Here is a 55,177-nt window from a genome sequence, read left to right on the forward strand (position 1 = left end):
TGGTAGCCGCGGATGGCCAGCAGGCCCGCGAGCTCACCCTGGGAACCCGCGTTCGGCTGCAGGGACACCTGATCGTAACCGGTGATTTCCGCGAGATCAGCTTCCAGCCCGCCGATGAGCTCGCGCCAGCCCACGGTCTGGGACTCCGGGGCGAACGGGTGGATGGAGGCGAACTCCGGCCAGGAAATGGCTTCCATCTCCGCGGTGGCGTTCAGCTTCATGGTGCACGAACCCAACGGGATCATGGTCCGGTCCAGGGCCAGGTCCCGGTCACTGAGCCTGCGGATGTAGCGCAGCAGCTGGGTCTCGGAACGGTGCGTGTTGAACACCGGGTGCTGCAGGTACTCGGAGGTGCGGAGCACCGATTCGGGCAGTTCAATGCCCTTCGCGTCGACGACAGGACCAGCACCGAAGGCGACGGCGATCGCGGAGAGGACATCCGTCGTCGTGGTTTCATCAGCGGAGACGCCGATGGTGTCCGCATCGATGTGGCGCAGGTTGATGCCGCGTGCCTCGGCGGCGGCGATGACCTTCGCGGCCTTGCCCGGGACGCGGACCGTGACGGTGTCGAAGAAGGTTTCCGTGACCAGTTCGCGGCCGGCGATCTTGAGCGTGGTGGCCAGGGTGCGGGCGTTGTGGTGGACCTGCTCGGCGATGGCCTTGAGGCCGTCGGGGCCGTGGTAGACGGCGTAGAACGAAGACACGATGGCCAGCAGCGCCTGCGCGGTGCAGATGTTGGACGTGGCCTTCTCACGGCGGATGTGCTGCTCACGAGTCTGCAGCGCCAGACGGTACGCGGGGACACCGGCGTCGTCCTTGGACACACCCACGAGCCGGCCGGGCATGGACCGCTCCAGGCCCTTCGCCACCGCCATGTACGCGGCGTGCGGTCCGCCGAAGAACAACGGCACACCGAAACGCTGGGTGGAGCCGACGGCGATATCAGCGCCCTGCTCCCCGGGAGGGGTGATCAGCGTCAACGCCAACAGGTCCGCAGCGACCGTGACCAGCGCACCGCGCTCCTTCGCGGCAGCAATCACCTCGGCGTGGTTGAAGACCCGGCCGGACACACCCGGCTGCTGCAGCACGATGCCATTGATAGCGCCCTCAGGCAGGCCCTTGGAGAGGTCCGCGACCTCCACCTCGAAACCGAGCGCCTCGGCGCGGCCCTTCACGATCGCGATGGTCTGCGGCAGGCAGTCAGCATCCAGGACCGTCTTGCCGTCCCTGGCGGAGGCGTTTTGTCCTACGGACTTATTTGCCCTGCGCATCATCAGGACGGCCTCGGCGACGGCCGTCGCTTCGTCCAGCAGCGACGCATTCGCGATCGGCAGTCCCACCAGGTCCTGGACCATGGTCTGGAAGTTCAGCAGCGCCTCCAGCCGGCCCTGGGAAATCTCCGGCTGATACGGCGTGTAAGCCGTGTACCAGGCCGGGGCCTCAAGGATGTTCCGGCGGATGACCGCGGGCGTCACAGTGTCGTAATAGCCCTGCCCGATCATCTGCACAGCGGTCTTGTTCTTCGCCGCCAGCTCCCGCAGCTCCGCAAGGACCTCAACCTCACTCAGGGCGTCCTTGAGGGCCAGCGGCTTGGCCTGGCGGATGGAGTCGGGGACGGCAACGTCCACGAGGCCGTCAATGCTGTCATAGCCAACAGCCTTGAGCATGGAGTCGATATCGGACTGGCGGCGCGCACCAATATGCCGATCGGCAAAGGTGGAAGGGGACGACTGGATGGTCATGAAGGAACTCCATAATTCAGGTGGCGCGCTGGGTACGCCACATTGATTCGGGTTCCTCCCCGCTCTGTATTGGACCTGAGAGTTTCCGCGCCCACCTGCTTTACGCAGGTGACGCTTGCACCGTCGGTGAGCCCGTTGCCGGACTGCTTTCCAGAGTTGCCTAACCGCGGCGGTACGTGGGCCTGAGAGATTCCCGGAGAGGATTTGCTCCTACGGCGCCTGCTGAACGTACCGGCAGAACTCTCCCGCCGCAGATCAAAAGCATGTGCCACTTCGTCAGTGACACGTCTCACAGGTTAGCCGGACTTTGGCGCGCGCGCAAGATTTCCACTGGCGACGGCGTCGCATCACCATCGATTGCTCCGTAACCGCCCCTTTGGGGAGCTATAAGGGCCCCTACGGAGCAATCGATGGGAAATCCAGTCAGGCTGGGACGAACGCCGCAGGTCGCTCGCCTGCTCAACCGCTCGACGAACCTGGCCGTGGAGCTCATGCGCGACGAATTGAATGAGGCTGTTGCGGCCTCGGTCCGTTCAAGCGGCGACGCATAACAGCGTTACTTGACGGCATCGTCGAGCAGTTGCCGGAACTGGGCTTCGGTGTTGAGGGTCAGTTTTTCGCCTTTGAGGAAGAACGCCGGGGTGCCGGTAACACCAAGGGCTTTTCCGTCCGCGATGTCCCGGCGGATCCGTTCCTTGGTGTCCTCGGCGGCAACATCCTGATCGAACCGGGCCATGTCGAGGCCGAGGCCTTCCGCGTAGGTCCTGAAGAGGGCCGCCTGGGAGTCCTGCTTTTCGCCCCATTCGGGCTGGGTCGCGAAAAGCTTCGTGACCATCGGTTCGTAGTGCCCCTGGCGCGCGGCGGCCTCGGCGGCGAGCGCTGCGGTGCCGGAGTTCAGGTGTCCGGGCAGGGGGAAGTAGCGGTGGATGAACGTGATCCGGTCCCCGTACTCCTCCTTCAGCTCCGCCACCAAGGGCTCGGCGGCGCGGCAGGCCTCGCATTCGAAGTCCAGAAACTCGACCAGCTGGGCTTTTTCGGCCGGTGGGCTGGTGAGCCGGTGGCTGTCTTCCCTCGCCACCTGGGAATCAGCGGACGCCGGCGGCACGGGTGAAGCGGGTTTGTTCGCGGTAAACACAGTGAACCAGATCAGGCCCCCAGCGACAAGGACCGCCAAAATAGTCCAGATAGCGACGCGGACGTTGCGCGCAACGGTGACGGCACTCATCGGTAGTGTCCCCCTCAGCTCAGAAACCAGGTAGCTCGATCATAGCCAGAGGTAGCCGGCACGCTCGGACGCTACGCATCACCGGGCCTTTCCTGGCCGTCATCGCCCGGTCTCGTGGCTACAATAGGTGCATAAGTACGCACACATTGTTTTGATTGAAGGATCCTTATGATCGAAATTCTGGCCGTTCGCGCCTACCGGAAGCTCTTCTCAGCCCAGATTGTTGCCTTGCTGGGGACCGGTTTGCTGACGGTGGCCCTCGGACTGCTGGCGTTCGACCTTGCAGGAGCACAGGCCGGGGCCGTGCTCGGGACAGCGCTGACCATAAAGATGCTGGCCTACGTCTTCGTCGCGCCAGTCATGGCGGCCGTGGTGGAAAAGCTGCCAAAAAAGCGGGTCCTGGTGGCCGCCGACCTGGTCCGTGGAGGAATCGCCCTGATGCTGCCCGCGGTGGATCAGGCCTGGCAAATCTATGTGCTGGTCTTTATGCTTCAGAGCGTCTCGGCTACGTTCACGCCCGCCTTCCAGGCCCTGATCCCGGTGGTGCTTCCCGACGAACGGCAGTACACGCGGGCCCTGTCACTCTCCCGCCTCGCGTATGACCTGGAATCCCTGATCAGCCCGGCCCTGGCCGCCGCACTCCTGTCCGTACTTACCTTCCACGAACTTTTCCTCGGCACCGTGGCAGGCTTTATGTTCTCGGCGGCACTGGTGGTGACCACCAGGCTGCCTGCAAGACCGGCAGCCCGTCAGGAAGGATCACTCTGGCGCCGCACCACCCTGGGTGCACGGATCTTTACGAAGACGCCGGAACTGCGCGGCCTCCTCGCACTGAATCTGGCCGTGGCGGCCGCTACAGCCCTGGTGCTGATCAACACGGTGGTCTATGCCCGGGACCTGTTCGCAGGATCCAATGCCGACGTCGCCATCGCCCTGGCCTGTTTCGGCGCAGGTTCGATGGCTGTCGCGCTCAGCGCACCCAGTGCGCTGGACCGAATAGCCGACCGTTCGTTGATGATGGCCGGAGCTGCGCTTCTTGGCCTTGGCCTCGCCGGCACGTTTGTGCTGCTGGCGACTGCCGGGCCGTGGCTCATGCTGCTGGGGCTCTGGGTTCTCCTGGGGGCCGGGACCTCGATGGTCAGCACCCCTTCGGCCCGGCTGCTGCGCCGCTCCGCAACGGAAAGCACGCGGACCTACATCTTCACCGCCCAGTTCTCCCTCTCCCACGCGTGCTTCATCATCACCTACCCGGTAGCCGGCTGGATCGGCGCGGCCGCTGGCCAGCCCGGGGCCGCCGCAGTCCTGGCTGTGGTGGCTATGATCAGTACAGCAGCGGCGCTGAAATTCTGGCCGGCTGCCTCCAGGACCGGCGCAGAACCGGCCAGCAGGAAAGGGTGATCCGGTGGAAGAGGCCCAACGCGTCACCACACCGAGCCTTCACCACCCCAGGCTCCCCGATGCCCGCCGGCTGGATGCCGCGACGGCCACGTTCCGGATGCTCTCCGATCCCACCCGCCTGCACGTGCTCTGGCTCCTGACCCAGGAACCGGCCGACGTCACCACCCTGGTGGAACGCACCGGGGCCTCCCGGACCTCAGTCAGCCAGCACCTGGCCAAGCTCCGCTTCAGCGGCCTCGTCAGCACACAAAAAATCAGTCGCAGGGTGGTCTACAGCATCGCGGACGGCCACCTGGCACGGCTGGTCCTGGAAGGCCTGAACCATGCCGACCACACCGTCACCGGGGAACCCAGCCACGGCTGACCGCTCCGCGCCGCCGTCGGCCGTTTTAGGCCCGGCCAGGCCCGCACGTGTTAAGTTGAAAGACACGACGGGCCGCACCGGTCCTGCGCATCGGCTGGAAAGAGAAGTTCCGTGGAATCCCCCGTATCTGCCCCCGCACCCGTGAGGATCCTGACGGTCTGCACCGGCAACATCTGCCGTTCCCCCGTGGCCGAACGGCTGCTGCAGGCCGGGCTGGACCAGGTGATGCCGGGCGGATTTGAGGTCACCAGCGCCGGAACCCGGGCCATGGTGGGCGACCCCATGCAGCCGCTGTCCGGAGACATCGTGCGCACCTTTGGCGGGAACCCGGACGGTTTCGTCTCGCGGCAGCTGACCAGCAGGATCCTGCGCGGCGTGGACCTGGTGCTCACCATGACCTCGGGCCACCGCGGCGAAGTGCTCCAGTTGGACGCCTCCCTGCTCAAGCGCACCTTCACCATCCGCGAGTTCGCCCGCATGCTCGACGTCCTGGACGAACGCGCGGACAGTGCCGCAAAGGTTCCGGTATCGCCCGACGGCGGCAGTCCCCTCAGCGCCAACACCGCCTTCTGGCGGGGGCTGCCCGCGCAGGCCGTGTCCGTCCGGCACCTGTCACTGCCGGCGGATTCCTCAGAAAACGACATCATCGACCCCTACCGGCGCAGCCCCGAGATCTACCGCCAGATGGAAGATGAACTGGCCCCTGCCATTGTTTCTGTCCTGCGGCACGCCCGGCTGAACCTTCCCGCTTGAGTCGGCGCTAACGAGGGGCCGACGCCGCCTCGGGAGTAACTTCACGCACTTCCGCGAACATTCCGTCTGCCTTCAGCCCCAGAGCAAGGTGAGCCCGGCGCACCAAATGCCGGTGAAGAAAGCCGAACATGGCGTAGAGCACGAAGGTTATGGCGACGATCACAAGCGCCGTGTCACTCGCCGCGCGGCAGAACTGGCTTCGTATTTTCCATCAGATCCCCCACAGATATCCCGTTCCTGATCAAGAGCCTAGTGCGCCCCGCACTGCGGGGGCTTTCCACTGAACCCGGCGCGCCGCCGTCGTACGTTACGGCTCGGAAACGACACGCTCCGCGCTATAGCCGTAACCGGGTCCGAGGGCGGACACTAAGTCATGGTGAGCACCCCAAACGGTCCTGATCCGATCGGCCCGGCCCCTTCCGAGCCCGAGCCTGCTGCGCCTGCCGCGCTGAAACGGCGCCGCGTGATCGCGGCGGTGCTGTCGCTGGTACTGGTGGCCGTCGTCGCCGTGGCCGCCCTGCTGTTCACCCGGCCGGCCGCGGAAGTTGCAGCCCCGGCGCCCATCATCACTGACACTGCCACGGCCACCCCCACTCCCTCGGAGACGACGCCCCCACCGGCACCAGCCCCTCCCCCGCCACCCGAACCAATTCCCGAACTCCCGGCAGCACCCATGAACATCCTGGTGATCGGCAGCGACAGCCGCGCGAACGCCCGGGAGCAGGCGGCCATCACCCAGACCACGGGCGAATCCCAGGACCACCGCGCCGACACCCTCATGCTGGTCCACATCCCGGCCGACCGACGCAGCGTTCACGTGGTCTCCCTCATGCGGGACCTGTACGTGAACATCCCCGACTACGGCGCCGCCAAGATCAACGCCAGCCTGGAGGTGGGCGGCATCCCGCTGGCGACGCGGACAGTGGAGTCCCTGATGGGCACCCGCATCGACCACACCGTCATGCTGGACTTCAACGGCTTCCGGGCCCTCACGGACGGGCTGGGCGGAATCGACGTGGACGTCACCGTGCCGTTCCAGTCCACCCACGACACGCAGCACGTCTTCACACCTGGCGTGAACCACCTCGACGGCCAGTCGGCCCTGGAGTTCGTCCGCGAGCGCTACGCCTTCGCCGACGGCGACTTCCAGCGGGTCAGGAACCAGCAGACGTTCCTGCGCGCCATCCTCGCCCGGCTCACCAGCGACGGCGCCCTGAACGACGTGACTGCCGTGCGGGCCCTGGTGAATTTTGCGGGAAGTTACCTCACGGTGGACCAGGGCTTTGATCCTGTGGGCGTGGCGATCTTGGCCTACGGCATGCGCGGCATCGACCCCAACGCCGTGGTGACCCTTACCCTGCCGACGGCCGGCGCGGGCCTGGCGCCCGGCGGAGCGTCAGTGCTGTTCCCCGACTACGGCGGGATCGCCCAGGTGGCGGCCGCCATGCGCGAAGGCCGGCTGCCCGAGTACGCGGGCGGGTAGTACGCCGGGAGTTAATGCCTGGCACCAGCGGGCGGGCACCAAGCGAAACGACCCCCGGCTGTGCCGTGGGCCGTTTCACTTGGTGACTTAGCTCCGGGTGGGGTCCGGGCGCAACGGTGCCGGCCCCGGATCCGGGACGGGCAGCGGGCCGGGAGGTTCCGGCGTCGGGATGGGGCTGGGCCTTTCCGGTCCCGGGTGGCCGGGATGGGTGGGGTCCGGGCTAAACGGGTCCGGGCCTGGTTCCGGCGGGAACGGCTCTGGTTCGTGCACTGGCGGGATGGTCATTGAACTTCCCTTCTCACGCTGGGCGGGTACGCTTTGCGTGATCAGGATACGCCTGCCCCGCCATCAACGCTCCCTCACATCCTGCAGAAATTTCCCGAACGCTCTCTCACTTCCGGCTGCGCGTTCTAGTTCGACCTGCTGTTAGGCCGGACGGCGCAGTCGGACCGGGCGGGAAACCGGCGCCTTGGCTGCTTGGTCGGCTTCCTGCATCAGCGGAACGGCAAAGGTCACCACCAGGCGCGCGTCAGCGTCGTTGTCGGTGGACCTGATGGTCAGGCTCCTGGTGCCGGGCGGCACGGACGGGGTGAAGACCTGCAGGTTCCGGGAGCCCACGCTGGCGGAGTCCCGGAATGTGTACAGAGTGCCCCAATGGTCTTCGATGGCAATTGCGGGGACCGCGCTGCCGGCAGCGGATTCAACGTGGATGTTGACCACCAGGCACGTGCTCCAGACTTCGACGGAGAGCACTGTGAACTCGGCGCCCCGCGTGAGGTGCAGCCCGTATGTGGGCGGCAGAAGCATCTTCCTGAGGATGCCTTTCGGAATTAAGTTTCGCATCATCGCCCCCAAAATTACTAAGAGTGCTTACAATTAGCCCGCGATAATGACGCCCTGTCAAGGTCCAGCACCACGTTATGTGGCAACCCGTACCAGCATGAGTTACCCCGTGCCACGCCGGGCGCCATCGGCGGGAAAAGGGGCCGCGGGCGCGCGCCAACGACTGGTGCCTTGGGGCGCAAAAGAGTGGCCCCCGGCGAGGCCGGGGACCACCGTACCGGAAGGGTCGCCCGCAGACTGCCGATGCGCTATTTGGCGCTGTGGCGTGCCGAAACGGCTAACCGCCCTATGAAGGCAGATGAAAAAGAACGCGTCCGGATCCTCCCGGTAATGCTGTTCTAGCACCTGGCGGAGGACGGTTCAAGGGGTTCCGGCGGGTAACTTAGCTGCCCGTCCGGCTTGGCTGCAGGAAGGGGCTACCCCGGTAGCGAACGGCGGCCTTTTTGTCTGCCCGGCTCTATATATTGAAGGCATGACCCAGACTCCGCTGCAGGATTCCGCCAGTTCGTCCGCCGCCGCCTCCCCGGTGCCGCCCGCGCCCCCCGTGGCCAAGAAGGTCCCGCACGAGCGGACGCACCACGGCGACACTTTCGTGGATAACTACGAATGGCTGCGCGAGAAGGAATCCGCCGAGGTGGTTGAGCACCTGAAGGCCGAGAACGCCTACCAGGAGGCGGTCACCGCCCATCAGGAGCCGCTGCGCGATGCCATCTTCCAGGAAATCAAGGGCCGCACCCAAGAGACTGACCTGTCTGTCCCAAACCGCAAGGACGGCTGGTGGTACTTCAGCCGCTCGGTTGAGGGCAAGGAGTACGGCATCCAGTGCCGCGTCCGCGCCCACGACACCGGCAGCCCCGTGGCCGACTGGACTCCCCCCGCAGTGGAGGCCGGCGTCGAAATCCCCGGCGAGGAAGTGCTGCTGGACGGCAACATTGAAGCCGAAGGCAAGCCGTTCTTTTCGGTGGGCGGCTCGGCCGTCACGGTGGACGGGAACCTTTACGCCTACGCCGTGGACAACGCCGGCGACGAACGTTTCACCCTCCACATCAAGGACCTCCGCACGGGTGAACTCCTGCCCGACGTCATCGATAACATCTTCTACGGCGTCAGCTTCTCCCCCGACGGCACCCGCATTTTCTACACCGTGGTGGACGATTCGTGGCGCCCGTACCAGGTCAAGTCCCACGTCCTCGGCACGCCGGTCACCGACGATGAGGTGATTTACCAGGAGGACGACGTCGCCATGTGGCTGGGCTTTGAGCTCTCCTCCGACAGGCGTCACCTCGTGCTGGGCATCGGCTGCTCCGAGTACAGCGAGACCCGCCTGCTGCGTTTCGATGGCCCGACGGCGGCCCTCACCACTGTGATTTCGCGGGACGAGCGCGTCCTCTATGAGGCCGAACCGTTCCTGCTCACCGGTCCTGACGGCGAAAAATCAGAACGCATCATCATCACGCACAACCGGAACGCCGTGAACTCCATGGTCTCCCTGATCGACCCCGCCGAGCTGACTAAGCCGTTGGCCGAGCAGCACTGGAGCACCGTCGTCGAGCATTCCGACGACGTCCGCGTCAACGGTGCCGGCGTCACCTCCACGCACCTGATTGTGTCCGTCCGCAGGGACACAATCGAGCGCGTCCAGGTGATGGGGCTGGCCGGCCTCGGCACCCCCGCGCAGGAGGCGCCGGTGGAGCCCGCGTTCGACGAGGAGCTGTACACGGCCGGCGTCGGCGGTTCGGACTACGAGGCCCCGGTGATCCGGCTGGGCTACACGTCCTACTTCACACCGTCGCGCGTCTACGACTTTGTGCTGCCCACCCGGGCGCAGCCCGCCGGTGAGCTGCTGCTGCGCAAGGAAAGCCCGGTGCTCGGCGGCTACTCCGCCGGCGACTACGTGGCCACCCGCGAATGGGCCGACGCCGCGGACGGCACGCGGATCCCCCTGTCCGTGCTGCGGCACACGAGCGTCAAGCAGGATTCGACGGCGGCGGGCCTGGTCTACGGGTACGGCTCGTACGAGCTGAGCATGGATCCGGGTTTCGGCATCGCGCGGCTGTCATTGTTGGACCGCGGCGTGGTGTTTGTGATCGCGCACATCCGCGGCGGCGGAGAGCTGGGCCGGCACTGGTATGAAGACGGCAAGAAGCTCGCGAAGAAGAATACCTTCACCGACTTTGTGGACGCCACCGACCGGCTGGCCAACTCCGGGTGGGTGGATCCGTCCCGGATTGCGGCGCTGGGCGGATCGGCGGGCGGTCTACTGATGGGTGCCGTGGCCAATCTGGCGCCGGAAAAGTACGCCGCGGTTGTGGCGCAGGTGCCGTTTGTGGATGCCCTCACCACCATTCTGGATCCGGAGCTTCCGCTGTCCGCGCTGGAATGGGAAGAGTGGGGCAACCCCATCACGGACCCAGACGTGTACGCCTACATGAAGTCCTACTCGCCGTACGAGAACGTACATTCAGTTGCTTACCCCAAGGTCGCTGCGGTGACGTCCTTCAACGACACCCGCGTCCTCTACGTGGAGCCGGCCAAGTGGGTCCAGGAGCTGCGGAACAAGACCACCGGCACCGAGCCTGTGGTGATGAAGATCGAGATGGACGGCGGACACGGCGGCGCCTCCGGGCGCTATGTCCAGTGGCGCGAGCGAGCGTGGGACTATGCGTTCATCGCCGATTCCCTCGGCGCCAAGGACCTGTTGCCCGGGGCTGGCCTCAAATAGCCCCATCGATTGCTCCGTAACCGCCGTTTTCAGCGCTCAAAAGGGCCGTTACGGAGCAATCTATCGGATCTCGCGGCTCAGCCGTCATCCCTGCCGTATTCGGGGTGCTCGGCCAGCAGTTCGGCCAGTGTCTCGAGGTTGGCACGGACGGTCCGGGCCTGGGCTTGTTCCACGAACCGGTCGGCCAGTTTGCCGAACACCCCGCCCAGGCCAGATGCCGCATCGATCCGGAAGTTCAGGCGGGTCCCGTCACCTTCAGGTTCCAGGACATTGGTGACAGTGAATTCCAGCTTTCCTTCCACCGAGCGGGATACAAAGCGGGTTGGAGGCTGGAATTCGATGACCTCCGTTGTCCAGTCGAATTTCCTGCCCACCACCTTGCTGGCGCCCTTGACCCGGGTGCCGACTGCAACAGGCTCGGTCCCGACCGTTTCGGCATGGACCGCCGAGGAGTCCCAGACTGGAATGTTTTCGCCCTTTGACAGGAAATTGAAGACTTCCTGTGGCGGGCGGGCAATGTAGACGTTTTCTTCCACGGTGGGCATCGAATTCTCCTTGGACACGCCTGTTGCCAGCGCGGCATGGCTGGCAGCTAGGCACAACGCCAGTTTGGCCTTGGCCCAGCAGTCAGTCAATGGCCTGAGATAACCCATCGATTGCTCCGTAACCGCCGTTTTCAGCGCTCAAAGGGCCGTTACGGAGCAATCGATCGAGGCTAGCCAGGCTCGGTCACCGGGGTCAGATCCAGTGGTTGAGCCCATCGATCACCGGGACCGGGCGCGCCATTCGTCCTCGAGGATCGCGTAGACCAGCACGGTTGCCCACTGGCCTTTGTAATGCCATTTGTCCACCAGCCGGGCCTCCAACCGCATGCCCAGCCGTTCGCATAGAGCGGCGGAGGCGGTGTTCAGGGCGTCGAGCTTTGCCTCGATCCGGTGCATCCCCAGTTCCTCGAACCCCAGCTTCAGCACCGCATCCGCGGCCTCGGCCCCGTAGCCCTTGCCCCGCGCTGCCGGCGCCAGGGTCCATCCGACTTCGCCCTGCCCGCTACCCGGAAGCCACTTCAGCACCACCTCGCCGAGGAGTCCCGGGCCGTCCACGGCCTCGATGGCCAGGCATATCCAGTCGCCCTCCTTCTCGAAGACGAAGTTGGCGTACTTGCCCACGGACTCCATGCACTTGGTGTAGCTCTTGGCCTCCCCCGGCAGGAAGCGTGCCGTTTCGGGCAGTGAATGGCAGGCATGGAAGGCGTCCAGGTCCGCACCTTCGAACCGGCGCAGGATCAGCCGCTCGGTGCGGATGGGCAAAATGATCTCAGGCATGGACTGAGGCTACCCCGCAGCCCGTCCATGGCTCCCCACCGGCCCCCTAGCCTCGCAAGCTCGGCCAGGGCACCCTGCCGGCGTGGGCCCAGCGCCGTTTTGAGCGCCCAGAAGGGCCGCTACGGAGCAATCGATGAGAGTACGACGGCGGCAGTTGCCTCTGCGATGGCGCGCTCCTCGTCGGTGGGGACCACCAACACCGGGATGGCGGAGGCCGCCGTGGAAATCACGCGCGGTTCCTTGGACCGCTGACTGTTCAGGCCGACGTCGAGCTCTATGCCCAGTGCATGCAGCCTGTCAGTCACCAGTGCGCGGAACTGGTGGGAGTTTTCGCCGATCCCCGCCGTGAACACGAGCGCCTTGGCGCCCCCGACGGCCACGTGGTAGCCACCGATGTACTTTGCCAGCCGGTAGGACGTAACCGCGAGCGCTATCGAAGCCTTAGCATCGCCGGCCTCTGACGCCTCCACCACCGAGCGCATGTCGTTGTTCCCGGCGAGCCCCTTCAGCCCCGATTCGCGGTTGAGCATGGTGTCGATGTCCTCCGGCGTCCACCCGTTCCGGCCGAGGAATACCAGGATGGAGGGATCGAGGTCGCCTGAGCGGGTGCCCATCACCAGGCCCTCCAGCGGGGTGAATCCCATGGACGTGTCCACCGAATGACCGCGACGGATGGCCGTGACGGAGGCGCCGTTCCCCAGGTGGGCGATCACGCCGTCGAACTCGTCCACGGGCAGATCCAGCAGCGCGGCGGCGCGGTGCGTGACGTACTCGTGCGACGTGCCGTGGAAGCCATAGCGGCGGATGCCGTGGTTCGTGTAGAGCTCGTCCGGGACGGCGTAGCGCCAGGCGTGCTCGGGCAGGGTGCGGTGAAAAGCGGTGTCGAACACGGCCACCTGCGGCAGGTCCGGCCACTTCTTGCTGATGGCGCGGATGCCCAGGACGTTGGCAGGGTTGTGCAGCGGCGCCAGCGGATTGAGGCGCTCGATGGCGCGGGTGATCTCGTTGTCGATCAGCACCGGCTCGGCGAACCGCTCGCCGCCGTGCACCACGCGATGGCCCACGGCAGCAAGTTCAAGATCGCCAAGTTCCGCATGGATCGCGGCGTCCACCTGTTCCAGCGCCTCCGCATGGTCCCGGGGGCCCTCGATTTCGCCGTCGCCGTCACCGCCGTTGCCCATGCCGATCTTCTCGATCAGCCCCTCGGTCAGCGCAATGCCGGCGGCCACGTCACGGACCTGGTACTTGAGCGAGGACGAACCGGAATTGATGACGAGCACAAGCATGGGGCCTCCTGAAGCCTTGGTACCGCGGGCACAGCTGACGAGCGGTGGTGGAGCCTGGCGGAGGGCTCCCTGGGATCCACTCTATAAGTTGCCCCCTTGAGATGCCTGGGTGGATGGGGTGGCTCAGGCCGACCGGGTCCGGCAGCGTCAGCCGCCGGCGATGTCCCGCAGGGTCTGCAGGCCCTCGGGGCTTGATTTCAGTGACTTGTTTTTGCGAATCATTCTCATTAGAGTGGTCCGCATGCATGTCACTGTGATCAGCTCCCTGGACGCCCTGTGCCGCCAGCAAGCCTGCCAAGACGCGGCCGCGGCCAATCCCCGCGCCGTGGCGGTTCTGCACGACCTGCTGGAGAACGGCGTCGTCATCCGCAGGATCTTCAGCCAGTCCGGGATCCTCGAGAGCGCCGAGACGCAGCTGGAACACGGCTGCCTGAGCTGCACCGTGCGGCTGGACCTGGTGCCCACGATCGAGCGGCTGCTGGAACGCGGGGAGACGCAGGCCATCATCGGGCTCCCGCCGGCGGTGTCCGCGGAGGCCGCGATCGGGGCGCTGCGGCGTGGTCTTTCCCGCCCGGTGACGATTGATTCCGCTGTCCTTGCCTGCGCCCCTGACACGCTGGAGGACCACATTTGGGACCACCACAGCCTGTTTGAATCCGGGTTCACGCCGGTCCCGGAGGACCAGCGCACTGCGGGTGAATTCCTCATTGGCGAGCTGTCGTTCAATGACACCGTCCTGCTGGCGGAGGTGGACCTGTTTCCGGCTGACCCCGCCCTGCGGGTTCGCGGCGTGCAACTGGTGAGGGAACTGGCTCCGCATGCTGACGTGGTGGAAAGCGCCGGCCTCATCCGCCCCGGCCGCCACGACTACCAGGACGCACTGAGCCGCACGGCCCCCGGTTCGGTGCGGATCCCGGCGTCGTCCTCAACCTCACCGTTCACCACTGTCACGCACCGGGCCCAGCGTCCGCTGCACCCTGAGCGGTTCCGGCACGCACTGGCGTCCCTCGCGGAGGGGTGCTGCTGGTTGCGGGGCCGCCTGTGGATCGCCGCCGCACCGCAGTGCCGGATCGCCATCCAGGGCATCGGTCCGCGTGTCTGGCTCGAAAATACCGGACCGTGGCTGGCAGACCAGGACCCCGGTGCGGCGCCCGATCCCCTCAACCATGTGGACGCCCACCTGGACTGGCATCCGGAACACGGGGACCGCGGAAGCGTTCTGGCCGCGACCGGAGAGGGCATGGACCCGGGGGAAATTGCGCAGCTGCTCTCCGCCTGCGAACTCACCGACGCGGAAATGGAGGCCGGGTTCGCCGGGCTGACCGATCCGTTCCAGCTCGACCCCGCCCCGAACTGAACGGCCCCCTGCGTCACGCTGCGCCAACCGTCAAAACACCGCGCATCAACCGCCACTAAAACAAGGAGCAAGCCCATGAAAGTCAGAAATTCCCTCCGCGCCCTGAAGAAGGTTCCCGGTGCCCAGATCGTTCGACGCCGGGGCCGCACCTTTGTGATCAACAAAAAGAACCCGCGGATGAAGGCCCGTCAGGGCTGAGGCTGCGGACCTGCTCACCCCGCGCCTGCCGTTGCGCCAGCCGCGCCAGGCGCATAGAGTCGGCGGACACGTTGCACTACGCAGAGAGGGACTTCCATGCCGAACGACACCACTCAGCCCGACAACACCGAACCCGGGACCGCAGAACCCGCCCCCGGCACCGAGCCCAGCGCCGCAAACTCCGGCACCAAGGACCCCGCCGGCGTCGAAGGCGCCAACCCGGCCCTGGACGACACCGGAAGCCCCAAAGCCCACGAGGTGGGCGAGGCCCCGGAACAGCCCAAGGACCCGCAAAACCTGGACCTCACGCCGGAAGGACTCTCCGATGAGCCGGCCAAGCAGGAGGACCCGGACAGCCTGGCGAAGCCGGAGAACAGCTAAGCCAGCGAGCTGGTATCGGCGACGGCGGCACCCAACCCGGGTGCCGCCGTCGGACGTTAAACGGACGCCGGGGACGGCACCTGCGCCTGGATGGCCGTGATGGCCACCGTGTTCACGATGTCCTCCACGGTGCAGCCGCGAGAGAGGTCGTTGACCGGCTTGCGCAGGCCCTGCAGGACGGGCCCGACGGCGACCGCCCCGGAGCTCTGCTGCACCGCCTTGTACGTGTTGTTGCCGGTGTTCAGGTCCGGGAAGATGAACACGGTCGCCTGCCCGGCCACGGATGAGCCGGGCATTTTGGAGGCCCCGATGGACGCGTCCACGGCGGCGTCGTACTGGATAGGGCCTTCGACGGCGAGATCCGGGCGGCGTTCACGCACCAGTTCGGTGGCCTGCCGGACTTCGTCCACCGCCTCGCCGGAACCCGAGCCGCCGGTGGAGTAGGACAGCATGGCCACACGCGGCTCCACCCCGAACTGCACCGCGGTCTCGGCCGAGGCGAGGGCGATGTCCGCCAGCTGCTCCACATTGGGATCGGGGTTCACGGCGCAGTCGCCGTAGACCAGCACCCGGTCGGGCATGAGCATCAGGAATACGGAGGACACGATCTTCACGCCGTCGCGCGTTTTGACGAACTCCAGCGCCGGGCGGATGGTGTGCGCCGTGGTGTGCGCCGCGCCGGACACCATGCCGTCCACCACGCCCAGCTGGACCATCATGGTGCCGAAGTAGCTGCCGTCCTGCATGATTTCCAGCGCCTTGGGCAGGTCCACGCCCTTATGTGCCCGCAGCTCCGCGTACTTCTCTGCGAACGGCTGCCGCAGCTCAGAGGTGGCCGGGTCCACGATGTTGATCCCGGCGAGGTCGATGCCGTTGGCCGCCGCCAGCTCCCGTACCTGCGAATCCGGCCCCAGCAGGGTGAGATCGCAGACGTCCCGGCGGTGCAGGATTTCGGCGGCCTGCAGGATCCGGACATCCGTTCCCTCCGGCAGCACAACATGCCGGCGCTGCCCCCTGGCCCGTTCGATGAGGTCGTGCAGGAACCGCAGCGGGGTCATCCGTTCGAGGCGCGGCAAGTGGAGGCGCTCCACGAGCTCAGCCTCATCCACCCGCTTGGACCACAGGCCCAGAGCGGAAGCCACCTTGCGGCGGTGCCCGGACCAGATCTCGCTGCGGACCTCGGAGACGCGTTTGGCGGTGGTGTAGGTGTCGTCGCTGGCGGCAAACACGGGGAAGGGGGCCTGCGCCAGGAGCGGGTAGATGTTGGCGTCCGGGGCCAGGCCACCGGTCAGGATCAGCGCCGACGGCACGGGGAACTCCGGCGAGAACGATGACGCCAGGCAGGCCACCATCACGTCCGCGCGGTCGCCGGGAACGATCACCAGGGCGCCCTCGTCCAGCACGTTCAGGAAGTTACCCACGTTCATGGCCGCCACCTTGATGTCCCGGACGTCGCGTTCCATGTCCGCAAGGCCGGCGATCTGGCGTACACCGAGGGCCGCAGCAACCTCGCCGGTGGTGGGCCGGGCGATCTCCTCCAGCTCCGGCAGGACGTACACGGGCCGGTTGGATGCGCCTGGCTTCACGGCGGACGCGATTTCCTCCACCAAATCCGGGTCCGCGCGGTTGACCATGATGGCCAGCAGCGTGCACTTTTCCGCCACCAGCTCCCTGCGGGCAACCTCGACGGCGGCCGCTGCCTCCGCGACGCTGAGCCCCTTTGCGCCCACCACGGCAACCACCGGGGCGGCCAGGTTGTTGGCCAGCCGGGCGTTGAGGTCAAACTCGACGGCGGCGTCCTGGCCGGTCAGGTCCGTCCCCTCCACGATCACCACGTCGCAATGTTTGGTGATCTCGGCGAAGATCTCCACGCAGCGGGCATCGATGTCGGCGCGTTTTCCGTCTGCCAGGAGAGCACGCACTTCGGCGGACGTCAGGCCCCCACGGCAACGGTCGTCGTCGAGCGCGAAGCGTGATTTCATCAGCGCCACCATGGGGTCGTTGGCGGCGTCCGGGCCGTGGACCACCGGTTTGAAGAACCCGATCCGGTCCGCATGCCGGTGGAGCGTGTCCGCGAGGCCCAGGGCCACGAGCGATTTGCCCGATCCCGGGGTGGTCGCGCTGACGTAGATGCCTTTGGCCATGGTCCGCCCTTTGCTGTGCGTGGTGCCGGTCTCACCATCCTTGCACTTCCCTGATGGGGCACAGGGCACTCCCCCTCTCTATCGATTGCTCCCCACCGGGTCCCTCGCCGTTTCAGCGCCCAAAAGGGCCCTTGCGGAGTAACCGATGAAGGGACAACGGCGGCCAGGGGCACCCGAGACCGCCGCGCCCTTGACACCGGCCCCGCATCTGGGATTACCTAATGAACATTCGGTAAATAAAGCTGGAGGCAATGACGCATGGCTGAAGCAGCACTCTCCGGGGCTACCCACCCCATCCTGGAAAACGACTACGCCTCCGAATGGATGGGCATCAAAGTCCTCGCCGTCAGCGACGGGCACGCCACTATCCGCATGACCCTCCGGCAGGAAATGCTCAACGGCTTCGGCATGGCCCACGGCGGAATGATCTTCGCCTTCGCCGACTCCGCCTTCGCCTTGGCCTGCAATCCAGTGAATCCGACGCCGGAAGAGACCGAGAGCATCACGGTTGCCGCCGGCGTCGACATCAACTTCCTCAAACCCGCCTACCGCGGCCAGGTGATCACCGCCGTCGCGGACCGCCGGTCCAGCTCAGGGCGCAGCGGGCTCTACGACATCCAGATTTTCGCGGCCGACGCCGACGCGCACCTGCCCGGGGAACTCATCGCCGAGTTCCGCGGACGCAGCCGCACCATCCCCAAGAAGTAGGAAACCATGACCCTCCATGCCCCCGAAACCCCCGCGCCGCAGGCAACGAACGCAGCCTCCGATCCCATCCTGGACCGCGAGGAAACCATCTCCCGCGACGAACTCGAGACCCTCCAGCTCGCCCGCCTGCAGCACACAGTGGCCTACGCCTACAGCCGTGTGCCGCTGTACAAGCGCAAGTTCGACGACGCCGGCATCCACCCCACGGACCTCCGCGAACTCAGCGACCTCGGCAACTTCCCGTTCACCACCAAGGAAGACCTGCGCGCCGAGTACCCGTTCGGCATGTTCGCCGTGCCGCAGAGCGAAGTAGCCCGCGTGCACGCGAGTTCGGGAACCACGGGCCGGCCCACCGTCGTCGGGTACACCAAACAGGATCTGGCCGACTGGGCCAAACTCGTGGCGCGCTGCCTCCGCGCGTCAGGCATCCGGCCCGGCATGAAGGTCCACAACGCCTACGGTTACGGTCTGTTCACCGGCGGCCTGGGGGCGCACGCCGGCGCCGAAGCACTCGGCTGCACGGTCATCCCGATGTCCGGCGGGCAGACTGAACGCCAGATCCAGCTCATCCAGGATTTCCAGCCGGACGCCATCCTCTGCACACCGACCTACCTGCTCACCATCGCCGACGCCATGGCCCACATGGGCATCGACCCGACGTCGACCTCCCTCAAGTACGCCGTCCTGGGCGCGGAGCCGTGGACGCAGGAGATGCGGCACGAACTCGAAGTCACCATGAACATCAAGGCCTGCGACATCTACGGCCTGTCCGAAGTGATGGGCCCGGGCGTCGCCGGCGAGGCCGTGGAAACCCAGGACGGCAGCCACATCTGGGAGGATCATTTCCGCCCCGAAATCATCGACGCGTTCAATCCCGTAGTCGGCAAGGAAAACGTCCTGGGCGACGGCGAACACGGCGAGCTGGTGTTCACGTCGCTCACCAAAGAAGCCCTGCCGATCATCCGCTACCGCACCAAGGACCTCACGCGCCTCATGCCCGGCACCGCCCGCCCGGCGCACCGCCGGATGGGCCGCATCACGGGCCGCAGCGACGACATGATCATCCTGCGCGGCGTGAACCTGTTCCCGTCCCAGATCGAGGAAATCGCGCTGCGCATCCCCGAACTCAGCCCGCACTTCCAGCTCGAACTCACGCGCCCCGAGGGCCAGCGGATGGACCAGCTGACGGTCAAGATCGAGCGCCGGGACGCCGTGACAACGGAGCAGAGTACGACGGCGGCGCGCACCTTGCAGGAGCAGATCAAGATCCACGTGGGTTCTTCGTGCGCCGTTGACGTGGTGGAGCCGGGCTCGCTGGAGCGGTCAAACGGCAAGCTGCGCCGGATCTACGACCTCCGGCCCAAGGACTAGCGAACGGACAGTTGTGGCCCCGCCCCATGCGCCGCTGCAGGGATTACCGAACGTTCATGGGAAAATAGCCGGTATGCCCACTACAGCAGTCCCCAGCAAGCGCGGCCGTCCCGGTTACGACCAGCAGTCGGTGCTGCTCATCGCCGTCGACGTCTTCAACCGGCACGGCTATGACGCCACGTCCATGGGCATCCTCGCCGAGAACCTGGGCATCTCGAAATCGGCCATCTACCACCACGTGCCGTCCAAGGGCGACCTCCTGAAGCTCGCGCTCGACCATGCGCTGGGTGGCCTGGAATCAATCCTCGAACAGCCCGGGGCGCAAAGCGGCGCGGCGGATGCACGGCTGGAGTTTGTGCTGCGGCAGACGGTGGCGGTACTGGTGGAGCGGCTGCCGTTTGTGACGCTGCTCCTGCGGTTGCGGGGCAACACTGACATTGAGCGCGACGCCCTGGAACGGCGTCGCGCGTTTGATCACGAGGTGGCCGCCCTCATTTCCGCGGCCCGCGACGAAGGCTCGCTGCGCCAGGACATCGATCCACGCACCGTCACGCGCCTGCTGTTCGGCACCATCAATTCAATCGTGGAATGGTACAAACCGGGCGGCTCCCTCACGCCTGAAAAACTGGCCGACGACGTCATCACCATCGCGTTCGACGGGCTCCACGCGCAGCACTAGGGGAATGCTGCGGCCTGCCGATGCGTCAGAGCTGGTATTCGGCTTGCATGCCCAACGTCTCGTGAACGCAGAGGATGTTGTGCTCCGTGTCCATGAACCAGGCGACCTTCTCGGAGTCCGTGGTGCAGATGTGGTTCTCGGTCTTCAGGTTGGGCAGGTCATAATCCTGGAACCGGACGCCTTTGGCCTCCATGTCCTGCACGATCCGCTCAATGTCACGCACCTCGAAACTGAGGGCTGTGTGCTCGGAGTGTTTCCCGTCCGAGACCGGCAACAACTGCAGCATCGGGCCGCCGTCGCTACCGAGTAATTCGCTTCCATCGTCTGTCATTCCGCGGTGCGGGAGGCCCAGTTTTTCGGTGTAGAAACTGCGGGCGCGCGCTGCATCATCGACGGGCAGGATGGTTGTGGCTGTGTTCAGGGCTAGGTTCATTTGGCCACCTCCTACGGTGGAAATTTTACCCCGCGGCACCCCGGAAAGATCCAAACGCTCTCTCACATCCTGCGGGAAAAACTCCAACGCTCTCGCACCAGGTGCGAGAGCGTTGGGGAAAAACGTGCAGGAAGTGAGAGAGCGTCCGGGGGTTACTTTTCGACGAGGGTGAGGACGTCGTAGGTGGCCACAATGTCGTCGTTCTGGTTGGTCAGGAGCGCGTCCCAGGCCACCTCGCCGTATTCGTCCGTCTCGCGCGGGGTGATCTTCTTGGCCGTCAGCGTGACCCGGATGGAATCCCCGGCAGCCACGGGCGTGATGAATCGGAGGTTCTCCAGGCCGTAGTTGGCCAGGACGGGACCCGGCGCCGGCTCCACAAACAGCCCAGCGGCCCAGCTCAGCAGCAGATACCCGTGCGCCACGATCCCCGGGAAGAAGGGGTTGGCTTCCGCCGCTTCCTGGTTGGTGTGGGCATAGAAGGTATCGCCGGTGGTGTTGGCGAACGCCGAGATGTCCGCCAACGAGACTTCGCGCAGGTCGGACCGGACGGCGTCGCCGATCCGCAACGAAGCCAGGGACTTCCGGAACGGGTGCGTCCCCTCGGACTCCAGCGTGAAGTTCCGGTCCGCCCCGGTGTGCCACATCCCGGTGACGGCGGTGAGCATGTTGGGCGAGCCCTGGATGGCGGTACGCTGCATGTGGTGCATGACCGAGCGGATGCCGCCCAGTTCCTCGCCGCCGCCGGCGCGCCCGGGGCCGCCGTGGACCAGGTGCGGAACAGGCGAGCCGTGGCCGGTGGAGCTGCGGGCGTCCTCGCGGTTGAGCATCAGGACCCGGCCGTGGTGGGCGGCAATCCCGGTGACGAGTTCGCGGGCTACGGCAGGATCGTTGGTGCACACTGATGCCACGAGCGATCCGCCACCCCGGGCGGCGAGGCGGACGGCGTCGGGCAGGTCCTTGTATCCGATCACGGAGGCCACCGGGCCGAACGCCTCCAGCGAGTGGATGGCGTCAGCCTCCGCGTCAGCCCAGCTCAGCACCACCGGCGACATAAAGGCGCCAGCATCCACTACGCCCGTGGCGCCGCCGGCAGAGGTGACCGACGGCGAATCGAGCGTTCCGTACGCAAGCTCACCGCCGGCGTCGAGCATTGACTGCACCGCGGCACGAACGTCAGCGAGCTGCTCGAGCGACGCCAAAGCGCCCATGGTGACACCGTCTGCGCGGGGATCCCCCAGCACCACACGCTCGTCCACGCGATTGCCGATCGCGGCGATCACCGCCTGTCTCAGCTCCTGCGGGACGATGGCGCGGCGGATGGACGTGCACTTCTGGCCCGCCTTGACCGTCATTTCGGTGACCACGGATTTGATGAAGGCGTCGAATTCCGGAGTGCCCTCCACCGCGTCGGGCCCAAGGATGGCGGCGTTGAGGGAGTCCGTTTCTGATGTGAACCGGACGCCGCCCTGCACTACATTGGGATGCGATTTCAGGGACAGCGCGGTGGACGCGGAGCCGGTGAAAGCCACCAGGTCGCGGTAGTCCAGTACGTCCAGGAGGCCGCGGACGGAGCCGGAAATGAGCTGCAGCGAGCCCTTCGGCAGGATGTTGGATTCGATGATCGCCTTCACCACGGCCGCGGCCACGTATCCGGTGGGGGTGGCCGGCTTGACGATGGTGGGGACCCCGGCGATGAAGGCGGGCGCGAGTTTCTCCAGCATGCCCCAGACCGGGAAGTTGAACGCGTTGATCTGCACCGCGACGCCGGGGATGCGCGTGTAGATGTGCTCGGCCACGAACGAACCGTCCTTGGACAGCACCTCCATGGGGCCGTCCACCACTACCTGCGAGTTGGGCAGCTCCCGCCGGCCCTTGGAGCCGAACGTGAAGAGGACGCCGATGCCACCGTCGATGTCGATCATGGAGTCGATCTTGGTTGCACCGGTCTGGGCCGAAAACGTGTAGAAGTGCTCGCGCCGGGCGTTCAGGTACTGTGCCAACTCCTTGAGCTTCAGCGCGCGCTGATGGAAGGTCAGCTTGCCCAGTTCCGCCTGTCCGGTGGTGCGGCCGTAATCCACGACGGCGGCAAGGTCCAGGCCGTCGGTGCTCACCTTGGCCAATATTTCCCCGGTGCTCGCATCCCGCACGGGGACAGCGGAAGCTGCCGAACCGTCGTCGGGAGTCCACCAGGAATCCTGAATGAAACTGGGAACGGTCTGGACGGTGTCGACTGTGGCTTCGGCAGTGGTGGTCATCGTTGACGGGTCCTTCCAACACGGGGACAAACGCGGCCAAGGCTTTACTGACCGTCCGTTCGGTAATATGTCTACAGTACATGACTGTGCTGTACTGCACACTGGAAGTTCCGCCTCGCCAAAGGAGACCCATGACCGCCCTATCCCCGGACGCCGCTGCGCCGGACGCCACTGCCCATGGCGCCACCCCGTGGAAGATCGTCCTCGGCGAGCTCGACAAGAAGATGGGCGTGAAAATCCTCGAGGAATCGGTCGAGCGCGTGGTGGCGACGATGCCTGTGGAGGGCAACAGGCAGTCGTTCGGGTTGCTGCACGGCGGCGCGTCCCTGGCGGTGGGCGAGGCTGTGGGCTCCTGGGCGGCCGTGATCCACGCCAGCACGTTGGGAAAAACTGCCGTGGGAGTGGACGTCTCCGCGACGCATCACCGCTCCGCGCGCGAGGGCCAGATCACCATCACCGCTACGCCGATCCACCTCGGCGGCACCCTGACTACCCACGAGGTCCTGATCACCAACGACGCCGGCCAGCGCCTCTGCACGCTGCGCATCACCAACCTGCTGATGAAGCCGAAAAAGTAACCCGCCCACCCCAGGTAGGTCGCGCTATTTGTCGTTTTGAGTGCCCATAACGACAGATAGCGCTACTCAGTTGGGGTGGGGCGCTGCCGCTTCCGCCGCTTCGCCATCACCAGCAACACACCGCCGACGGCGAGCGCACCAGCCGCGAGGCCGGCGAACAGAATCAGCCCGGATGCGCCGGTGTTGGCCAGGTTTGCCGCCCGGCTGTCACCCAGCGGACGTACGACGGCGGCGCTGTCACCTGCCGGGGGCGCCGCACCGTTCGCGGCTGGTACGGCAGCAGGGGGCAGGGATTGCGGGGCCTGCTGGGCGGGCTGACTGACCGGGGCGAAGTCGAAGGCCGTGGCACCGGATGTGCTGAAGCCATTGACCGTTTCAGCCGTGAAACGCAGCGGACCGGCCACCGCAGGGGCAGCAAAGGACCAAGCCCCAGCGGCATCCACGGGAACCTCAAGGGGCGCCTGGCCACTCACGGTGATCCTGACCTTCGAACCGGCCGCGACAGCCGACGCCGGAGCCGCGGCCACCACGCCGGTAACGGTCTGTCCGGCATCGAACGTTGCCCCTGGCGCGGGGGACATTACGGTCGGCCTGTTGAGGAAGAGTTCCAGCTGGTAGCCGGGCAACACGGCTAATGAGTCCTGCAGCGTGGCGGCCACGGCGAAGTTCTGCACGACGTTGCCATTCTCATCCGGGGTGTCGCCGGCCGAGTGCGTGCCCACCGCGTAGTTGCCGCTGACCCAGGGCCCGCCCGAGTCGCCGCCGCTGGACTGGACATCGAAGGACAGGAAACCATTGAAGGCCCGCAGGTCCGTTGGATCCGTCGCATAGTTGAGCCCGCGTGCCACATAGACCCCCACCTCGCCGATGGTTCCGCAGGACCACGCGGACCTCCAGCCGGACCGGCAGACGTACATGCCCACCACCGGCGCGGCCGCTCCGATGATCTTGACGTCCGGACCCGGCTCGGACGGATCGCCCCACGTACTGGCAGCTGGCAGGGGGTCGAGGTCTGCGCGGAGTTCCTCAATAACGGCGATGTCCGTGCCGACGTTGCCGGGGTCATCGTTGCCAAGGCGAAGGACGGTGGAGTTTCCGGGTCCGCCGAACTGGCTGAAACCGAACTTTCCGAGCAGCCCAGCCGACGTTCCCTGGAACTGAAGCGTGGCCGTCTTTTGAGCGCCGTCAAAAGTGCAGTGGCCGGCGGTGAGGACTGCGGGCAGCCCCGCGGGGTCAAAGGCCGAGAAACCTGTGGAGCAGACGTAGCCGTTGTCAGCTGCGTAACCCAAACCTCCGGGAACGTCAGCCTGCGGGGCGAGCGGCGCCCCGGCGTCGAGCTCCACGTTGGCGTAGCGGGCCACAAACTCGGCGGGCGAGATCCTGCCGTCCGTCTTGGGGCCGGTGAGACTCGTAGCGACGGAGCCCGGGCCGGCAATTCCGGCGTTGGCCGAATCAGGCACCGTGGCCTCGGACCCGTTGATTCCGCCCGTGCGGACAACGAACCTGCTGCCGGTGTACGCCACGGCCTGCAACCCGGCCGCGCCCACGTCGCGGAGGTACGCCTGGAACAACTCCTGGGTGCTCCGGGCCAGTTCGGTCCCGGTCACCTGAGAGGGAGCGTTCGACGGCGGCGCGGCGGGTGGAGGGTCAAGGGCCACGGCCGGGGTAGTCACGCTGAGCCGGGCCACCTCCGCCTCCAGTTCGGCCCCAGTGCCGGCAACCAGAATGCTGCCGTCGTGGAGCCGGGTTCCGAGGTAGCCGGGGACGTCCTGCAGGGCCGCCGCAACGTCCGCGGCCTGCTTGCCCAGCTGGCCGGCAGCGGCGAACTCGTCGGGGGTGAGGCCAAGATCGCGCAGGGCAGCGTCGCGAAGGCCAGCGTCGCCGGGCTGCGCGTCACTGCGCTGCGCCTCGCTCGGCTGCACGTCACTGACTCCGGAACCTCCCGCCGTCGGGCTTTCCGCAGCGTCCGGCGACGCGATGGCCGGCGACGAAGCGGCCGGCGACGCTATCGGCGGCGGCTCAACAGCCGGCTGTTCAGCCGCCCAGGCCGGCAGGGCCCCGAGCCCCACGGAAAGTGCCACCGCTCCGGCAGCCACTGCTGCTGCAAATACGCGTTTCAAACTGTGTGCCGTCGCTTTCGTTCTATTCATCTGTGTCGCTCCGCCGTGCCATGTACGCGGCAACCACTGCGGCCAGGCACAAAGCTGCCCCGCCCACCATCAGGAAGACCTGGCCCGGGAGCCACTCGCCGTTGACGGTCCCGTCGCCGAGCCCGAAGTTCACTTCCGTACTCCCGATATCTGAAGCGAGGACGGCCCAGAACGGCCCGGCCACAAGCATCACCACTCCCGCCACCGCGAGCGACGCCGCCACATACTTCATGGTATTCATGGCGCCACCCGGCTGCCGAGCAGGCTCAAGACCGCTTCTAGTTCGGCCTCGGACAGGCCGTTGCGGAGTAGGAAAGTGCGCGTGTCCAGCTCCCGGACAAACTCCACCACGGCCCGGCAGCGCCGCTCCAACAGGGGTGTCAGTTCAGCGTCGTCGAGGTAGCGTTCGCGAGCGTGGGGCGGGCCGTGCGTCCGGAAGCGTTCGTTGATTCCGCGCACGGCTTTGGCGTAACCGTCGGCGATGAGCTGGTCGGAATCGCCGGCAAGGTCCTGCAGCATGGCCGCCACCATGCCGCTGCGGTCCCGGCCCGCCGCGCAGTGAACGACGACGGCGCCGGCCTCGGCTGAACCGACGGCGCGGAACACATCCACGAACTTCGCCGGATAGAGCACGACATTGTGCAGATAGTGGGCCGGGTCGTTGAGGTAGGGCCCGCAGACGGCGGTCAACCGCGGATCGTCGGGCTCTTCAGTAGGGGCCGAGACGATCCTGACGCCGGACCAGGCCTCTTCGGGCACGGCGGGGTCGGTGTCCCGGCGCTGCGCTTCACGGGAGTTACGGAGATCAATCACTGTGCGGACGCCGTCGGCGTGCGCCTGCCGCCAACCTGCCTCGGTGAGCCATTCGCGGCGTCCCATCCGGTAAACGCGGCCGGCAACATGCCAGGCATTCACGGCTCCGTCCCAGCCCACGGCTTCGCCTGTCGTCTCCACCCGGACAGCTAACCACAAAGCCGCCACTGCCTGCACGCGCGGGGCAGGTAGTGGGGCAGAAGAGCAGCACCCGTTACGCGTGCTTGGCGAGTCTGTGCTCCAGCCCGTTCCGGACCATGGGCCACTCGTGCTCCAGGATTGAAAACACCACGGTGTCGCGCAGGACACCGTCGCTGGTCCGTCGGTGGCTGCGCAGCACGCCGTCCTGCTTAGCACCCAGCCTGGCGATTGCTTCCCTGGACTGGTGGTTCAGCCAGTGCGTACAAAACTCCACGGCCACGCAGCCCAGGGTTTCGAACGCGTGCCGCAACAGCAGCAGCTTGGAGTCGGGGTTGGTGCCGGTGCCGTGGACTGACGCGGCGTTCCACGTGTAACCGATCTCCACACGAGGCGTGCCGGCGTCGATGTTGCTGTAAGTAGTCATCCCGATGATCCGGCCCGGGCCGCCGGTGGCCGGATCGATCAGCCGTGTGGTGAACGGCAGCATGGACCCCTGCTCCTGCAGGGCCAGCCTGCGGTCGATCTCCGCGGCCATCCCGTCCGGCGCAGGCACGGACGTGTACCAGAGCTTCCACATCTCGCCATCCTGCGCGGCCGCCACCAGGCCATCATGGTGATCTCGCTTCAGCGGCTCGAGAATCACGTGCCGGCCGGTCAGGGTGAGGGGTTCAAAGAGGGTCACTGGGAAATCCTACTCAGCCCAGTCGAAGAATCCCTTGCCGGTCTTCCGGCCCAGCTCGCCGCGGGCCACTTTGTCCTTAAGGATCTGCGGCGGGGCGAACCGCTCCCCCAGCGTTGAATGCAGGTATTCGGCGATGCCCAGCCGCACGTCCAGCCCCACAATGTCCGTGGTTCTCAGCGGGCCCGTGGGGTGCTTGTACCCCAGCACCATGGCGGCGTCGATGTCCGCCGCGGACGCCACCCCCTCCTCCACCATGCGCATCGCCTCCAGTGCAATGGCCACGCCCAGCCGTGAGGAGGCAAAGCCCGGTGCGTCATTGACGACGACGGCGGTCTTGCCGAGTGCCTCGACCCACCTTTTCGCGGCCCCAACCAGGTCCGGGGACGTCTGGTCGCCGAGCACCACTTCGATGAGGGTGGAGGCAGGGACGGGGTTGAAGAAGTGCAGGCCGAGGAAGTTCTGTGGGCGCTTGAGTTCGCGGGCCAGGCCGTTGACGGACAGGGACGAGGTGTTAGAGGCCAGGTAAGCGTCATTGGTCAGGCGCTCCTCGATGCCGCGGAGCGCGGTGACCTTCAGGTCCCACTCTTCGGGAACGGCTTCGACCACCAGCTGGCGGTCCTTGAAGTCGTCATAATCCACCGTGACAGCGAGCCGCGACACCATCTCATCCAGGTTGCCGTCAGCGGCTCCGCGCTCGATGCTCTTGGCGGCCGCGGATTCCACGCGTTCGCGGGCGGCTTCGGCGGACGCTTCGTCGCGCTCCACCACCAGGACGTTGGCCCCGTTGATCAGGAACGCGTGGGCGATCCCCGCGCCCATGCGGCCACCGCCGAGGACGCCGACTGTGGAGGGAAGGTCCGGGTTCGTCATGGTTATTTCGTCTCTGATTTCTTGTCGAGAAAAGCCTGCATGCGGTCAAATTTGGCCTGGGATTCAAAAAGGATCCCCTGTGCCAGCTGGTCAATCAGCGGGTGAGCCTCCGCGGGGGCGTGGAACACCGACTTGGTGATCCGCACGGCCAGCGGGTCCTGGCGGCCGATCCGGTCCGCCAGGTTGTGCGCGGCATCCATCAGGCCCGGCGCCTCGTGGATTTCGGTGATGAGGCTGGCGGCCAGGGCCTCCTCGGCCCGGAGCACCAGTCCCGCCAACAGGATCTGCTTGGCCAGCGGCTCCCCCACTAGCTCCTTTAAGCGCCAGCTGGCCCCGGCCGCGGCCAGGATCCCCAGCCCTGTTTCGGGGTTGCCGATCCGGACACTGGGCGTTCCGATCCGGAAGTCGGCGGCATAGGCGAGCTCGGCGCCGCCGCCCAGGCAGTAGCCGTCCAGTGCGGCAATCACCGGCATGGGCAGCTTGGCGATCCGCACGAAGATGGTGGAGTTAATGCCCTGCAGGGCATCGTCGCGGCGCCGCTCGCGCAGCTGGGCGATGTCCGCACCCGAGGCGAAGACGCCGTCGACCCCTGAGATGATCAGGACTTTCGGATTTTGCTCCAGCGCAGCGCAGACCACGTGCAGTTCGTCCACCATCTGCTGGTCGATGGCGTTCCTGACCTCCGGGCGGTTGAGCAGGACCACCACCCGGTCATCCCGCTCCTCGACCAGGAGCGTGCGGAAGTCAAGGGTGCTCAAATGTCCTCTCGCGCTTTCCGGGGAGGGGCTTGAGTGTCCGTTCGCGTCTTCCGGGGCGGGCATCAGACACGCTCCAACAGCATCGCGGTGCCCTGGCCCACGCCGACGCACATCGTTGCCAGGCCGATTCTTGCGTCCTCGCGTTCCATCCGGCCCAGCAGGGTGATCGCTATGCGTGATCCGCTGGAACCGAGCGGATGCCCCAGGCTGATGGCGCCGCCGTCGTTATTCACGGTGTCCGGGTCCAGCCCGAGCCGGTGCATGCTCGCGAGGGACTGCGTGGCGAACGCTTCGTTGAGCTCGACGGCGCCCAGGTCACCAACGCTGAGGCCGCTCCGCTTGAGCACTTTCTGCGTCGCCGGGACCGGGCCGATGCCCATGATTTCGGGTTCGCAGCCGGCGGAGGCGCCGTCGATGATCCGGGCCCGTGGCGTCAGGCCCAGCCGTGCGATGGCGGCCTCGGACGCGACGATGATAGCCGAAGCACCGTCGTTCAGCGTGGACGAGTTCCCGGCCGTGACCACGGAACCGCCCGGAACCACGGGGCGCAGCCCTGCGAGGACCTCCAAGGTGGTGCCTGCGCGCGGGCCTTCATCGGTGTCCACCACCGTGTCGGCCTTGCGGGACTTGACGGTCACCGGGACGATCTCGTCCCTGAACCGGCCCGCGGCAATGGCGGCGAGGGAACGCTCGTGGGAGCGGACCGCGAAGGCATCGGCGTCCTCGCGGGTAATGCCGTCCACGCGGGCCACTTCCTCCGCGGTCTCCGGCATGGAGTACGTCATTTTGCCGTCCCTCGCCAGCCCGCCCTGCTGGAAGAGGGGGTTGACGAACCGCCAGCCGATGGAGGTATCGAAGATCTGGCCCGGTTTAGCGAACGCTGTGGCGGGCTTTTCCTGGGCCCACGGCGCGCGGCTCATGGACTCCACGCCGCCGGCGATCACCACGTCCGCAGCTCCGGACTTGATCATCTGGCTGGCCTGGATGATGGCGCTTAGCCCCGACGCGCACAGCCGGTTGACGGTGATGCCGGGGATGTGGAGGGGAAGTCCTGCCAGCAGGACTGCCATCCGGGCAACGTTGCGGTTTTCCTCACCCGCACCGTTGGCGTTGCCCAGGATGACTTCCTCTACGCCGTCCGGGTCAAGGCCTGCACGGGACACGGCCTCGCGGATCACCAGTGCAGCCAGATCATCAGGCCGGACCACCGACAGCGCACCGCCGTACCGGCCCACGGGAGTGCGGACACCGCCAACAAGAAAAGCCTCGACCATCAGAACATCCTTTACGCCAGGGAGCCGGCACCTGCGGGACAGCCCAGGGACCGCTCTATTTACCGACCGTTCGTTCTGTAAAGACTACACTCACAGGACCACGACACCGAGATGCCCGGCCAGGAGCGGCGCCAGCAGGCTCAGCTGATAGTCGTCGATCACCACGCCGGCCAGGCTCCCGAGGCCGCTGATGGTCCGGAAGTCCGTGCCGCGAAGGTCAAAGTCCTTCAGCCGCGAGCCGGTGAGATCCAGGGTTCCGATGGTGCAGTTCTTCAGCGCCACCCGCGTCCCGGAGGCGGAACCGAGGTCCAGTTCGTTGATGATGCAGTCGCTGATGACGACGTCCGTCAGCTTGGACCCGCGCAGATTGAGGAAGTCCAGCTTGCCGCCGTCGATCCTGACCGACTGCCAGCCGGTCTCATACAGCTCAGCAGAGCCCAGCCGCGGATTGTTCAGGTGCACGTCCCGCCACGTGGAGCGGGCGGCCCGGAACACGGGTGCGTACACCTCGGACAGGATGCAGTCCCGGAAGGTGGCCCCGCGGAGCTGGGTGTCATTGAAGGAGACGCCCTGGAACTCACACTCGGCGAAGTCCGCGCCGCTCAGCTCGAGACCGTCGGCGGCCGCCCGGCTGTACCGGACGCCGTCGTACCTTTCACCACGCCGGAAGTCCGGGGCGGGATCATCCGTGACATCCTCCAGGCTGACCGGCGAGAGCCGGGGAGCCGTTACCTTGGGGGCCTTTGCCGCCACTAGAGCGATTCCGCTTTGGCCGCGATTTCCGCCAGGTCCTTGGTGAGCGCCTTGCGCGTCATGCTCATGCCCACCTTGCCGAACAGCGCCATGGTGATCTTGCTGAAGAACGCGGGTTTGACGACGTCGGCGCCGAAGGTCAGCGTCAGGTCCGTCCCGCCGTCGCGCTCGGACAGGCTGAAGCGCGACGTGTAATCGGCGCCGCCCTGGAGGGCCTTGACGGTGGTACTGCGGGGAGGATCGGCCTGCGCCACCCACATCTCCACCGCTTCCGAGCGGCCCATCATGGTGCGCGTTTCCTTCCAGCGCGTCCCCTCGCCGTAGGGCCCGTCACTGAGCATCTGCACGGCGTCGATGCCGGACAGGGTGGCGGCGGAACCCGGGATGTCCGAGATGACCGCCCAGACCTTTTCCGGCGTGGCGTGGACGTGCTGGGTCAGGCTTGTACTGTGTTCCATGCATCGAGCCTAGTCGGGGGCGCGGACATTCGACAGGCACCTGATACCGGGGTTCCTTGAAATAGTAAGCATGCTTTGTGTAGGCTGAAAAAGCAGTGTTTGATCAACGGGAAACGAAAGGCGGCCAGACTCATGGGCCTCGGAGACAAGATCAGTAACGAAGCAGAACACCTGGGCGGCAAGGCCAAGGAAACGGCCGGCAACGCCACAGACAACGACAAACTTAAAGCCGAAGGCCAGGCGGACCAGGTCAAAGCTGACGCCAAGAAGGTCGGCGAAAACGTCAAGGACACCTTCAAGAAGGACTAGTCCTTCCACGTTCGAACGGCGGCGGATTCCCATGGGGGATCCGCCGCCGTTCTTGTGTCCGCCCACCCCGTCGGTTGCTCCGGGGCCGGTGGGGAGCAACCGATGGAGAGGATCGACGGCGGCGGCTACCCTTGGCCCATGACGTACGTGGACCTGAGTGCCCAGAGCGCCGTTTCCGGCGGTTCGCCTTCGCTGGGCGGATATCTCGCCACGCCCTCCGGACCCGGCCCGTTTCCCGCGGTCCTGATGATCCACGAGGCTTTCGGCCTGAACGACCTGGTGCGCGGTCACGCGGACCGGATGGCCCGCGCCGGGTACCTGACGCTGGCGGTGGACCTGTTCAGCGACGGCGGCCCGCGCCGCTGTCTGGCCAGCACCATGCGGAGCATGCTCAAGGGAAGCGGCCGAGCGTTCACCGACCTCGCTACCGCCCGGACCTGGCTGGCCAGTTGGCCGCTGTCCACCGGCAAAACCGGGGTGATCGGGTTCTGCATGGGCGGCGGATTCGCGCTGCTGGTGGCCCGCGACGGTTTCGACGCGGCCTCGGTCAACTACGGCCGCCTGCCCGGCAATCTCGAGGAAACCCTCCGCGGCGCCTGCCCCATCGTGGCCAACTTCGGCGGCCGGGACATCGCCCTCAAGGGCGCGGCGGACAAGCTCGAGACCGCCCTGGACAACCTCGGCATCGAAAACAGCGTCAAGGAATTCCCCACCGCCGGCCACGCGTTCCTCAACGAAACGGACCTGGGCCCGGCAGTTTTCCGGCCGCTGATGCGAGTCATGGGCATCGGCCCGGACCCGGCGTCCGCCCCCGAAGCCTGGCAGCGGATCGATGACCACTTCGCCCGGCATCTGAAGAACTAGCACCCACCCCATCGATTGCTCCGCAACGGCCCTTTTGAGGCCCCATAGGGGCCGTTTCGGAGCAATCGACGGGGGAAAGCGGAAGAAACGACGACGGCGGGCCGCCCCCGAAAGGGTGACCCGCCGACGTCGGACTTCTTAGCGTCCGACTGCTGAGGCGAAGGGCCCTAGCAGAAGAGCTCGCTCTTGGGCGCGTTATTCCTGACCTTCTGCCAGCCCAGCCACAGGACCAGCGCGAAGAACGGGATGGTGGCCAGGGTCCAGAGGCCAAGGTGGAAGACCTCGCCGGTCTTGCTGGTCATGGTGTCGAAGCCGATCAGCACCGTGATGGCCAGCAGGGCAACCAGGCCGGCCCAGCTGCTCCACGTTCCGCCGGGCGCGGGCAGGCTGGAGACCTTGCCCTTCTTCTTCCGCAGCGCGATCTGGCTGGCGAAGATGGCGCCCCACGTGAAGATTACGCCGATCGAGGCGGAGTTGAGCGCGAGGTCGAAGGCGTAGGAGCCGCCGAGCCAGATGTTCAGCAGGATGCCGACGAGGTAGACAAGACCGATAGCCAGGATGGCGGCGTACGGCACGTGGTTCTTGGACATCCGGGTCAGCCACTGCGGAGCATGTCCGTTGTTGGCCATGGTCCGGAAGATCCGGCCGATCGAGTACAGGCCCGAGTTGCAGGAGGACAGCGCGGCGGTGATGACGATCATGTTCATCACGTCGCCCATCCAGCCGAGGCCCATCTGGCCGAACACGGTGACGAACGGCGAGGTGCCGGCGACGTACTGGTCCGAGGGCAACAGCATCGCGAGGAGGGTCACGGAACCGACGTAGAACACCACGATGCGGAAGACGACGGCGCGGATCGCTTTGGGTACTTCCTTGGCGGGGTCCTGCATTTCACCGGCCGTGATGCCGACCAGTTCAATGCCGTTGTAGGCGAAGATCACGGCGTTCAGGACCAGGATCATCACCAGCGCACCCTTGGGGAACATTCCGCCTTCGGCCGCGAAGAGGTTGTTGACCGACGCGTTGCCGTCGCCCACCTGCGCATTGGTGACCACCATGAAGGTGCCCACGGCCAGGAAGATCACGATGGCGCCGACCTTGAGGCAGGAAGCCCAGAATTCGAATTCGCCGAACGCCTTGACGCTCAGGAGGTTGACGCCCACGAGCAGCAGCAGCGCTGCGATGGCTGACAGTTCAACGGGCACGTTGGGGAAGAAAAACTGGAAGTACAGTCCGATCGCGATGAGCTCGGCGATGCCGGTCATTGCCCAGTTGATGAAATACATCCAGCCGGAGAGGTACGCGCCCTTCTTGCCGAACATTTCGCCGGCGTAGCTGACGAACGAGCCCGACGTCTGGCGGTACATGATCAGCTCGCCCAGCGCCCGCATCAGCAGATAGGCGATGACGCCGGCAATGGCGTAGGAGAAGATGAGCGCGGGGCCCGTGGAGGCCAGGCGTCCGCCGGCACCCATAAAGAGGCCGACGCCGATGGCGCCGCCCATGGCAATCATGGTGACCTGGCGGCCGGTCAGGGATTTTTTATAGCCCTCGGCGCTGAGGGTGGAGTCGACAGCGGCGGATGGTGCCGTCTGGCTCTGAAGTTCTGTGGGGGTACTTTGAGGCACAACAGTTCCTTGTGAGGTCGGGGGATGACCGGCACCGGAAACGCCGAGTGTTTGGCCAGATAATTCGGGATAATCCCGCATTTGGGGTACTTATGTGGACAAAAACTCTCAGGCGTCGAAGGTTCGCGCGGCCTATCCATCTTACAAGATGCGAACCGCAGCAAGTGACGCGGGCTACACCAAGCCCGGGTTAAGCCAAACTATTGCCACGTATTTTGGGATATTTCAGAACAATATTCTGTTCAGCATCCTCTTGGACGCTGTACGTGCGCAGAGGTTCGGCGCCGGTGCTGGAGCAGCCCGTTTCCAGGTCGAACGTGTGCTGGTGCAGCGGGCACATCACCACCTGCCGCCGTCCATGTCCTCCACCACGCGCAGCAGCACGTGGACATCGATCTTCGCGCCGATGGGGAAATAGCGCATGGGCACGCCGTTCCGCATCAGCAGGAAAAGGTTCTTGGTGATCACGGACAGATCCTTTCGGCCGGCGGGAAGACTGGCATGGGCCTATCTTTCGCCGCCGACGTTTCCGCCTGCCGGTCGGTGCGTAACGATCCTTTTACGCAAAACTTACCGTTTTCCGGGCCGCCGCCGGGTGGGCGGACCGCGGGCGGACCGGAGCCAGGGATCCCTGGGCGCGGGGCAGCCAAATAGTTACGCATTTCCGTCGAGCCGGGGCTGCGTCAGGCGGGGCATCAGGCTGGCCCGGCACACCGGGGCTTCAGGCCGGGACGAGCACGCCCTTGTCCATCGAGTACCGGATCCAGCGGCCAGCCTCGTCCGTGCGCGAGTTGTCGCTCTTCTTCGCACACCGGGCAAACCAGTCCCGGAGGGCACGGTCGTGGCTGACCATAACCAGGGTCCCGGTGAAACCGGCGAGCGCCTCCTCGAGCTGCTCCACCAGCACGGGAGCCAGGTGGTTGGTGGGTTCATCCACAATCAGCGTGCCGTAGCCGCCCAGCAGCAGGCGGGCCAGGGCAAGCCTGCGCTGCTGGCCCGCGGACAGGCTGCCCACCGGGACGTGGAACTCGCTGGTGCGGAACAACCCCAGGCGCAGGAGTGCCTCGGCGTGCTCATCGATGTTGCCGCCGAGGCCGGCCGCGAAGGCCGGCAGCAGACGGAGGGTAGGCCGTTGCGGCAGTTCGAGTTCCTGCTGCAGGTAGCCGATCCGTGAAGGCCGCTGAACGAGTCCTTCGGCGGGCTCCAAGGTTCCCGCCAGCACGGAGAGCAGGGTGGATTTTCCGGCGCCGTTGGGGCCGGTGATGAGGATCTTCTCGCCTGCGCGGGCCGAGAAATCAGTGACGCCCAGGCGGCCGGGAACCGCGACGCCGCGGGCCGCCAGGACCGCCGACGCCGCCAAGAGGGAGTCGTCCCCGGTTGCCGCGGAGTCCGCCGTCTCGGGATCCACGGCCAACTCCGCCGCCAGCTGCAGGGGCACCGGCGGGCGGTCAATGGGGCTCGCTTCCAGCCGCCGGAGCCGTTCCTGCGCATTGCGGACCTTGCTGCTCGCCGCTTTCTGCCAGGTGCCGGCTTTGAAGTCGAAGCCCATCTTGTCGTTGTCGCGCTTGCGGGCGTAGCCCATTTTCCCGGCCACGGTGTCCGCCTGCCGCTGCTCGGCGTCCATCGCATCAATCCACTCGTGGTACTGCTGGACCCAGCGCTGGCGTTCGGCGGCCTTCTCGCGGAGGTAGCCGTCGTAACCGTTGCCGTAGCGGGTCACGGCCCGGCGCTCGGCATCAACCTCAATCACGGTGCTGGCCACCTTGCGCAGCAGCACACGGTCGTGGGACACCACCACCACCGTCCCGCGATGGGCGGCCAGCCGGTCCTCCAGCCAGGCGGTTCCGCGGGCGTCGAGGTGGTTGGTAGGTTCGTCCAGGAGCAGGATGTCTGCCGGATCGGCAAGGACACAGGCCAGCGCCACGCGTTCCTGCTCGCCGCCGGAGAGCGATCCCAGCGTCCGTTTCCGGTCCAGGCCGCCCAGGCCCAGCCGGTCCAGGGCCGCCTCCACACGGGATTCCGCGGCGTAGCCCTCGCGCAGCTGGTACTCGGTCTGCAGCCGGCCGTAGGTTTCCAGCTCGTCGTCCTCGGCATCAGCGAGGCCGGCCTCCAGCCGGTCAAGCTCGGCTTCGAGGGCGCGCAGCGAAGCCAGGGAAGCGTCGACGGCGGCGCCCACGGTGAAGGATTCCGGCAGGCCGTGCGTCTGGGCAAGGTAGCCAACGCGGCCGTGGCTGATCGCGGCTCCTTCGTCTGGCGCCTCCAGCCCGGCCAGGATCCGGAGCAGCGTGGATTTGCCGGCGCCGTTTTCGCCGACGATGGCAACGTGCTCGCCGGCCGTGATGACCAGGCCGATTCCATCGAGCAGTTGCCGGTCGCCGTAGCCGTGGGAGACGCCGGAAAGGTTCAGGTGTTCAGTCAAGACAAGTCCTCGCAAGATTCCGCAGTGTGGCCGCCGGAACTGGTGCTCGACGGCGGCCCTGGATTCGGGGAAACAGTCCGGCATTGCCGGGCTGCTGCTCAGGACTTCATCGCTCCAGCCTGCCCGCCGGAAGCCGCAGCGTCAAGCCGGGACACCACCAGTGACGTGACAATAGCGTGACGTCAAAATGGCGTCATGCAACTCAACCAATACGTAGCAGCCGTCCAGCATCAGCTGGGCGTCGCCGCCAAAGCCGGTGGCCGTGAAGCCCGGGAACTCAGCGAACGCCTCACTGCCGCGCTTGAGTCCACCGTCCGGTTCGTCCTCCTCGAAGCCCTCTCCGACGCCGCCAGCGAGATCACCCTCGAGCTGGCCCCGGCGTCGGTGGAGGTACGGCTCCGGGGGCGCGATCCGGAGTTTGTAGTCACCAGCCCGCCCGCCGCCAGCGACTTCGAAGCAGTGACTGAACGGCCCACCCGGCCGGCGCGGCAGGCCACGGAAGAGTTCGACGGCGCCAGCACCTCCCGCACGACGCTCCGGCTTCCGGATCATCTCAAGCAGCAGGTCGAAGAGGCCGCCGGCCTTGAAGGCCTGTCCGTAAACGCATGGCTGATCCGGGCCGTCGCGGACGCCCTGAACGGCAGCCAATCCATCCAACGGACCATTCGCCGCGATCCGGGCGAGCAGAACTTCACAGGATGGGCACGCTGATGACAACCTTCGAGACCCCCCAACCAATCGCCGTCGTGGTGGACGTGTCCGTCCGTGCCGACATTCTGATTGTCGCCGGCAACCGCACCGACACCGTGGTGAACGTCCGGCCCCGCGATGCAACCCGGGCCCTGGACATCAAGGTGGCCGAGCTGACCACCGTGGACTATCCGGATGGGCGCCTGCAGGTAAGGCTGCGTCCCCAGCGCCGCCACAGCTGGTTCGGCGACGGCGGCGCCGTGGACATCACCGTTGACGTGCCCATCGGCTGCAGCCTGGAGTTGAAGTCCGGAATGGGCGACCTCCGCTGCGAGGGCGAATACAGCTCCGCCGAACTGAAGACGGAAATGGGCCACGTCCACCTCGATCACTGCACGGAACTCCGGGTCCACACGGGCATGGGTGATGTGACCGTGGAACGCGTCGCGGGGCGGGCCGAAATCAAGACCGGCTCGGGCAAGATCCGTATCCGGGAAATCGACGGGACCGCCAGCGTCAAGAACGGCAACGGCAGCACGTACATCGTGGATGCCGCCGGTGAACTCAAGGTCAGTGCCGCCAACGGGGACGTCGCCCTTGAACGGGCCGGCGACACCACCACCATCAAGGCCTCCAACGGCGACATCACCGTCGGCGAGGTGGCCCGCGGAACCCTCACCCTCCAGACCGCCGCGGGTTCGTTGGCCATCGGCGTCCGCGAAGGCAGCGCCGCGTGGCTGGACCTCAGCACCAAGTACGGGCGCGTCCGCAACGGACTCGACGCCACCACCGGGCCAGGCGGGACGGATGCCAAAGTGGAGATCCGCGCCCGCAGCGCCTACGGCGACATCACCGTGCGGCGCTCCCCCGTTCCCACCAGGTAATAGACCACACCAGGAAAGAACCAAGCAAAGGAAAAGTCATGCCAAGCACCCAAGCGGCCATCACCGTGGCCGGGCTGCGCAAGGCATACGGCAGCAAAGAAGTCCTCGACGGCGTCGACCTCACGGTGCCGACCGGAACCGTTTTTGCCCTCCTGGGCCCCAACGGAGCCGGCAAGACCACCATCGTCCACATCCTCTCCACCCTGATCCGCGCCGACGGCGGGGAGATCGCGGTGGGAGGTTTCGACGTCGTACGCCAGCCGATGAGGTGCGGGGCAAGATCGGGCTGACCGGGCAGTTCTCGGCCGTGGACAGCCTGCTGACGGGCGAGGAGAACCTAGCGTTGATGGGCAGGCTCCGGCAGCACCCTGCAGCCGAGGTCAGACGCCGCACCATGTGGGAGATCATCCGTAGCCTGGTTGCCCGTGGCGTCACCATTTTCCTCACCACCCAGTACCTGGACGAGGCCGACCAGCTGGCGGACAGGATCGCGGTGCTGGACCAAGGCAGGATCGTCGCCGGAGGCACTCCGGCCGAGCTGAAGCGGCTGGTCCCCGGCGGGCACATCCGCCTCACCTTCGGCGACCTGGACGCCTTGGAACGGGCCGCCGTCCTACTCGACGCAGAAGCCCGCGACGACGATTCCCTGACCCTGGACGTCGCCGGTGACGACGGCGTCCGGTCGTTGAAGGACGTCCTTCAGCTATGCGGCGGCCGACGCGACCACCATGCTGCGCCGGAACCTCAAGCACGTGCAGCGGTATCCCTCGATCCCGCTGTTCGTTGCAGGGACACCCATCGTTTTCCTGCTGCTCTTCGTCTACGTCCTGGGCGGGACCCTGGGCTCGGGTTTGGGCGGCACGCGGGATGACTACCTGGCCTACATCGTCCCAGGCGTCCTGATGCTGACTCTCACCGGCGGTGCGACGGGTACCGCGATCTCGGTGTCCACGGACATGACGGAGGGCATCGTTGCACGCTTCCGTACAATGGCGATCTCCGAGGGCGCAGTGCTCACAAGCCACGTCCTGGGCAGCCTCATCCAAACCATGGCCGCAATGCTGCTGGTGGGCGCTGTGGCTGTACAACCGCAAGTCCGGCCGGGCCTAGCGCCAACTGACGGCCTCGCCAGCCAGCGCGGCCCTGGGGCAAAACGCCCCGCGCCCGCACCGCCGTCGTACGTTCTCTACGCAACCAGAAGGGCGGCGGCCTTCCTGCGGCGGGCCTTCGCCAGCCGGGTGCCGATCAGTCCCTGCCGGGGGCTGAACAGGTAGACGGCGGCGAACACCACGCCCTGCGTAAGCACCACCATGGCGCCCGAAGCCGTGTCCAAGTAGTAGCTGAAGTAAATGCCGGCGATGGAGCACACGGCCGAGACCACCGGGGCGATCACCAGCATCCGGTTGAAGCGGTCCGTGAGCAGGTAGGCCGTGGCGCCAGGGATAATAAGCATGGCCACCACCAGCACCACACCCACGGTCTGCAGCGCCACCACCGACGTCAGCGCCAGCAGCCCCAGGAGCAGCGCCCCCAGCCGTTTCGGTGAGAGCCCGATCGCGTGGGCGTGCGTGGGATCAAACGCGTAGAGGGTCAAGTCGCGGCGCTTCAGGATCAGGATGACGAAGGCGACGACGCCGAGGACCAGCACCTGGATCAGGTCCGGGATGCTGACGCCCAGGAGGTTGCCGAAGATGATGTGGTTCAGGTCAGTCTGGCTGGGCGTGACGGAGATGAGCACCAGGCCAAGGGCAAACAGCGAGGTGAACACAATGCCGATGGCGGCGTCCTCCTTCACCCGACTGGTGTTGCGGACCACGCCGATCAGGGTCACGGCGATCAGCGCGAACACCAGTGCACCCAGCGCAAACGGGGCGCCAACAATGTAGGCCAGCACAACGCCGGGCAGGACGGCGTGGGAGACGGCGTCGCCCATCAGGGACCAGCCGATCAGCACCAGCCAGCAGCTGAGAACGGCACAGACGACGGCGGCGAGCGCGGTGGTGATGATGGCGCGGACCATAAAGTCGTAGCTGAGCGGTTCGAGCAGGACGTCGAGGAGTTCCATGGGTCAGCCCCTGCTCTCGGTGCCGGCGGGATGGACGCCGGCGGCCGTGACGGCGGGGGCGGCTCGTTCCGGGAGGTCGCGGTTCAGCACATCCAAGCCGAACGCCATGGCCAGGTTCTCCGGCTGCAGCACCAGTTCCGGAGCGCCGTGCATCAGGACCCGGCGCATGAGGAGCACGGCTTCGTCGCACAGTTCGGGCAGGGCGTGCAGGTCGTGGGTGGAGATCAGGATGGTGCAGCCGTCGGAGGCGAGCTCGCGCAGCAGCCGGGTGATGGTGGCCTCGGAGCGCTTGTCCACGCCGGCGAACGGTTCATCCAGGAGCATCATGGTGGCGCCCTGGGCGATGCCGCGGGCCACAAAAGCGCGCTTTTTCTGCCCGCCGGACAGCTGCCCGATCTGCCGCTCCGCAAACTCGCCCAGTTCCACGCGGTCCAGCGCCTGGTCGACGGCGGCGCGGTCGACCTTGGAAGGGCGCCGGGTGAAGCCCTGGTGCCCGTAGCGTCCCATCATCACCACATCGCGGACGGACAGCGGGAACTGCCAGTCAACGTCCTCGCTCTGCGGCACGTAGCCGATCCCGCCCTCCTTGCGCGCCCTGGTGGGTGACTGTCCGCCGATCAGCACGCCGCCGGCGTCGGGCTTGATCATTCCCATGATCACCTTGAAAAGGGTGGATTTACCGGACCCGTTCATGCCGATCAGGCCGCAGATCCGGGCGGCGTCCACGGTGAGCGAGGCGGAATCGAGCGCCAAGACCTCGCCGTAGTGGACGGTGACGTTTTCAACCAGGATGGCTGGGGTGCTCATGGCTTGGACCCTGCTGAGGCGCCGGCGGGCGTGCCAGCCAGCGCCTTGGTGATGAGGTCGGCGTCGTGCCTGATCAGGTCCAGGTAGGTGGGCACGGGACCGTCAGCCTCGGACAGCGAATCCACGTAAAGTGTGCCGCCGAACTTGGCTCCGGTGGCGCCCACCACCTGCTGCATGGGGGCGTCGGACACCGTGGATTCACAGAACACGGCGGGAACCTGGTTGGCCTTGACGTACTCGATGGCGCGGGTGATCTGCTGCGGCGTGGCCTGCTGTTCGGCGTTGACCGCCCAGATGTAGACCTCTTTGAGCCCTGCGTCGCGGGCAAGGTAGGAGAAGGCGCCTTCGCAGGTCACCAGGGCGCGCTGGTTCTCCGGGAGGCCGGCGAGGCTTGCTTTCATCTCGTCCTGCACACCCTGCAGTTCGGCCTTGTAGGCGTCACCGTTGGCCTTGAAAGCCGCGGCGTTCCCAGGGTCAAGCTCGCTGAACGCCTTCACCATGTTGTCCACATAGATCTGCACGTTCACGGGCGACATCCACGCATGCGGGTTCGGCTTGCCCTGGTAGGAGTCCTCGCTGATGGACATGACCTCCACACCGTCGCTCACCACGGCGTGTGGCACGTCCAGGCCCTCCACGAACTGCCCAAACCAGGCTTCGAGGTTCAGGCCGTTGTCCAGGATGAGGTCCGCTTTGGCTGCCTTCCGGATATCGCCGGGAGTAGGTTCGTAGCCGTGGATTTCGGCGCCCGCCTTGGTGATGGACTCAACAGTGAGCTTGTCCCCCGCAACGTTCCGGGCGACGTCGGCCAGTACCGTGAACGTGGTCAGGACCACAGGCTTGTCACTGTCACTGTTGCCTAACGCGTCACCCCCACATGCGGTAAGGGAGAGGGACAGAAGGACGACGGCGGCGGCGCCGGTAGCGCGGAACGCCGCCGTTCCCCGGGCGAAGGTTCGGGCGGCTACTTTGGCGCGCCGAAACAAAAAGTTAGGCATACCGAATATTCTACCCCCGGTTTAGGGACCAAAAGTGATAGCGCAACGGGTGCGAAGTGTGGAGCTAGGCTGAACGTATGGCCCCCACACACCGGAAACCACCCGCGCCGCAGCCTGAGCTGTACCGGTTTTCCACCCTTGATTTCACCGCCGCCAGCCTCTACGTGGCCGCGGCCGGGCTCTTCGCCGTGGCCGGGGAACTGCTGGCCCCGTTCGTCCGCCAGCTTGCCCCCAGCCCCGCCGCCGCGTCGTACGCAGTGAACCTCATCTTCTATGGCTCGATCGGGATCCTGGCGCTCGCCGCTGCCCGCCGGGTGGTGGCCCGGGACCTGCGCGTACTGGCCACCCGCCCGTGGTTCACGCTGCTGATGATGCCCGCGGCGGTGGTGGCCATGATGATCCTCACGGCCGTCGTGGTGGCGGCCGGCGGCGGGGTGCAGACCTCCGCGAACCAGGCCGGGCTGCAGGCGCTGATGCAGCAGGTCCCCGCCTGGCTGATGGTGCCCGTCCTGGTGGTGGTGGGCCCGTTTGTGGAGGAGTATATTTTCCGGCATTTGCTGATCGGCAAGCTCAGCCGCCGGCTCAACATCTGGCTGTGCTGCGCCCTGTCCGTGGTCCTCTTTGCCGGCATCCACATCGCGGGCCAGGAGGCCATCACACTCAGTGCGCTGCTCCCCTACCTGGCCATGGGCGCCACGCTGGTCTTTGTCTACGTGTGGACCGGGAAGAACCTGATGTTCTCCTACTTTGTGCACGCGGCGAAGAACCTGCTGGCGGTCATCTTCATCTACGCCATCCCGCCCGAGCTCTTCGACCAGCTCCAGCAGGTCCAGCCGTAACAGCTGGGCTGCCTGACACCAGCCCTAGGAACACACCGCCCCTACCCGGCAGCCACCCGCCGACGTATTTTGGTGGGATGGGACTGAACATCCAGATTGTTGTGGACAGCAAGAACCCGCATGAACTCGCCGACTGGTGGGCGGAAACCCTGGACTGGGCGGTGGAACCCCAGGATGAGGGCTTCATCCGCTCCATGATCAGCCACGGCTACGCCACGGACGCCGAGACGCTGGTCCACAGGGGCAAGCTGGTGTGGAGCACCGGATCCGCCATCCGCCCGGTGGAGGAAATCGAAGCAGCCGCACCTGCCCGCCGCATCCTGTTCCAGACGTCGCCGGAAGGAAAGACCGTCAAGAACCGTGTCCACTGGGACGTGCGGCTGGATGGCCGCGATAAGGATGACGTCCGAAAGGAACTCGAAGCCCGCGGCGCCAGCTTCCTATGGACCGCCGGCCAGGGCCCGCACGAATGGCACACCATGGCCGATCCGGAGGGCAACGAGTTCTGCATCAGCTGAGCCGATTACTAGACTTGTCCGGTGAGCAATCAAATTCCCGCCAACGTGTCCGACGTCTTTGACCCCACCCGCTGGCGCACCGTGTCCGGTTTTGACGACTTCCAGGACATGACGTACCACCGGCAGGTTGACCGTGACGCCGAGGGCACGATAACCAGGGACCTGCCCACCGTCCGCATCGCCTTCAACCGCCCGGAAGTCCGCAACGCCTTCCGCCCCGGCACCGTGGACGAGCTCTACCGCGCCATGGACCACGCCCGCATGACCCCGGACGTCGCCACGGTCCTGCTCACCGGCAACGGCCCCTCCCCCAAGGACGGCGGACACAGCTTCTGCTCCGGCGGGGACCAGCGCATCCGCGGCCGCGACGGGTACCGCTACGCCGACGGCGAAACCCAGGAAACCATCGACCCCGCCCGTGCCGGCCGCCTCCACATCCTCGAGGTCCAGCGGCTCATGCGAACCATGCCCAAGGTGGTCATCGCCGTTGTGAACGGCTGGGCCGCCGGCGGCGGGCACTCCCTGCACGTGGTCTCGGACCTCACCATCGCCTCCCGCCAGCACGGCAAGTTCAAGCAGACGGACGCCACCGTGGGAAGTTTCGACGCCGGTTACGGCTCTGCGCTGCTGGCCCGCCAGATCGGCCAGAAGGCCGCCCGCGAAATCTTCTTCCTGGCCCGCGAGTACTCCGCGGACGACATGGTCCGCATGGGCGCCGTCAACGAGGCCGTGGACCACGAGCGCCTCGAAGATGTGGCCCTGGAATACGCCGCGGACATCGCCCGGCAGTCACCGCAGGCCATCCGCATGCTGAAATTCGCGTTCAACCTTGCCGACGACGGCCTGGCCGGCCAGCAGGTCTTCGCCGGCGAAGCCACGCGCCTGGCCTACATGACGGACGAGGCGGTGGAAGGGAAGGAAGCCTTCCTGGAGAAACGGGACCCGGACTGGTCCCGCTTCCCGCACTACTTCTAGGCACACTTCCAAGCCGGACCGCCTCCAGGCCCAGGCTGACTTCAAAGGCAGGACGGCACATGAATCTCGGACGCCAGACCACCGGTCCCACGGACATCGACCCGGCGCTCAAAGCCCTGGCCGCCGCCCTCCACGGCGAGGGACCCGCCGTCGAACTTTCCGTGGGCCCCGACGGCGAACTGGTGGTGGGACACACTGAGACGCCCGGCTGCGATGACGCCGTGGCCGTGGTCCGCACGTCCGGCTCGACGGGCGCGCCGAAGGCCACCATCCTGACCGTCGAGGCGCTGGCGGCCTCATCCATGGCCACCGCACTGGCGCTCAAAGGCGAGGGCCAGTGGTTTCTGGCGCTACCCGTGCAGTACGTGGCCGGCGTACAGGTCCTGGTGCGGTCGCTGTTCGCCGGCACCCGCCCGTGGGTCATGGACCTGTCCGGCGGATTCACCCCCGAGGCCTTCACGGCCGGCGCCCTGGAGCTGACCGACAAGTTCCGCTTCACGTCGCTGGTGCCCACACAACTCCAACGCCTCCTGGAGGCGCCGTCGCCGGAGACCCTGGCCGTCCTGCGACGGTTCAACGGCATCCTGCTGGGCGGCGCACCGGCGTCGGCAGGGCTGCTGGACGCGGCCCGCGAGGCCGGCGTCAGGGTGGTCACCACGTACGGGTCCGCCGAAACCTGCGGCGGCTGCGTGTACGACGGCGTGCCCCTGGAAGGCGTCCAGGTCCGGGTAGCGAAGGACGGCCGTATCCTGCTGGGCGGCGATACCGTGGCCGCCGGTTACTTGGACGCGCCGGAAGCCACGGACACCTTTTTCGAGGAGCACGGCGTTCGCTGGTACCGCACCAATGACCTCGGCACGCTGGACGCGGACGGCCGGCTCACCGTGCTGGGCCGCGCCGACGACGTCATCATCACCGGCGGCGTTAAGGTCTCCGCCGCGCATGTGCAGGAAGAGCTGGAGAAGTCCGACGGCGTCGCGGCGGCTTTTGTGGCGGGCGTCAGGTCCGCGGAATGGGGCCAGGCCGTGGCGGCCTATGTTGCGCTCGACGGCGCTGCAGCGGAATCAGGTGCCGCGGGCACCCCCGCCGGAGATCACGCCGTCGTCCTTAAACAGGAATGGCACCGGCGGCTGGGCATCCTGGCGCCGAAAACCGTGCTGGCCGGCCAGGAACTGCTGATGCTTCCCAACGGCAAGCCGGACCGCCTGGCGATGATCGGACGGCTCACCGCGCTGCATCAGGGAAAGTAGAGTAGAGCTGCACCGGCGGCCCGTTTTGCGGCCGCCACCACCGATTCATCGTTCTCCCGACCCAACACGAGGTACTGACCGTGGCCACAGCCGCACAATGGATCCAAGGCGCCCGCCTCCGCACTTTGCCGGCGGCCATCGCCCCGGTACTGATCGGCACCGCCGCGGCCTACGAGCTGGATTCGTTCCGCCCCGTTAATGCTGTGCTGGCCGCCCTGGTGGCGCTGCTGCTGCAGATCGGCGTGAACTACGCCAATGACTACTCCGACGGCGTCCGCGGCACCGACGAGGACCGGGTGGGACCGCTGCGGCTGGTGGGCTCCGGCGCTGCCCAGCCGGAACACGTCAAATATGCAGCGTTCGGCGCCTTCGCTGTGGCCATGCTGTTCGGCCTGGCGTTGGTGGTGATCACCCAGAGCTGGTGGCTGATCCTGGTCGGAATCGGCTGCGTGATGGCCGCCTGGGGCTACACCGGCGGCAAGAACCCCTACGGCTACATGGGCCTGGGCGACGTCTTTGTGTTTGTCTTCTTCGGCCTGGTGGCAACCCTAGGCACCACCTACACCCAGGCCGGCCAGGTCAACCTGCCGGCCGTAATCGGCGCGATCGGCACCGGCTTGATTGCCTGCGCCCTGCTGATGGCCAACAACGTCCGCGACATCCCCACCGACATCCAGGCCGGGAAAAAGACCCTGGCCGTGCGCCTGGGCGACAAACACGCCCGCGAAAGCTACGTGCTGATGCTAGCCGTGGCCATCCTGCTGGTGGTCATCCTCGCTCCCGGGCGGCCGTGGATGCTGATGGTGCTGCTGCTCATCCCGGCCTGCCTGATGCCCGCCTGGCTGATGATCAACGGCCGCAAGCGCAAGAGCCTCATTCCCGTGCTCAAGCAGACCGGCCTGATCAACCTCGGCTACAGCCTGCTGTTCTCACTGGGACTGGTGCTCAGCCACGGATTCTAGGCCGAATCCAGAGGCGGGGACTAAGCGTCGGGTGCCCTCGGGGCCGGTGTTCCAGCTTCAGGTGCCTTCGGGCCGCTCGTGCGGATGGTGATGTCCGGGTTGGCGTCCAGGAGGCTGTCCTCGGCGTTGGCGTCGGCCACCTCGCTTTCACTGCGCAGCGGCTTGGCCTTGCCGGAGAGCCGGCCGTGAATGGCGGCAGCGGCGGCGTCGCGCTGTTTCTGGAAGAAAAGGTAGCTGACCGCAAACGCGATCAGCGCTGCGCAGATGACTGACAGCACCGCCCCCAGCTTCAGGAACATAAAGAGCACAAAGAGCGGCGCAAACAGCGCCAGCCGGATCAGGGAGTATTTCAAAAAAGCCACTGTCCAAGTTTAGCCGCCCTGCCTGAACGCCCGGGGCCTGCGGACGATAGACTTAATGGCATGCTCTTCCGTGTGGTTCTCGCCGTCGCAGTTCTCGTCATCTTTGTGTACGGCCTGGTGGACGTGATCCGCACTGACGGCCGCCTCACCAGGGGAATTTCCAAGCCGGCCTGGATCGTGGTGATGATTGTCCTGCCGGTGCTCGGTGCCATCCTGTGGCTGCTGATCGGCCGTCCCCGCGGCGCAGCCCCGGTCCGCCCGGCATATAGCCACCCCACTTCGCCGGACGACGATCCCGATTTCCTCCGCAACCTGGAACGGCGCCGCCGGAACAAGGCCGAAGCCGACCGCCTCAAGAAGCTCAAGGATGAGCTTGAGGCGAAGGCAAAGGCCGACGGCGGCCAGGCCGGCACCGGGCCGGACAGCACCGGTACGCGGGGCAAGGGTGCAATCGGCCACGACGAAGCCGGCGATGCCAGCACGGGAGACGCGGACACCCACGATACCGGCGACGTAAACTAGGAGAAACATGGCCCAGCACCCCGACGGAGAATCCCAACAGCCAGTTGCACCCGCCGGGGCTGCCACGCCCCCTCCGCCGCCGCGGCCCGGGCTGTCCTACGCCGCGCCGGCGCCCATCCTTGTCATTCCGCCGACACCGCGGAGCGTCCGCCTGGCGCGGACACTCTGGCTGCTCAGCTTCGTTGCCGGCCTCGCCGTACTCATCGGCTCCTTCCTCACCCGCGACTCACACCTGGAGCGGCTCCGCACTGTGGTGGACCAGATGTCCCCCGGCGGCGGACCTGACGCTGTGACCACATCCGCGGCCATTGTTTTCTGGGGCAGCCTCGGCGCCCTGCTGCTGGTGATCCTGCTCGAAGCGGCGGCGCTGGCAATTTTCTCAGCGCGCCACGGCTGGTCCCGCTGGCTGATGATCCCGCTGCTGGCCGGGCAGGTGGTAGTCATGGTGGTGGCCGCAGCTTTCCTGGTCCCCGACGGCGACGCCGGCAGCTACGTGGTGATGCTCTGGGGAGCCCAGTTGCTCCTTGCGATCCTCGGCCTTGTGGCGGTTTCTGTGCCGTCGGCGGGCAGGTGGCTCAAGGCCGGGCGGGTCCAGCCGGCGCAGGTCACGCCCGCGCGGACGCGGCAGTAGGAGCTGACGTCAGGCGGACTGCGAGTGCAGCTGCAGGGCCGAGCATTCAGCCACGACACCCTCACAGCTGCGCATCACCACGCGGCAGGCCTCCACGGCTGAGCGGTCCGTCAACGGGTTTTCCGATACCGTCCGCCACCGGTTCAGGCAGCGGCGGGCTTCGGCCAGGACTTCGTCCGGTCCGGCATCCGGAGCCAGCCCCAGCCTCAGGGCGGACGCCGCTCCCCAGCCGCCGAGCAGCCTTTCGGCTTCCGCCGCCAACTCATCGTTGAGGGATACACCGGTGGTACGGATCGTGGCGAGCAGGCGGAGCTCACGGAACTCATGGGCATTGGCCTGAAGGCGTTCCAAGGCTGCCGCCAGGTGGCCGGCTCCTTCCCTGGGCGCGGTGCGCAGCAGGCTTTCCACTCCCACCAAGGCAGTGCGGGCTTTGAGGGCATCCCCGCGGGCCTGGAACTGCCGGGCCACAAGATGCAGCAACGGGTCCAGCCCGCTGCGCCGGGCCAGTTCATGCGCCAGTGGCGTGGGTTCCGTGAAGCCACTCCGGATCAGCACCACGCCCAGCCGGATCCCAAACAGGCCGAACCGCTCCAGGAGCGAGGCACGGGCTTCGGCACCCAGGCTTTCCGGGACAGAGGCCCTGATGAACCTGTCCGCCGAGAGCAGCATCCGCTCCCGGGCGGACCGCTCCATGCCGGCCAGGACCTGCAAAGACTCGAAGTCCGACTGGCGCATGCTGCGTGCGCTCTGCGCCAACAGCCCGGCCACCGGGACCACCCCCAAGGCCAGCTTTCGCAAGCTGTGGTCCCGTCGATAACGATCGGCGATCTCACCGGCGGAGAGAAGCGAATCAATGCGGCCCGCGCCGATTTCATCGGCCCGGGACAGCACGGCAAGGGCGTTCACGGTTCCCGACCTGCCCGCCTCGGTATCCCTGAAGGATTCGAGGAACCGCAGGTCCGAGGCGTGCATGTGGCGCATCAGGTAGATGATGGCATCAGCCTCGGAGGGCGCGTCCACGGGGATGAGGAAATCGGTGGACCTGGCAGAGACGTCTTCGGACAACGAGGCGATTCCCGGGGTATCTATCAGGGTGAGCTCGCGCAGGGCCGGCGAGGGCCACTCCACCACCAGCCGTTCCACGTCCTCGGCGCGGGCGTTGCCCAGGACAAACACCAGGCGGCCGTCCACGCGCTTCAGCGGCAGGATATGCGGATCACCAGCAATGGGGTAGGCCGTGATCCGCGGCGTGTGCCCGTAGCGGTACCAGGTCACAATCCTGGTGCATTCCCCCGTGTCGGTCGGGGCGATCTCCTCCCCGATGATGGCGTTCAGCAGCGTGGATTTTCCCGCCTTGACCATGCCTGCCACAGCGATCCTGAGGGGCTCGGACAGCCGCCTGGCGTAGGCCTCCAACGCCGCAGCCGCAGCGGGGTCGTCCGCATACAGAAGCAGGGCGTCCTGGATCAGGTCCGCCACTCCCGCGCTGATGGACTTCTTCATCTGGCCGCCGCAACCGCCGGCGCCGCGCCCGCCGACGGGCCGCCCGCCGTCGGACTTCCCGACGCCGGGTTTCCCACCGCCGTGCCGCGCCCGGCCGGAGACTGCGACGCAGGAGACTGGGCCACTTCGGCGGCCACCAGACCGGCCGCATGGTGCAGGGCGTCCACCTTCTTGAGCTCCGCCTTGATCTCGCGGATGCGGATGTCCTTTTCCAGCGTGTACGTGGTGGCCGCCTTCTGGGCTGCGGACACCGAGTCCGCCAAGGAACGGTGGTGTTCGTCCGCGATTTCCGTGAAATGGTCCCGGGTGGAGCGCTGCACCAGCCGGAGCCGGTCCTTGAGCTGCTTGCCCACCTGGAAGGTGACATCGTCCAACTGGCGGCGGACCAGCGCCTTGGCTTCGGCCTGCCGGCGCTTCAGCCGCGCTTCCTTGTCCTCGCGGTACGCCTTGCGGCCCAGCAGCAGGCCCGCGCCCACAGACAGCGGATTGATCAGGGCCATACCGAAAATTCCTGTCAGGAGCCCGAACATCAGCACGCCGCCGTAGGATCCGCGCATGCCGATCAGAACCTTCTGCAGGGGGTTCACGTGCCCGTCGTCGAGCCTTGGCATGTTGTCCACCGGGTCCAGCGCGTCGCCGGTGTCCGAGACGTGGAGCACCGGCAGGGCCACTTCGTCCTCGGAAAAATGCTCCGCGACCTGTGCGGCCAGCCACTGCGCTCGTTCGCTGGTCCACACAAACGTGTCCGAGATCGCGGCGGCGGCGCACTCCTCTAGCCACGCGGAAAACTGGGTCCACGTGGGGCCGGGGTCGCCCTGGTCAATAGCGGCCTCGGCCTCGCGCTGGATTCGCCGCAGACGGTCCCGGAGGTCGTACTCCATGTCCGCGATCAGGTCGCCGATGCCGTCGTTGAGCGTAATCTGCCATCGGGCGGAACGTTTGCGCAGCTCATCGGCCTGCGTCTTCGCCTCCTCCAGCCCCGCAATCATCCGGGGCGTCCCCTCAGGATCCTCAAGCGCTCCCAGCTCTGACCGCAAGGACAGGCGCAGGTTCTCGGTCACGGAGAGCAGGTCCTGGCTGGCGGAGCGCCGTTGCAGCCGTTCCGCCTTGCCCACAATTTCATTCCGGAGGTGGCCGATCAGCACGGGGAAACCTGACTCGGCGTTGAGTTCGCTGTCCTGCAGGCGGGCGGCCTCCAGCCGGAGGTCTGAGGAAACCGCGAACAGTGGAATGTCCGGCGCCACCTGCGCGAGCTGGGCCCGGTCCATGGCCTCCACGCGCCGCCAGTCCGGATACAGGTCTGTTTTGGACAGGATGCCCGCAACGCTCGGGGTGATCCGCATGGCCTGGCGCAGGAACCGCAGTTCGGGCTCGGTGTACTCCTGCGAGGCATCTGAAACCAGCAGCATGGCGTCCGCTGTGGGCAAGGCTGTGAGGGTGGTCAAGGTGTGCGAGGAGCCCAATCCCCCCACACCCGGGGAATCGATGACCGTCAGCCCGCCGGCCAGGACCTTGCGGGGCAGGAACACCTCGGCCGCTACCAGCTTCTTGACGTTTCCGGGGTTGCCCCGCTCGGAAACGTAAGCCGCCAGGTCGGCTATGTTGATGGGCTGCCGCTCCAGTGCGGCTTCGTCGCCGGGCTCCGTGCCGGCTTTGGGCAGCAGGATGGCGGCGGACGCGGGGTCCCCGTGGCGGACCACGGTGGGCACCGAGGTGGCGATGTCGTCGTCGACCGGGCACACCGGGGCGTTAACCAGGGCGTTGATAAGTTTGCTTTTGCCTTGCTTGAACTCCCCCACCACGATCACGCGGATACTCGGATCCTTCAGCCGGCGCAGGGTCTGGTCCAGGCGTTTCCGCAGGTCCGCGCGGTCCCCGGTCCCCACCAGCTCGATGCCCTGCTCCACCAGCGACGCCAGCTGGCCGGCGTTCATCGGTACCGGCGTCCGTCCAGGGACTCCCGGTCGTTGCGATTCAGCCATAATTTGTCCTTTGCAGCTGGGGTGCGGGTGGGACGGGGGGATAATCCGCGAAGAGCCCGGCAGGAGGTTGGTGGCCTCCTGCCGGGCGCTCCCGGTACCCGGAACTGATGCCTAGAGCACGATTGTCGAATCCTCGACTGCGACGTCTGTTTCGACGTCCAGATCGGTGTTGGTGGAGTTGTCCGAGTTGTCCTGGAAGGAGTCCTCGACCACAACATCAACGGGGTTGAAGGAATCAACAACCTCCACCTCGGTGGTCTCGGTCTGCGAGTTGTCGTTGAAGGAGTCCGCCACGTCAACCGCAACATCGGTGTTGGTCGAGTTGTCCACGGAGGAGTTGTCCTGGAAGGAATCCTCGATCGCCACATCCGTGTTGGTGGAGTTGTCCACGGAGGAGTTGTCCTGGAAGGAATCCTCGATCTCCACGGCAACATCTGTGTTGGTGGAGTTGTCCGAATTGTCGGAGTTATCCGAGTTATCGGAGTTGTCCTGGAAGGAATCCTCGATCTCCACCGAGTTGTCCACGGAGTTGTCCGAATTGTCGGAGTTATCCGAGTTATCCGAGTTGTCGGAGTTGTCGTTGAACGAATCAGCGACGTCAACGTCAACGTCGGTGTTGAACGAATCGTCCACATCCAGCTGGCTGTTGCCGATGTTGACGTTGCCGCCGGCGGTGATCGAGTTGTCCGTGGAGTTGTCCGTGGTGTTGTCCGTGTTGTAGGAGTCGGTGGTGTTGTAGGAGTCCCGGACGTTGTTGTCGTCGCCGGCAGCCAGGGCCTGGTCGCCGGATGCGATGACAGCCTCGTTGTCGAACCACTGGTTCACGTCGCCGTCGGCCCAGATGTTCTGGTTGACCGACTGGTCCGTGATCGTGTCCCGGTCATCCACCGTTGAGGTGTAGGAGTAGTTGTTCACCACGTGGTGCAGCTGCTGGACGGCGTGGGCGTGGTCGTCATGGTGGTCGTGCCCCGCCGGTGGCGGGGTGTGGCCTGCGCCGCCGCCTGCAGGAGGCGGGGTGTGGCCGGCGCCGCCGTTGCCGCCGGTCCACGAGGTGTTCCCGCCGGTGTTGTACTCCCGGTCGAAGGAAGAAGCGTTGACAGTGATGGGTGCGTAGTCCAGGACAACCGGCATAGCGGCGTCAACATCGGCGGCGCAGACTTCGCCCAGGCCGGCATCCTCGAGTGATTGCTCCGGATTGTTCAGAAACTCCTGGGCAGCGGCGGGGTTGTTGAACAGGCCCATCAGGAACTGGACGAGCTGGTTTGCGAGTGTAGGCATTGGATGGTCCTCAAATCTTCTCTGAGTTGTGGATCGCCAGGCCTCGGTGCCGGGCTTAAATCAAACTTAAGGTCCTTCGTAAGGGCCGGGCATCGGGTTGTGTCCCCGTACCCTGATGCCCCGCATTAGGGGTTTGCCTATTTCGTGGCTAGGGGCAGTAGGGGCTCAGTCCGGGCCCGGATGATCTGCACTTAGCGCCAGCCTCAGACGCACCAGCAGATCGGAGCGGTTTTCGGCCCCAAGCCTCCGCCGCATCCTGGCAATGTGATGTTCAGCGGTGCGGGGGGAAATGTAGATGGCTTCGCCGATTTCCCGGTAGGTCTTCCCTTCCAGGACCAACCGCGCCACTTCCTTTTCGCGTTCGCTGAGCCCCGAGGCGTCAGGATGCGCGCCATGGTTGTTCTCGGCGATGCTGCGGCGCACTTCCTGTGACAGGCCGGCGGGTGGCCCGGTGGGTCCGCCCTGCGGGTGGAGGTCTCTGGCGCAGGCAAGGAGCCGCACCATGTCCCTGCGCTCTTCTGCCTGCGCGGCCGCATGTCCTGCCAGCCGGGCCCCTTCCCACGGCATGCCCACCATTTTCAGTCCCCGGGCAGCGTTCTCCACATCCGTCGCCTGGAACCGGCCGGCCAAGACGCTGACCCAGGCCTTGCCGGCGGCGGCGAGCACAGCGGCCAGATGGCTGTAGTCCGCGGCCCGCACCAGCGCTGCTGCATGCGGGGCAAGGTCGGCCGGGCTCTTGTTCAGCAGGGCAGCCTGGACCGCCGCCCAGTGAAGCGGAACGGCCCAGAGGGGCGGCTCCCCCAGCTTGGTCAGCAGGGCCCACGCTTCATCCAGATAATGCGCGACGCGCCGTGTCTCCCGCAACCGGGCGGCAGCAATCATCAGTTCGCCCCACGACAGCAGGCTGAAAAGGTCGACGGCAGTGTGCAGCATCGCTTCGCGGGCGCGCTCCCAGGCCATCACCAGGTCATGGACGTCGCCGCTGCGCCGCGCAAGGCCCACTTCCAGGGCCGCGCACAGGAACTCATCCCTGGGCACCAGCGGCCAGTGGTTGGCTTTGGAGGCTTCGTTGATGGCCAGCCGTGCTTCGTCAGCATCGTCCCGCTGCATGGCCGACCACGCCTGCAAGAGGTGGAGCCGTGGCCTGGCGGCGTCACCGCCCTGCCTCGCGGCGACGGCGGAGCGGATGATGGTGTCCGCTACGTGAGGTTCACCGCTGTGGAGGGCCAGCAACGCGGCCAACGCTCCAGGGGTGTCCGGAAGGGGCAGCGCCGAACCGGACGCGTTGAGCATGTCAGAAGCATGGATCAGCAGGGGAAGGCCCTTGTGTGGATCCCGCTCCATCGACTCCATCACGCCCTTGCCCGTTTGCGAAAGCGCCACCGCCAGCAGGGTGGGCGACACCGGTGCCGACCCGGCGGGAAAGGCCTCTTCCGCACCCATCCGGTTGCCGCTGCCGATCATGGCCACCGCCGCAAGCGGTGCGGACCGGCCCATGTTCGCCGGACCAAGCCAGGCATAGAGGTCGGCGCTGCGGACCAACAACCCGCGCTGGGCCCAGACGGAAGCGGCAACATCCACGCCCAGCCTGACATCCGGCGGATCGGAGCTCACCAGGAGACCGTCAATAATTCGGCCGGCGGCGTCGAGGTCGCCCACTGCGGCTGCGGCCTGGGCGCGGCGGGCAGCGGTACGCAGTTCGTCCGCCCCTGCCAGCAGCGCTTCGCTGTACAACTCGGCAGCCAGACCGGGGTCGTGCTGCAGCGCTTTGTCCGCTGCGGCTTCGAGTTCGGCGGCGACCCTCGGGTCGGCCAGCCCGCCCCTTGCCAGTTCGCGGGCAAGGTCGCCGAGGGGCCGGCCCCCGGCCGATACAAAACCGACGAGTTGCCGCTGCAATGCATGCACCCGGGCCGTGGGCGTGCCGTTCAGGAGCGCGTGCTGCGCCGGGCCGGCGACTGTCCCGTCGGCAAGCAGCAGGCCCGAGGACTCGGCACGCTGGACCACCGCGTCCAGACCCGGACTGTCAGGACTTTCCAGCTTGTGCGCCAGCTCCGCGGGCAGCGGACCGGGCAGGGTGAACCCCACGGACAACGCCAGCAGGAGTTCCCGGACTGCCGCGTTCTCGCCCCGCAGCTGCAGTACCATGTGGCTGGCTCCGCCGGACGCCGACGTAACTGCCTCGGGCAGGTTCCGTTCGGGCTGAGTAGGATCGGCCGCCATGCCTCAGACCGCCGGCTCGGTGGTTGGAACGGGATCCATGGTGGGTGACGGTTCCGCGAACGGCTCAGGCGCCGGAGCAGGGTCCGTCGTCGGCGCGGGGGCCGGGTCGGTGGTTGGGTCCGGTGCAGGATCCGTCGTCGGATCCGGTGCAGGATCCGTCGTCGGATCCGGAGCGGGGCCGGTGGTCGGGTCCGGCGCAGGATCCGTCGTCGGATCCGGAGCAGGGTCGGTGGTCGGATCCGGTGCAGGATCCGTCGTGGGATCAGGAAGCGGGTCAGTCGTGGGATCCGGAGCGGGGCCAGTCGTAGGATCAGGGGCCGGATCGGGTAC

Annotated in this window: 55 protein-coding genes, 1 pseudogene and 1 riboswitch (1 of these 57 cut by a window edge); of the genes and pseudogenes, 26 read left to right on the forward strand and 30 right to left on the reverse strand. The window is 66.5% G+C overall.

Annotated elements, in window-relative coordinates; all coding sequences use genetic code 11:
• Window positions 1-1,742: aminomethyl-transferring glycine dehydrogenase (locus tag ACZYZ4_RS15320; RefSeq protein WP_463862238.1), on the reverse strand; the 1,742-nt coding region annotated here is incomplete at its 3' end.
• 160 nt (window positions 1,743-1,902) lie between these two features.
• Window positions 1,903-2,000, reverse strand: a riboswitch (glycine riboswitch).
• Window positions 2,001-2,152: 152 nt separating this feature from the next.
• Here ACZYZ4_RS15320 and ACZYZ4_RS15325 point away from each other — a divergent pair.
• Window positions 2,153-2,293 (forward strand): hypothetical protein, encoded by a 141-nt coding sequence (locus tag ACZYZ4_RS15325; protein WP_463862240.1) that lies wholly within the window; start codon window positions 2,153-2,155, stop codon window positions 2,291-2,293.
• 5 nt (window positions 2,294-2,298) lie between these two features.
• On the opposite strand, the gene ACZYZ4_RS15330 is transcribed toward ACZYZ4_RS15325, so the two are convergent.
• Window positions 2,299-2,967 carry a DsbA family protein gene (locus ACZYZ4_RS15330; RefSeq protein WP_463862242.1) on the reverse strand — a complete coding sequence of 223 codons (669 nt, stop codon included), beginning with the start codon at window positions 2,965-2,967 and terminating at the stop codon, window positions 2,299-2,301.
• Window positions 2,968-3,135: 168 nt separating this feature from the next.
• Here ACZYZ4_RS15330 and ACZYZ4_RS15335 point away from each other — a divergent pair, with 168 nt between their 5' ends.
• From ACZYZ4_RS15335 to ACZYZ4_RS15350, 4 genes are all read left to right on the forward strand, one after another.
• On the forward strand, window positions 3,136-4,365 hold the full coding sequence (locus ACZYZ4_RS15335; RefSeq protein WP_463862244.1) for an MFS transporter: 1,230 nt from the start codon (window positions 3,136-3,138) through the stop codon (window positions 4,363-4,365).
• Window positions 4,366-4,369: 4 nt separating this feature from the next.
• Window positions 4,370-4,729, forward strand: coding sequence for an ArsR/SmtB family transcription factor (locus ACZYZ4_RS15340; protein WP_463862246.1), 360 nt, complete (start codon window positions 4,370-4,372; stop codon window positions 4,727-4,729).
• A 111-nt stretch (window positions 4,730-4,840) separates the two neighbouring features.
• The gene (locus ACZYZ4_RS15345) at window positions 4,841-5,482 is read left to right on the forward strand and encodes an arsenate reductase/protein-tyrosine-phosphatase family protein (protein ID WP_463862247.1); all 642 of its coding nucleotides are present in this window, start codon (window positions 4,841-4,843) and stop codon (window positions 5,480-5,482) included.
• Between the two features lie 373 nt (window positions 5,483-5,855).
• Entirely contained in the window at window positions 5,856-6,965 is a 1,110-nt protein-coding gene (locus ACZYZ4_RS15350) for an LCP family protein (RefSeq protein ID WP_463862249.1), read from the forward strand.
• A gap of 426 nt (window positions 6,966-7,391) precedes the next feature.
• Here the strand turns inward: ACZYZ4_RS15350 and ACZYZ4_RS15355 are convergent, their stop codons facing one another.
• On the reverse strand, window positions 7,392-7,772 hold the full coding sequence (locus ACZYZ4_RS15355) for a hypothetical protein (RefSeq protein WP_463862251.1): 381 nt from the start codon (window positions 7,770-7,772) through the stop codon (window positions 7,392-7,394).
• A gap of 508 nt (window positions 7,773-8,280) precedes the next feature.
• On the opposite strand from ACZYZ4_RS15355, the gene ACZYZ4_RS15360 reads away from it, so the two are divergent.
• The gene (locus ACZYZ4_RS15360; RefSeq protein ID WP_463862253.1) at window positions 8,281-10,530 is read left to right on the forward strand and encodes a S9 family peptidase; all 2,250 of its coding nucleotides are present in this window, start codon (window positions 8,281-8,283) and stop codon (window positions 10,528-10,530) included.
• Window positions 10,531-10,607: 77 nt separating this feature from the next.
• On the opposite strand, the gene ACZYZ4_RS15365 is transcribed toward ACZYZ4_RS15360, so the two are convergent.
• The 3 genes from ACZYZ4_RS15365 to ACZYZ4_RS15375 all read right to left on the reverse strand — a co-directional run bounded on the left by ACZYZ4_RS15365 (window position 10,608) and on the right by ACZYZ4_RS15375 (window position 13,138).
• Window positions 10,608-11,165 carry an SRPBCC family protein gene (locus ACZYZ4_RS15365; protein ID WP_463862255.1) on the reverse strand — a complete coding sequence of 186 codons (558 nt, stop codon included), beginning with the start codon at window positions 11,163-11,165 and terminating at the stop codon, window positions 10,608-10,610.
• A 129-nt stretch (window positions 11,166-11,294) separates the two neighbouring features.
• Window positions 11,295-11,852 carry a GNAT family N-acetyltransferase gene (locus ACZYZ4_RS15370; protein ID WP_463862257.1) on the reverse strand — a complete coding sequence of 186 codons (558 nt, stop codon included), beginning with the start codon at window positions 11,850-11,852 and terminating at the stop codon, window positions 11,295-11,297.
• 119 nt (window positions 11,853-11,971) lie between these two features.
• Complete coding sequence (locus tag ACZYZ4_RS15375) at window positions 11,972-13,138, reverse strand: acetate kinase (RefSeq protein WP_463862259.1); 1,167 nt, start codon at window positions 13,136-13,138, stop codon at window positions 11,972-11,974.
• Between the two features lie 241 nt (window positions 13,139-13,379).
• Between ACZYZ4_RS15375 and ACZYZ4_RS15380 the strand changes: the two genes are divergently transcribed.
• The 3 genes from ACZYZ4_RS15380 to ACZYZ4_RS15390 all read left to right on the forward strand — a co-directional run bounded on the left by ACZYZ4_RS15380 (window position 13,380) and on the right by ACZYZ4_RS15390 (window position 15,074).
• On the forward strand, window positions 13,380-14,495 hold the full coding sequence (locus ACZYZ4_RS15380; RefSeq protein WP_463862262.1) for a GTP-binding protein: 1,116 nt from the start codon (window positions 13,380-13,382) through the stop codon (window positions 14,493-14,495).
• A gap of 75 nt (window positions 14,496-14,570) precedes the next feature.
• The gene (ykgO, locus tag ACZYZ4_RS15385; protein ID WP_058931424.1) at window positions 14,571-14,693 is read left to right on the forward strand and encodes a type B 50S ribosomal protein L36; all 123 of its coding nucleotides are present in this window, start codon (window positions 14,571-14,573) and stop codon (window positions 14,691-14,693) included.
• A 96-nt stretch (window positions 14,694-14,789) separates the two neighbouring features.
• Window positions 14,790-15,074, forward strand: a complete 285-nt coding sequence (locus tag ACZYZ4_RS15390; RefSeq protein WP_463862264.1) for a hypothetical protein — start codon at window positions 14,790-14,792, stop codon at window positions 15,072-15,074.
• A gap of 56 nt (window positions 15,075-15,130) precedes the next feature.
• On the opposite strand, the gene pta is transcribed toward ACZYZ4_RS15390, so the two are convergent.
• Window positions 15,131-17,218, reverse strand: a complete 2,088-nt coding sequence (gene pta / locus ACZYZ4_RS15395; RefSeq protein ID WP_463862266.1) for a phosphate acetyltransferase — start codon at window positions 17,216-17,218, stop codon at window positions 15,131-15,133.
• A gap of 258 nt (window positions 17,219-17,476) precedes the next feature.
• Here pta and ACZYZ4_RS15400 point away from each other — a divergent pair, with 258 nt between their 5' ends.
• The 3 genes from ACZYZ4_RS15400 (at window position 17,477) to ACZYZ4_RS15410 (ending at window position 19,976) form a co-directional block, all read left to right on the forward strand.
• Window positions 17,477-17,926 (forward strand): hotdog fold thioesterase, encoded by a 450-nt coding sequence (locus ACZYZ4_RS15400; protein ID WP_463862268.1) that lies wholly within the window; start codon window positions 17,477-17,479, stop codon window positions 17,924-17,926.
• A 6-nt stretch (window positions 17,927-17,932) separates the two neighbouring features.
• The gene (paaK, locus tag ACZYZ4_RS15405; protein ID WP_463862270.1) at window positions 17,933-19,297 is read left to right on the forward strand and encodes a phenylacetate--CoA ligase PaaK; all 1,365 of its coding nucleotides are present in this window, start codon (window positions 17,933-17,935) and stop codon (window positions 19,295-19,297) included.
• A 73-nt stretch (window positions 19,298-19,370) separates the two neighbouring features.
• On the forward strand, window positions 19,371-19,976 hold the full coding sequence (locus ACZYZ4_RS15410; protein WP_056346431.1) for a TetR/AcrR family transcriptional regulator: 606 nt from the start codon (window positions 19,371-19,373) through the stop codon (window positions 19,974-19,976).
• A 25-nt stretch (window positions 19,977-20,001) separates the two neighbouring features.
• Here the strand turns inward: ACZYZ4_RS15410 and ACZYZ4_RS15415 are convergent, their stop codons facing one another.
• Both ACZYZ4_RS15415 and paaZ read right to left on the reverse strand, forming a co-directional pair.
• Window positions 20,002-20,409, reverse strand: coding sequence for a VOC family protein (locus ACZYZ4_RS15415; RefSeq protein WP_463862272.1), 408 nt, complete (start codon window positions 20,407-20,409; stop codon window positions 20,002-20,004).
• Window positions 20,410-20,561: 152 nt separating this feature from the next.
• The gene (gene paaZ / locus ACZYZ4_RS15420; RefSeq protein ID WP_463862274.1) at window positions 20,562-22,664 is read right to left on the reverse strand and encodes a phenylacetic acid degradation bifunctional protein PaaZ; all 2,103 of its coding nucleotides are present in this window, start codon (window positions 22,662-22,664) and stop codon (window positions 20,562-20,564) included.
• Between the two features lie 131 nt (window positions 22,665-22,795).
• On the opposite strand from paaZ, the gene ACZYZ4_RS15425 reads away from it, so the two are divergent.
• Window positions 22,796-23,242 (forward strand): PaaI family thioesterase, encoded by a 447-nt coding sequence (locus ACZYZ4_RS15425; protein ID WP_463862276.1) that lies wholly within the window; start codon window positions 22,796-22,798, stop codon window positions 23,240-23,242.
• Between the two features lie 62 nt (window positions 23,243-23,304).
• Here the strand turns inward: ACZYZ4_RS15425 and ACZYZ4_RS15430 are convergent, their stop codons facing one another.
• From ACZYZ4_RS15430 to ACZYZ4_RS15470, 9 genes are all read right to left on the reverse strand, one after another.
• Window positions 23,305-25,362 (reverse strand): S1 family peptidase, encoded by a 2,058-nt coding sequence (locus tag ACZYZ4_RS15430; RefSeq protein WP_463862278.1) that lies wholly within the window; start codon window positions 25,360-25,362, stop codon window positions 23,305-23,307.
• Between the two features lie 22 nt (window positions 25,363-25,384).
• Window positions 25,385-25,633 carry a hypothetical protein gene (locus ACZYZ4_RS15435; protein WP_463862280.1) on the reverse strand — a complete coding sequence of 83 codons (249 nt, stop codon included), beginning with the start codon at window positions 25,631-25,633 and terminating at the stop codon, window positions 25,385-25,387.
• A complete protein-coding gene (locus ACZYZ4_RS15440; protein WP_463862282.1) occupies window positions 25,630-26,346 on the reverse strand; it encodes a tyrosine-protein phosphatase in 717 nt (238 codons plus the stop codon). The genes ACZYZ4_RS15435 and ACZYZ4_RS15440 overlap by 4 nt, the downstream gene beginning before the upstream one ends.
• Before the next feature lie 73 nt (window positions 26,347-26,419).
• Window positions 26,420-27,028 carry a GNAT family N-acetyltransferase gene (locus tag ACZYZ4_RS15445; protein ID WP_463862284.1) on the reverse strand — a complete coding sequence of 203 codons (609 nt, stop codon included), beginning with the start codon at window positions 27,026-27,028 and terminating at the stop codon, window positions 26,420-26,422.
• Window positions 27,029-27,037: 9 nt separating this feature from the next.
• Window positions 27,038-27,898: a 3-hydroxyacyl-CoA dehydrogenase family protein gene (locus tag ACZYZ4_RS15450; protein WP_463862286.1), complete on the reverse strand. Its 861-nt coding sequence runs from the start codon at window positions 27,896-27,898 to the stop codon at window positions 27,038-27,040.
• 2 nt (window positions 27,899-27,900) lie between these two features.
• Window positions 27,901-28,719 (reverse strand): enoyl-CoA hydratase/isomerase family protein, encoded by an 819-nt coding sequence (locus ACZYZ4_RS15455; protein ID WP_463862287.1) that lies wholly within the window; start codon window positions 28,717-28,719, stop codon window positions 27,901-27,903.
• Window positions 28,719-29,930, reverse strand: a complete 1,212-nt coding sequence (locus tag ACZYZ4_RS15460; protein ID WP_463862289.1) for a thiolase family protein — start codon at window positions 29,928-29,930, stop codon at window positions 28,719-28,721. The genes ACZYZ4_RS15455 and ACZYZ4_RS15460 overlap by 1 nt, the downstream gene beginning before the upstream one ends.
• Before the next feature lie 90 nt (window positions 29,931-30,020).
• Window positions 30,021-30,683 carry a pentapeptide repeat-containing protein gene (locus ACZYZ4_RS15465; RefSeq protein ID WP_463862290.1) on the reverse strand — a complete coding sequence of 221 codons (663 nt, stop codon included), beginning with the start codon at window positions 30,681-30,683 and terminating at the stop codon, window positions 30,021-30,023.
• On the reverse strand, window positions 30,683-31,141 hold the full coding sequence (locus ACZYZ4_RS15470) for an SRPBCC family protein (RefSeq protein WP_463862292.1): 459 nt from the start codon (window positions 31,139-31,141) through the stop codon (window positions 30,683-30,685). The genes ACZYZ4_RS15465 and ACZYZ4_RS15470 overlap by 1 nt, the downstream gene beginning before the upstream one ends.
• Window positions 31,142-31,273: 132 nt before the next feature.
• On the opposite strand from ACZYZ4_RS15470, the gene ACZYZ4_RS15475 reads away from it, so the two are divergent.
• Both ACZYZ4_RS15475 and ACZYZ4_RS15480 read left to right on the forward strand, forming a co-directional pair.
• Window positions 31,274-31,450 (forward strand): CsbD family protein, encoded by a 177-nt coding sequence (locus tag ACZYZ4_RS15475; RefSeq protein ID WP_463862294.1) that lies wholly within the window; start codon window positions 31,274-31,276, stop codon window positions 31,448-31,450.
• 138 nt (window positions 31,451-31,588) lie between these two features.
• A complete protein-coding gene (locus tag ACZYZ4_RS15480; RefSeq protein WP_463862359.1) occupies window positions 31,589-32,314 on the forward strand; it encodes a dienelactone hydrolase family protein in 726 nt (241 codons plus the stop codon).
• A gap of 167 nt (window positions 32,315-32,481) precedes the next feature.
• Here the strand turns inward: ACZYZ4_RS15480 and ACZYZ4_RS15485 are convergent, their stop codons facing one another.
• The 3 genes from ACZYZ4_RS15485 to ACZYZ4_RS15495 all read right to left on the reverse strand — a co-directional run bounded on the left by ACZYZ4_RS15485 (window position 32,482) and on the right by ACZYZ4_RS15495 (window position 36,361).
• Complete coding sequence (locus tag ACZYZ4_RS15485; RefSeq protein ID WP_463862296.1) at window positions 32,482-33,942, reverse strand: amino acid permease; 1,461 nt, start codon at window positions 33,940-33,942, stop codon at window positions 32,482-32,484.
• 339 nt (window positions 33,943-34,281) lie between these two features.
• Window positions 34,282-34,410 (reverse strand): hypothetical protein, encoded by a 129-nt coding sequence (locus ACZYZ4_RS15490; protein WP_463862298.1) that lies wholly within the window; start codon window positions 34,408-34,410, stop codon window positions 34,282-34,284.
• A 253-nt stretch (window positions 34,411-34,663) separates the two neighbouring features.
• Window positions 34,664-36,361, reverse strand: a complete 1,698-nt coding sequence (locus tag ACZYZ4_RS15495) for an ABC-F family ATP-binding cassette domain-containing protein (RefSeq protein ID WP_463862300.1) — start codon at window positions 36,359-36,361, stop codon at window positions 34,664-34,666.
• A gap of 195 nt (window positions 36,362-36,556) precedes the next feature.
• Here ACZYZ4_RS15495 and ACZYZ4_RS15500 point away from each other — a divergent pair, with 195 nt between their 5' ends.
• The 4 genes and pseudogenes from ACZYZ4_RS15500 to ACZYZ4_RS15515 all read left to right on the forward strand — a co-directional run bounded on the left by ACZYZ4_RS15500 (window position 36,557) and on the right by ACZYZ4_RS15515 (window position 39,209).
• Window positions 36,557-37,072 carry a histidine kinase gene (locus ACZYZ4_RS15500; protein WP_463862302.1) on the forward strand — a complete coding sequence of 172 codons (516 nt, stop codon included), beginning with the start codon at window positions 36,557-36,559 and terminating at the stop codon, window positions 37,070-37,072.
• Window positions 37,072-37,935 carry a DUF4097 family beta strand repeat-containing protein gene (locus ACZYZ4_RS15505; RefSeq protein WP_463862304.1) on the forward strand — a complete coding sequence of 288 codons (864 nt, stop codon included), beginning with the start codon at window positions 37,072-37,074 and terminating at the stop codon, window positions 37,933-37,935. Before ACZYZ4_RS15500 ends, ACZYZ4_RS15505 begins: the two co-directional genes overlap by 1 nt.
• 38 nt (window positions 37,936-37,973) lie before the next feature.
• Window positions 37,974-38,806: pseudogene (locus tag ACZYZ4_RS15510) on the forward strand (ABC transporter ATP-binding protein).
• Window positions 38,688-39,209: an ABC transporter permease gene (locus tag ACZYZ4_RS15515; RefSeq protein ID WP_463862305.1), complete on the forward strand. Its 522-nt coding sequence runs from the start codon at window positions 38,688-38,690 to the stop codon at window positions 39,207-39,209. Before ACZYZ4_RS15510 ends, ACZYZ4_RS15515 begins: the two are co-directional and overlap by 119 nt.
• On the opposite strand, the gene ACZYZ4_RS15520 is transcribed toward ACZYZ4_RS15515, so the two are convergent.
• Genes ACZYZ4_RS15520 through ACZYZ4_RS15530 form a run of 3 tightly spaced genes read right to left on the reverse strand, consistent with a single transcriptional unit; the run spans window position 39,122 to window position 41,805 of the window.
• Window positions 39,122-40,000 (reverse strand): metal ABC transporter permease, encoded by an 879-nt coding sequence (locus ACZYZ4_RS15520; protein WP_463862307.1) that lies wholly within the window; start codon window positions 39,998-40,000, stop codon window positions 39,122-39,124. The genes ACZYZ4_RS15515 and ACZYZ4_RS15520 overlap by 88 nt on opposite strands.
• Before the next feature lie 3 nt (window positions 40,001-40,003).
• Window positions 40,004-40,807, reverse strand: a complete 804-nt coding sequence (locus ACZYZ4_RS15525; protein WP_463862309.1) for a metal ABC transporter ATP-binding protein — start codon at window positions 40,805-40,807, stop codon at window positions 40,004-40,006.
• Entirely contained in the window at window positions 40,804-41,805 is a 1,002-nt protein-coding gene (locus ACZYZ4_RS15530; RefSeq protein ID WP_463862311.1) for a metal ABC transporter substrate-binding protein, read from the reverse strand. The genes ACZYZ4_RS15525 and ACZYZ4_RS15530 overlap by 4 nt, the downstream gene beginning before the upstream one ends.
• 77 nt (window positions 41,806-41,882) lie before the next feature.
• Between ACZYZ4_RS15530 and ACZYZ4_RS15535 the strand changes: the two genes are divergently transcribed.
• From ACZYZ4_RS15535 to ACZYZ4_RS15555, 5 genes are all read left to right on the forward strand, one after another.
• Entirely contained in the window at window positions 41,883-42,644 is a 762-nt protein-coding gene (locus tag ACZYZ4_RS15535; RefSeq protein ID WP_463862313.1) for a CPBP family intramembrane glutamic endopeptidase, read from the forward strand.
• A gap of 77 nt (window positions 42,645-42,721) precedes the next feature.
• Entirely contained in the window at window positions 42,722-43,162 is a 441-nt protein-coding gene (locus ACZYZ4_RS15540; RefSeq protein ID WP_463862315.1) for a VOC family protein, read from the forward strand.
• A 21-nt stretch (window positions 43,163-43,183) separates the two neighbouring features.
• Entirely contained in the window at window positions 43,184-44,137 is a 954-nt protein-coding gene (locus ACZYZ4_RS15545; protein ID WP_463862317.1) for a 1,4-dihydroxy-2-naphthoyl-CoA synthase, read from the forward strand.
• Window positions 44,138-44,196: 59 nt separating this feature from the next.
• A complete protein-coding gene (locus ACZYZ4_RS15550) occupies window positions 44,197-45,387 on the forward strand; it encodes an AMP-binding protein (RefSeq protein ID WP_463862319.1) in 1,191 nt (396 codons plus the stop codon).
• An 80-nt stretch (window positions 45,388-45,467) separates the two neighbouring features.
• Window positions 45,468-46,349 (forward strand): 1,4-dihydroxy-2-naphthoate polyprenyltransferase, encoded by an 882-nt coding sequence (locus ACZYZ4_RS15555; RefSeq protein ID WP_463862320.1) that lies wholly within the window; start codon window positions 45,468-45,470, stop codon window positions 46,347-46,349.
• A gap of 20 nt (window positions 46,350-46,369) precedes the next feature.
• Here ACZYZ4_RS15555 and ACZYZ4_RS15560 read toward each other — a convergent pair whose 3' ends face one another.
• A complete protein-coding gene (locus ACZYZ4_RS15560) occupies window positions 46,370-46,711 on the reverse strand; it encodes a DUF4229 domain-containing protein (protein WP_463862321.1) in 342 nt (113 codons plus the stop codon).
• A 60-nt stretch (window positions 46,712-46,771) separates the two neighbouring features.
• Between ACZYZ4_RS15560 and ACZYZ4_RS15565 the strand changes: the two genes are divergently transcribed.
• Together ACZYZ4_RS15565 and ACZYZ4_RS15570 are read left to right on the forward strand one after the other, a co-directional pair.
• Window positions 46,772-47,233, forward strand: a complete 462-nt coding sequence (locus ACZYZ4_RS15565; RefSeq protein ID WP_463862323.1) for a PLD nuclease N-terminal domain-containing protein — start codon at window positions 46,772-46,774, stop codon at window positions 47,231-47,233.
• Window positions 47,234-47,240: 7 nt separating this feature from the next.
• A complete protein-coding gene (locus tag ACZYZ4_RS15570) occupies window positions 47,241-47,864 on the forward strand; it encodes a hypothetical protein (protein WP_463862325.1) in 624 nt (207 codons plus the stop codon).
• Window positions 47,865-47,873: 9 nt separating this feature from the next.
• Here the strand turns inward: ACZYZ4_RS15570 and ACZYZ4_RS15575 are convergent, their stop codons facing one another.
• The 5 genes from ACZYZ4_RS15575 to ACZYZ4_RS15595 form a co-directional block, all read right to left on the reverse strand.
• On the reverse strand, window positions 47,874-49,367 hold the full coding sequence (locus tag ACZYZ4_RS15575; protein WP_463862326.1) for a dynamin family protein: 1,494 nt from the start codon (window positions 49,365-49,367) through the stop codon (window positions 47,874-47,876).
• Window positions 49,364-51,301: a dynamin family protein gene (locus ACZYZ4_RS15580; protein WP_463862361.1), complete on the reverse strand. Its 1,938-nt coding sequence runs from the start codon at window positions 51,299-51,301 to the stop codon at window positions 49,364-49,366. Before ACZYZ4_RS15580 ends, ACZYZ4_RS15575 begins: the two co-directional genes overlap by 4 nt.
• A 159-nt stretch (window positions 51,302-51,460) precedes the next feature.
• Window positions 51,461-52,627 carry an IniB N-terminal domain-containing protein gene (locus ACZYZ4_RS15585; RefSeq protein WP_463862328.1) on the reverse strand — a complete coding sequence of 389 codons (1,167 nt, stop codon included), beginning with the start codon at window positions 52,625-52,627 and terminating at the stop codon, window positions 51,461-51,463.
• Between the two features lie 165 nt (window positions 52,628-52,792).
• Window positions 52,793-54,847, reverse strand: coding sequence for a LuxR C-terminal-related transcriptional regulator (locus tag ACZYZ4_RS15590; protein WP_463862330.1), 2,055 nt, complete (start codon window positions 54,845-54,847; stop codon window positions 52,793-52,795).
• Window positions 54,848-54,850: 3 nt separating this feature from the next.
• Window positions 54,851-55,177, reverse strand: the end of a protein-coding gene (locus tag ACZYZ4_RS15595; protein WP_463862331.1) for an Hsp70 family protein. 1,746 nt of this gene lie beyond the right edge of the window; 327 of the gene's 2,073 nt are visible here — the last part of the coding sequence; the start codon falls outside the window, past its right edge — the gene reads right to left on this strand; its stop codon occupies window positions 54,851-54,853.

The organism is Pseudarthrobacter adonitolis, assembly GCF_055412845.1.

Excerpts from the sequence above, each read along its gene's own strand:
- ACZYZ4_RS15325 (WP_463862240.1), top strand. The coding sequence starts at position 2,153 with ATGGGAAATCCAGTCAGGCTGGGACGAACGCCGCAGGTCGCTCGCCTG.
- ACZYZ4_RS15330 (WP_463862242.1), bottom strand. The coding sequence starts at position 2,967 with ATGAGTGCCGTCACCGTTGCGCGCAACGTCCGCGTCGCTATCTGGACT.
- ACZYZ4_RS15335 (WP_463862244.1), top strand. The coding sequence starts at position 3,136 with ATGATCGAAATTCTGGCCGTTCGCGCCTACCGGAAGCTCTTCTCAGCC.
- ACZYZ4_RS15350 (WP_463862249.1), top strand. The coding sequence starts at position 5,856 with ATGGTGAGCACCCCAAACGGTCCTGATCCGATCGGCCCGGCCCCTTCC.
- ACZYZ4_RS15355 (WP_463862251.1), bottom strand. The coding sequence starts at position 7,772 with ATGCTTCTGCCGCCCACATACGGGCTGCACCTCACGCGGGGCGCCGAG.
- ACZYZ4_RS15360 (WP_463862253.1), top strand. The coding sequence starts at position 8,281 with ATGACCCAGACTCCGCTGCAGGATTCCGCCAGTTCGTCCGCCGCCGCC.
- ACZYZ4_RS15370 (WP_463862257.1), bottom strand. The coding sequence starts at position 11,852 with ATGCCTGAGATCATTTTGCCCATCCGCACCGAGCGGCTGATCCTGCGC.
- ACZYZ4_RS15375 (WP_463862259.1), bottom strand. The coding sequence starts at position 13,138 with ATGCTTGTGCTCGTCATCAATTCCGGTTCGTCCTCGCTCAAGTACCAG.
- ACZYZ4_RS15380 (WP_463862262.1), top strand. The coding sequence starts at position 13,380 with ATGCATGTCACTGTGATCAGCTCCCTGGACGCCCTGTGCCGCCAGCAA.
- ykgO (WP_058931424.1), top strand. The coding sequence starts at position 14,571 with ATGAAAGTCAGAAATTCCCTCCGCGCCCTGAAGAAGGTTCCCGGTGCC.
- ACZYZ4_RS15390 (WP_463862264.1), top strand. The coding sequence starts at position 14,790 with ATGCCGAACGACACCACTCAGCCCGACAACACCGAACCCGGGACCGCA.
- pta (WP_463862266.1), bottom strand. The coding sequence starts at position 17,218 with ATGGCCAAAGGCATCTACGTCAGCGCGACCACCCCGGGATCGGGCAAA.
- ACZYZ4_RS15400 (WP_463862268.1), top strand. The coding sequence starts at position 17,477 with ATGGCTGAAGCAGCACTCTCCGGGGCTACCCACCCCATCCTGGAAAAC.
- paaK (WP_463862270.1), top strand. The coding sequence starts at position 17,933 with ATGACCCTCCATGCCCCCGAAACCCCCGCGCCGCAGGCAACGAACGCA.
- ACZYZ4_RS15410 (WP_056346431.1), top strand. The coding sequence starts at position 19,371 with ATGCCCACTACAGCAGTCCCCAGCAAGCGCGGCCGTCCCGGTTACGAC.
- ACZYZ4_RS15415 (WP_463862272.1), bottom strand. The coding sequence starts at position 20,409 with ATGAACCTAGCCCTGAACACAGCCACAACCATCCTGCCCGTCGATGAT.
- paaZ (WP_463862274.1), bottom strand. The coding sequence starts at position 22,664 with ATGACCACCACTGCCGAAGCCACAGTCGACACCGTCCAGACCGTTCCC.
- ACZYZ4_RS15425 (WP_463862276.1), top strand. The coding sequence starts at position 22,796 with ATGACCGCCCTATCCCCGGACGCCGCTGCGCCGGACGCCACTGCCCAT.
- ACZYZ4_RS15435 (WP_463862280.1), bottom strand. The coding sequence starts at position 25,633 with ATGAATACCATGAAGTATGTGGCGGCGTCGCTCGCGGTGGCGGGAGTG.
- ACZYZ4_RS15450 (WP_463862286.1), bottom strand. The coding sequence starts at position 27,898 with ATGACGAACCCGGACCTTCCCTCCACAGTCGGCGTCCTCGGCGGTGGC.
- ACZYZ4_RS15455 (WP_463862287.1), bottom strand. The coding sequence starts at position 28,719 with ATGCCCGCCCCGGAAGACGCGAACGGACACTCAAGCCCCTCCCCGGAA.
- ACZYZ4_RS15460 (WP_463862289.1), bottom strand. The coding sequence starts at position 29,930 with ATGGTCGAGGCTTTTCTTGTTGGCGGTGTCCGCACTCCCGTGGGCCGG.
- ACZYZ4_RS15470 (WP_463862292.1), bottom strand. The coding sequence starts at position 31,141 with ATGGAACACAGTACAAGCCTGACCCAGCACGTCCACGCCACGCCGGAA.
- ACZYZ4_RS15475 (WP_463862294.1), top strand. The coding sequence starts at position 31,274 with ATGGGCCTCGGAGACAAGATCAGTAACGAAGCAGAACACCTGGGCGGC.
- ACZYZ4_RS15480 (WP_463862359.1), top strand. The coding sequence starts at position 31,589 with ATGACGTACGTGGACCTGAGTGCCCAGAGCGCCGTTTCCGGCGGTTCG.
- ACZYZ4_RS15500 (WP_463862302.1), top strand. The coding sequence starts at position 36,557 with ATGCAACTCAACCAATACGTAGCAGCCGTCCAGCATCAGCTGGGCGTC.
- ACZYZ4_RS15505 (WP_463862304.1), top strand. The coding sequence starts at position 37,072 with ATGACAACCTTCGAGACCCCCCAACCAATCGCCGTCGTGGTGGACGTG.
- ACZYZ4_RS15520 (WP_463862307.1), bottom strand. The coding sequence starts at position 40,000 with ATGGAACTCCTCGACGTCCTGCTCGAACCGCTCAGCTACGACTTTATG.
- ACZYZ4_RS15525 (WP_463862309.1), bottom strand. The coding sequence starts at position 40,807 with ATGAGCACCCCAGCCATCCTGGTTGAAAACGTCACCGTCCACTACGGC.
- ACZYZ4_RS15530 (WP_463862311.1), bottom strand. The coding sequence starts at position 41,805 with ATGCCTAACTTTTTGTTTCGGCGCGCCAAAGTAGCCGCCCGAACCTTC.
- ACZYZ4_RS15535 (WP_463862313.1), top strand. The coding sequence starts at position 41,883 with ATGGCCCCCACACACCGGAAACCACCCGCGCCGCAGCCTGAGCTGTAC.
- ACZYZ4_RS15540 (WP_463862315.1), top strand. The coding sequence starts at position 42,722 with ATGGGACTGAACATCCAGATTGTTGTGGACAGCAAGAACCCGCATGAA.
- ACZYZ4_RS15550 (WP_463862319.1), top strand. The coding sequence starts at position 44,197 with ATGAATCTCGGACGCCAGACCACCGGTCCCACGGACATCGACCCGGCG.
- ACZYZ4_RS15565 (WP_463862323.1), top strand. The coding sequence starts at position 46,772 with ATGCTCTTCCGTGTGGTTCTCGCCGTCGCAGTTCTCGTCATCTTTGTG.
- ACZYZ4_RS15570 (WP_463862325.1), top strand. The coding sequence starts at position 47,241 with ATGGCCCAGCACCCCGACGGAGAATCCCAACAGCCAGTTGCACCCGCC.
- ACZYZ4_RS15575 (WP_463862326.1), bottom strand. The coding sequence starts at position 49,367 with ATGAAGAAGTCCATCAGCGCGGGAGTGGCGGACCTGATCCAGGACGCC.
- ACZYZ4_RS15580 (WP_463862361.1), bottom strand. The coding sequence starts at position 51,301 with ATGAACGCCGGCCAGCTGGCGTCGCTGGTGGAGCAGGGCATCGAGCTG.
- ACZYZ4_RS15585 (WP_463862328.1), bottom strand. The coding sequence starts at position 52,627 with ATGCCTACACTCGCAAACCAGCTCGTCCAGTTCCTGATGGGCCTGTTC.
- ACZYZ4_RS15590 (WP_463862330.1), bottom strand. The coding sequence starts at position 54,847 with ATGGCGGCCGATCCTACTCAGCCCGAACGGAACCTGCCCGAGGCAGTT.